Raw genomic sequence first — 57,671 nt, 5'->3', positions numbered from 1 at the left:
CTTGTGCAAGGGTTATGAAATCATTCCAGGATAGATTGTTAGCATCAAAATCAATGGAATGCGTTTTTAAGAAACCAACATTACTGCAAAAAGCATTATAATCTACTGTCAAAGGTATTGTATATAATTTATCCTTATATTCCATGGCATCTAGGATGTTTGCATAATATAGGTTTGTATCAAAGGAATTATCCTCTTCCATAAGTGTATTAAGGTCTAAAAGAAGATTTTTATCGGCATATTCTCTATAGGGCATATTATTTATATGAATAATATCTGGGCCCTTCCCTGTCAGCATTTGGGTATTGATCTTTTGAATAAAATCATATTGTTTTTGGAAAGCTTCTTTATTGGATTTCAAGCTATCCTCGTAGGTCATATCACTCATTATCCATGAAAAAGCATTATAGTTTTCCACATTTATCAATATATCTGGATGGATATTTTCAAATTTATTTATTGCATATTCTAGGGTTGGCGTAATGTATCTTACAGATATGGTAAGGGATTTCATATCATCACTGCTTATACTATGCTTATTGGTATTGGTTTTATATAATAAGCTTTTATTACTACTTCTATCAAATCCATAGAAATAAATATTTCCATCTGAATCAAGGGTTAAGCCTGTAAAGCCAAAGGACTTATGCTCATTTATTAAAGAATCTATTTGGAATACTTTATCTATAGACTTTCCCTCGGAGTCAATACTTACAATATTAATTCTATTTCCTACATATAAGGTTTTTGATTGTATAGAGTATTCAGCATTTTTTAGAGAAATCAATCTATTGTCGTCTTTTATTTCCCATAATACTATATCCTCTAGGGGGTTTAGCTTTACTATATAATCTTTCTTGTTGTAGCCCCCTATATATAAGTTATCTTCTTCATCGAGTTCTATGAAGGAACAGCCATTTTGGTTTAGGGTTTTTATTTTAGAGCCCTTAGAATCAAATATCTGAATGTTACTTTGAGGAATTAATACATAGATATTACCATTAGAGTCAACCTCTAAATCCCAATTAAATATTTGTTCGGCTTTAGATATGTCTGCATCCTTTAATTCTATTTTATCTAATCTTTTGCCCATTAGATCATAAACATTGATTGCTAAAGTTGGATCAGTAGATAGGACGTATAACTTGTCTTGGGAATCAACAGTAAATAAAGCAGTTTTGTCCTTAGGTGAATCTTGGCAAGTAATAGTTTTTTCCATGCTGCCATCCTTGTTTATAATTGTAAATTTTTTACTTTTCATATCATAAACAAGCATTTGTCCATTAGATAATGGTTTAATTCCATTAATAAGCTTAACTTCAGAGTTTTTACCAATTTCCTGTGCATCATAGGTTATTTTTATAACTTCCTCTGGGGGTTTTTTTCCATTGGTCAATAGAAATGCTGCTAGAGCTACAAAAATAGCAATTCCAAATAAAGTCCATTTAATATAATTTTTTTTAAAATTCATAATGCTTCTCACCCTTTCAAATATGAATTTCTTACGATTTAACATGCCTGTTGAACCTGGAATATAATCATATCCAGAAAAAATATCTAGCATTTTAATCATTGTATTTCCATATTTTTTATACTCATGTCTATCTATGGAAGATAATACATGGGCGTCACATGCTGTTTCACAGTCTTGCCGTATCTGGTAGAAGGCAAACCACAATACAGGGTTAAACCAGTGAAGTATCTGAAGGAAAACTAGTATCCATCGAACTAAAATATCCTTTCGCTTATAATGTGCCAATTCATGCATGAAAACAAATTTTAAATCTTCATTTTTTAATAGATCAATATAATTAGGTGAAATCAGTATTTTAGGTTTGAATACCCCCATTAATGCCGGGGCCTTAACTTTAGAGCTTATTATTAACGGAATTTCTTTCTGTATTTTCATTTGAGATTTACAGCTATAATAATTAGAAATAATACTTTGGTTAGTATAGTTATGGGAGTTTTTAATTTTTAGGCTATAGGATATCTGTAACCATAATATATAAAAACTACTAATAAGCACTCCAGTAACCCATATCAGACTTAGTATGTAAAAATAATCTTTGCTACTTGTCCTTGAAGGGGCCCTATAATCAAAGGGTAAATAATTATTCAAAGACCTTGTCATACTTAAAATATTAATTTTTCTTGCATTAAGATACCTTTGTGATGGGTAAGAGCCATCATAGGTATTTGTCCTCAAGGCTTCATCCTCTATATCCCTCATTTTATCAAGCTCTTGAATAAGGGGGCCCTTCCCAATATTAATATCCTTAGGAGAGGTATGGTCGTAATCTGTATTATGTATAATAGGATATTGAATTTCCTTAGTGCTTTGATCATAATGGGTCAAAAAATTAAAAATACTAATAGAGCTTTCCGGGGCATAGGGAATAATCAAACGCACCAGTAAGATTAACCATACTAAATAATGCCACGAAGGACTAATTTTATTCTTAAATATCTTCTTAAAAAGAAGGATTACTAGGGCAGTGATGCTTCCCACAAATGACATGGTCAGTATAATATGAAATATAGCAGATAAGGTCATTCCCCATCGCCCCCATACTCACTTTCATCTAATAACTTTTTCAAGCTTTGTATCTCCTGTTTTGACAGCTTTTCATTCCTTAAAAAATTGGCCATCAGTAATTGTAGAGAGCCATCATAAACCTTTTCTAGGAAGGATTTAGTTTCTTCCTTCATACAAAGCTTCTCTTCAATCAGTGGATAATAAATATAAGGATTTTGTTTTTGTATTCCCAGAACTTGTTTTTTTACAAGTCTACTAATTAGGGTATGGATAGTTTTTCTATTCCATTTAGTTTCTGGCTGTAGCTTGTCAATAATCTCAGCGGCAGTAAGGGGGGATTTCTTCCATAACACCTTCATAACCTGCCATTCAGAATCCGATATTCTAGGTATATTTTCGCCCATTTTATTTCCTCCTTTGCCATAAAAAATAATAAAAAAAATCGAGACTACAGTTGTAGTACATTTACATACTACAACTGTAGTCTCGAAATGTCAAGTAATAAATACAAAAAAAGGAATAAATTGCTTAAGAGTAGGGTATGGTTAAGAAATTATAGATGTTCCAGTCAAAACTTTAAGTTAAAACCTCTATATTAAATTCTTGAAAAACTAGGGCAACCTCTATATTATAGTTTATAGCAACTGCTAAAAATTGATTCTTTACATAGGCCATACTTCTAAGGCGTTGAAGGGGGCAAAATGTAAAGGACTTATTGGGATTCATATAAAAAAGGGGATGAGGTAATGAAGGAACAAAAGCGGATAAGAGACTATGGAATCATAATAGGTGAAATGGAGACAGGACAAAGAAATGCCATTACAGATGTTGGAGGAGTAAAGGTTGGGCATGTAACCTTGAATGATGGACCAATAAAGACTGGAGTAACGTCAATACTACCCCACGGAGGAAATTTATTTAAAGAAAAGGTTGTGGCTGCTGGCCATGTGATAAATGGATTTGGAAAAACAGCTGGAACTATACAGCTTGAAGAGTTAGGGAATATAGAGACTCCATTGATATTAACAAATACCCTTAGTGTTGGAACTGCCCATTCAGCCTTAGTACAGCATATGTTAAAGGATAATGGGGATATAGGTATTTCAACTGGTACTATCAATCCCATAGTCTGTGAATGCAATGATGGGTATTTAAATGATATAAGAGGGATGCATGTTAAGGGAGAGCATGTGTTTGAGGCACTAAAAAATGCAGATGAGGAATTTTGTGAGGGTGCAGTAGGTGCTGGTACGGGGATGTCTTGTTTTGGATTAAAGGGAGGAATTGGAACAGCATCAAGGCTTGTTAAAATAGGTAACGATGTATTTACTGTAGGAATATTGGTGCTGTCCAATTTTGGAGCTAAGGAGGATTTAATAATAAATGGAGTAGAGGCAGGAAAAATAATAGCCCAAAAAGAGAAGAGTAATATAATAGAAGAAGATAAGGGGTCAATAATAATGGTACTGGCAACGGATATACCTATGACCCATAGGCAGTTAAAAAGAATCTGCAAAAGAGCTGGGGTTGGACTGAGTAGAACGGGGTCCTTTTGGGGAAATGGCAGTGGAGATGTTGTAATAGGCTTCACTACGGCTAATAGGATAAAGCATTATGAAGAAGAGGCTGTAATAGATATTAAGGCACTTAATGAGAACAAGATTAATGATGTTTTTAGAGGGGTTAAAGAAGCTACTGAAGAAGCTATATTAAATGCCCTTATATGTGCTGATACCACTGAAGGAAGGGATGGGCATATAAGAAAATCATTGAGAGAATACATAGAATATATACTTTGACACAAAACCCATACTATGATATATTAAAATTAACTTTATTTACTAACTAAAGAAAGTCGTGGTTGAACAATGAATATAAATAGAGCCGATAAAAAATTAATAAAAAAGATAAATACGGTTTCAATTTTGAATGTGATTAGGGAAAAAGGCCCTATATCAAGGGCTGATATCTCAAAAAAGATAGGTTTAAATCCCGCCACTGTTTCTAGTAATGTTTCTGATCTTTTAAATCAGAAAATAATTAGAGAGGTTGGAAGCGGTGAATCCAGTGGAGGAAGAAAACCTATACTTTTAGAGCTAAATAGTAGTGAAATTTTTGTTGTTGGAGTAGATATGGGGATAAAGAAATCCACAGCTGGATTGATTGATATTGATGGGAATGTTATAAATAAGGTGATTTTGGATTACGGAATAGAAACTAATGAAGAGCAAGTTATTGGAATAATGAAGAAGTGTATTTACAAAGTAGTCAAGGGTTACGATGACAGTTTCAATAAGATAATAGGAATAGGTATGGGAATTCATGGTCAAGTAGATAGTGAGAAAGGTCTATCTATATATGCACCAGCCTTTAATTGGCATGATATAGATATAGTAGGTATATTTGAAAAAGAATTTGAGGTTCCAATAATAATTGATAATGATTGTAGGGTAATGGCCCTTGGAGAGAAGTGGTTTGGGAGGGCTAAAGCTTCAAAAAATTTTGTTCTTCTCAATATAGGAACAGGTATTGGTGCAGGAATTTATTTAAATGATAATTTATATACAGGTATGAATTTTGGAGCAGGAGAAATAGGTCATGTAAGTATAACTAATAAAAAAATAAAATGTCAATGTGGTAAGTATGGATGCTTTGAGGCGGTAGCATCGGGAATTGGGATTGTGAATAGATTTATCAAAAAAGTGAAGGATGGTAAAAATAGCAGCATTCTTAATAGGATGAGCATTGATGATATTACATCAGAAAAAATTTATATAGAGGCCCTACAGGGTGATGAGCTTTCAATACAAATACTTAAGGAGACGGGTAGCCACATAGGGAATGGACTTTCAATGATTATAAACATCCTAAATCCAGAGATGATATTATTAGCAGGAGGAGTATCAAAGGCAAGGGAATTTATTTTTGATGAGATTCAGAAAGCTGCATCAGAGAAAAGCATAGACAACAATCTTAAAAATTTATATATAGGAGAGACTCACCTCCAAGAAAATGCTGGGATAGTAGGTGCAGCAACTTTAATCATAAGGGATATTTTTACTGTTTAATATTAAGCTTTAAACAGTAAAAATTTGATTATATAGGGTTTTCATAGTATAAGTTAAGTTATACTGAAATCCCTATAACAGCTTTTATTTGCAATTTGTAACTAAAGACGTATTCATAGGTTTTTATTATCTTTGTTTATTAACTAAAAAAAGAAAGGGGGATACATCATGAATCTAGCTAAGAATATTAAAACGGATTTTACTGATGTATTTAATGAAAGTGTAGGAGTGAAAACATTTTTTGCACCGGGTAGAGTAAATCTTATTGGTGAACATACCGATTATAACGGAGGACATGTATTTCCATGCGCATTAAGCTTTGGTACATATGTAGCAGCAAGGAAAAGAGAAGATAATAAAATTAGACTGTATTCTAAGAACTTAAATGACCTTGGTATAATTGAATTTACCCTGGAAAACTTGTTATATGAAGAAAAGCATGATTGGGCAAATTATCCTAAGGGAGTAATAAAGATATTTAAAGATAATGGATTTGTAATTGATAAAGGTTTTGAAGCTGTATTCTTGGGAGATATCCCCAATGCTTCAGGACTATCTTCATCGGCTGCATTGGAGTTGGCTACTTCTGTTATGCTTAAAGCCCTATTTAATCTCGAGGTAGACATGGTCACTATGGTACAAATGAGTCAAAAAGCTGAAAATGAGTTTATAGGGGTCAGCTGTGGGATTATGGATCAATTTGCAAGCGGTATGGGGCGAAAGGGAAAAGCCATTTTACTAGATTGTAATACTTTAAAATACAAATACTCAACCATAGATTTAAAGGATTCGTCGATAATAATAGCAAATACAAATAAAAGTAGGGGTTTAGTTGAATCTAAATATAATGAAAGAAGAAGTGAATGCGAAAGAGCATTGGCTAAGCTACAGGAAAAACTTAATATAGCTTCCCTAGGAGAGTTAACTAATGAAGAGTTTGAAGAAAATAGAAGCATAATAACTAATGAAATAGATAGAAAAAGGGCGAAGCATGCTGTATATGAAAATCAAAGAACCATAAAGGCTGTTGAAGCTTTAGAAAAAGGGGACTTAAAGGAATTTGGCAAACTCATGAATGCTTCCCATATATCCCTAAGGGATGATTATGAAGTAACGGGAAAGGAACTAGATACCCTAGTGGAGTTGGCATGGAAGCAGGAGGGGGTTATTGGTTCTAGAATGACTGGTGCAGGCTTTGGTGGATGTACAGTTAGTATTGTTGAAAATAACAAAGTTGAAGAATTCATTCAGAATGTGGGTAGAAGATATGAAGATATAATTGGTTATGGGGCTGAATTTTATGTGGCTTCAATCGGTGATGGAGCTAGGGAACTAAAGTAGACGGGGTGATAGTATGATTTTAGTATGTGGTGGTGCAGGTTATATAGGTAGTCATACAGTATATGAGCTTATTGATAAGGGAGAAGAAGTTCTTATAGTAGATAACCTACAAACAGGACATGAGGGCGCAATTCATCCAAAAGCCAAATTCTGTAATGGTGACATACGAGATAAAGGATTTTTGAACAAAGTATTTAATGAAAATAGGATAGAGGCAGTAATACATTTTGCTGCTAATTCATTGGTGGGGGAAAGTATGGGAAATCCCCTGGGATATTATGAAAACAATGTTTATGGGACCCTAAGGCTACTAGAAGCTATGGAAAAACATAATGTAAAAAATATAGTATTTTCATCTACCGCCGCTGTATATGGGGAACCAGAAAATATCCCAATATTGGAAGAGTATAAGACCCAGCCCACAAATCCCTATGGAGAGACAAAGCTAGCCATGGAAAAAATGTTCAAATGGGCAGATAGTGCATATGGAATAAAATATATTTCCCTAAGATATTTTAATGTGGCAGGAGCCCATATAAGCGGAGAAATAGGTGAGGATCACAATCCAGAAACACATCTAATCCCCCTAATCCTACAAGTTCCTTTGGGTAAAAGGGAACATATCTCAATATTCGGTGATGATTATGATACCCATGATGGAACCTGTGCAAGGGATTATATACATGTGAGTGATTTGGCAGATGCCCATATACTTGCCTTAGAAAAATTAAGGAGAGGTGGCAAGAGTTCAATTTACAATTTAGGGAATGGAGAAGGTTTTACGGTTAAGGAAATGGTTGAAGGGGCTAGAAAAGTTACAGGGCATCCTATCCCCGTAAAAATTACTGGGAGACGATCGGGAGATCCCGCTAAGCTTGTGGCATCATCTGAAAAAGCTAGGAATGAATTAGGATGGAATCCAAGCTTCACCAATATAGAAGATATTATTAGAAGTGCGTGGACATGGCATCAAAATAAACCAAATGGATTTGAAGATTAAGAGGTGAGAAAATGCCTAGTAATATATACCTAGAAATACAAAGACTAATTAACTATTCATTGAATAAAGGGTTAATCGGTGAAGATGATATTTCCTATTCTAAAAATTTACTTCTAGATGTTTTAGGTTTAGAAGATTACAAGGAAGTTGAGGGTATAAATGAAAACCTAGCTTCACCTAGGGATATTTTAGAAAATATATTAGGTTGGGCCTATGAAATAGGGGTATTAAAACACAATACACCTGTCTATAAAGACCTCTTAGATACTAGGATAATGAATTGTTTTATGCCTAGGCCATCTGAGGTGGTAAAAAGATTTTATGAAAAGTATTGGGTAGAACCACAAAAAGCTACTGAGTATTACTATGCTTTAAGTAAAAGCTCAAATTATATAAGAACAGATAGAATAGCCAAGAACATTGTTTGGAAGACATCAACTAAATATGGGGATTTGGATATTACCATAAATCTTTCTAAGCCTGAGAAGGATCCCAAAGCTATTGCTGCGGCAAAAAACATAAAATTAACCTCATATCCGAAATGTTTACTATGCAGGGAAAATGAAGGCTATGCCGGGAGGGTTAATCATCCTGCTAGACAGAATCATAGAGTGATTCCACTTACATTAAAAGATGAAAAGTGGTTTTTACAATACTCACCATATGTCTATTACAATGAACATAGCATAATATTTAAAGGCAAACATGAGCCAATGAGAATATCTAAAGAAAGCTTTGATAGGTTGCTGGAATTCATAGAAAAATTTCCCCATTATTTTATTGGGTCAAATGCAGATTTGCCTATTGTTGGAGGTTCTATCCTTTCCCACGATCATTTTCAAGGAGGTAATTATGAATTCGCCATGGAAAAGGCTCCATTAGAAAAAAACTTTAAATTCCATAATTATCCTAATATAAAAGCTGGGATTGTGAAATGGCCAATGTCTGTGATCCGATTAAGGGGCACTAATAGATATGAAATTTCAGAGCTAGGAGAAATTATATTGGAGAAATGGAAGGCCTATAGTGATGAAGAAGTCCATATATCTTCCCATACCAACGACATACCCCATAATACAATAACGCCTATTGCTAGAAGAAGGGAAAGGGATTTTGAACTGGATTTAGTTCTCAGAAATAATAGGGTTAGTGAAGAATATCCATTGGGAATATTTCATCCCCATAATGATGTACATCATATCAAAAAAGAAAATATTGGTTTAATTGAGGTAATGGGATTAGCGGTATTACCTGCTAGATTAAAGGACGAATTAAATATATTAAGTCAATATTTAATAAATCCTGGGAAAAATATCGAGGAAGAAGAGTCCTTAAAAAAACATATACAATGGTTTAATTATTTGAAGGAAAAATATAAAGATATTGATAAAAGTAGGGTGGACATCATCCTAAGGGAAGAAGTGGGTAAGAAGTTTATGTCTGTCCTTGAACATGCTGGAGTTTTTAAGGTTAATGATAAAGGTAGGAGCGCTTTTATTAAATTTTTAGAAAGTATAAATAATTAGTGGAGTTGAATAATTATGGATATTTTAAAAAGTAGCTTTGGAAGATTAAAAAGTGGTGAAGAAGTAATAAAATATAGCTTGATAAATGATAATAAATTTACAGTGAATGTGCTGAATTATGGAGGAACTATAACGGAAATAATGGCTCCCGATAAAGAAGGGAACCTTGAAAATATAGTGTTAGGTTTCGATGATATTAAGGACTATGAAGAAAAATCACCTTACTTTGGATCAATAATTGGAAGAATTGCAGGTAGAATATCCAATGCACAATTTGAAATCCATGGACAAAAGTATGCACTGGTGAAAAATGATGGAAAAAACAATCTGCATGGAGGGGATAAAGGCTTTGATAAGGCTTTATGGAACGTAGAATGTATAAAAGGAAATGACTATATCGGTATCAAAATGTCGTTTTTGAGCCTTGATGGAGAAGAAGGTTTCCCGGGAAATCTACATGTAGATGTAAATTATATTTTAAATAATAATAATGAACTTGAAATAAAATATAGTGGGATTTCAAATAAAAATACAATTATTAACCTCACAAACCATTCCTATTTTAATCTTTCAGGCGATTTAAGGGAAGATATATTAGGGCATAAACTAACTATAAATGCTGATAAAGTCGCATATGTAGATGGTGAGGTAATTCCCACTGGAGAGCTTTTCGATGTAGAAAACACTGTCTTTGATTTTAGAGATGCTAAAGTGGTCGGTGAGGATATAAATAAACAAGTTCAGCAGTTAGAACTTTGTGGAGGATACGATCACCCCTTTTTATTAAATAGTGGGGAAGGATTCTCAGCAAAGCTTGAGCATTGGAAAAGTGGTAGAATACTAGAAGTGATAACAGATCAGCCAGTAGTAGTATTTTATTCGGGAAATGGACTGGAAGAAGATTTAATATTGGGTGGGAATAAAAAATGTAAGAAGCATATAGGTTTGTGCCTTGAAACCCAAGACTATCCTAATTCAATAAATCAAGATAATTTTCCAACAAAAATATATGGACCTGGGGAAAAATATGAGGCTCATACAAAATATAGATTTTACATAAATAAATGATATAGAGATTCCAGTCAAAACTTTAATTTATACATATCAAAAATCCCCAGAAACATCGGATATTTTGAGATGTATAAATTAAGATTTACCTGGAACTCTCTCTCTGTGATCCCTCTTTAATTTTTTATTATAAAAAGAAATTAGGAAAGAAAAATTCTTTTCTGATTTCTTTTTTTATAATTGAGGAAATTGCATAACTCTTACTTGGCTAAGCCTGATATGCGAATATCATCCTATATTTAATTGCTTAAGATATAAGCATATTTGATGGTATAGTTCTTAAGGTTTCTTAACTATATTATAGTAGATAGTTTTGCAGAAGGTAATTATGCAATTTGCTCAATTTACAAATGATGTTTTAAGAGTTTTTTAAGAATCTGTTAATTAGTCTGTAAATTCTATGGATTAATATATTGCTATGGGGTTTAGGCACATTTAAAAAACAAACTAGTTTTCTTACCCGTCCTTTTAATTCTTTTTGTCGTTACTTCATCCCTTACATAGGGCTAGTATGCCCACGATAAAGTACATAGATAATAATCGAAATTACTTAGCAATCTGACTTGTTTATTTTTTTCATGTGCCTTAAAATAACTATAGTAGCATAAGGGGAGGTGGACTATATGTGCATTATTATAAGAACAAATAACTTAACTAAATACTATGGGAAGCTAAGAGCCGTTGACAATATAAATCTTACCGTAAGGAAAGGTGAAATATATGGTTTTTTAGGTAGAAACGGAGCGGGTAAAACCACTACTATAAAAATGCTTTTAGGACTTATAAAACCTACTTCAGGGGAGATTGAAATTTTCGGTGAAAATCTTAAAAAATCGAAATATAGCATTCTAGAAAGGGTAGGCTTTGCAGCGGAATTCTCAGGCTTCTATCCAAATCTCACGGGGGCAGAAAATTTAAAAATAAATACTAGACTTTTAGGTGTACAGAAGATGAATGCAATAGAAGAGGCTTTAAATATAGTTGGAATGTGGGATGAAAGAAATAAGTTAATAAAAAAATACTCTCTTGGAATGAAGCAGCGTTTGGGAATTGCGAGGGCTATCATTCATAATCCTGAGCTTATTATATTTGATGAACCAACAAATGGTTTAGATCCAATAGGTATAAAGGATACACGTAGACTGATAAAATCCTTGGCAGAGAAAAGAGACATCACCATATTTATATCTAGCCATATATTGAGTGAAGTACAACGATTGGCGAATAGAATAGGAATAATTCATAATGGAAGAGTGCTAGAAGAGATATCCTTTGATGAATTGAGAAAGAAAAATAGAAGATATATAGAGATTCAAGTTTCTAATGATTCAAAGGCTTGTATGCTGCTAGAGAGAGAATTGAAATTATCTGATTATGAAGTCCACGAAGAGAATACCATAAGGATATATTCCCATTATGAAATGACTAGTATAATTAATAAAATGTTTGTTGCAAATGATATTAATGTACTGAAGTTAGGGTTAAGTGAAGATAATCTTGAGGATTATTTCATTAAGCTGACTGGTGGTGACAAAATTGATTAGGACGTTAAATATTGAGATGTTAAAGTTAAAGAGATCAACTATGATATGGGTTAGCTTGTTTGGTGTAGCAGTAGCTCCAATACTTAATTACTTAATATTTCTGAGCTTAAAAGCCAATAGACCCTTAGATATTAGTGCCCAAAGATATTTTGAGCAATGTTACATATTTTTTGCAGTTTTAATAGCACCAATGATGTTTGGACTAATAGCTACATATATTTTTAATAGAGAATATCAAGATGGGACATATGGGAATATGTTAACTATTCCAACTGGGAGAACAGAGCTGATTATTAGTAAAATGATAATTCTATTTGTATGGATTATTTTACTTGTACTATTTAACTTCGGAATATCTATTTTTTTAAACTACATGGGATTGTTTATTAAATTTAGTAAAGAACTGATAAGTGAATATTTAATAATATATTTATTAACTGGGGTCCTATGTTTTGCTTTGATGCCAGTGACTATATTTATAACTTTAATATTTAAGAGCTACATTCCTTCTATGGGATTTAGCATTTTTGTTACCATATCAAGCTTGGTTCTTACGGATACTAAGTTTGGGGAATTGTTTCCATGGGCACTGACTTATCTTCTTTCAACATCTCCAAAGGATTTTTATTACCCTATATCATATTCTATAGCTTCTATAACATTAACTTTTATCATTTCTCTGGCAGCTTGTATAATATATTTTAATAGATTAGATATACAATAGTAAAAAACTGACCATCTATAAACAAACGGAATAGACGGTCAGTTTTTATTTTTATTCCTAACAGAATGACCTAAATCTTAAGGCCCTGAACTTACAAACTTAGAACTTATTGCCCCGAAAAAAACTTAAGGAACCTATTGTTTTTATCCATAAATATAACTGTGTCCTCATCTATTGTTTTTTCATAGGAGTCTAGCGATTTCCAGAATTCATAAAAATCTGGATATCTGCTGAATCATAGCTTAGTTTCCATAGTAAACCTCCTTAAAGTTAGTTGATTTATGATATAATTCTACTTTTTTTTCAAAAGTCCTTTAAAATTAATTTGTTTTTAACAAATGCATATTAGGCAATAATTAGATATAATATAAAATAAACATAGGGTATATAGTCTTATATGTCTTAAACGAGCTTTAGTGTAATAAATATTATAAGAATGGAAGCATTGAATATACCCTTGGAGGTAGAATTATGTATAAGAAGCGGAATAAAATATTACCATTTATGATTGAGGAAATAGTAAGTAGGTTTAAATTCCATAACATTTCTGCCTATGGGGCACAATTAGCATACTTTTTTTTACTATCCCTTTTTCCCTTTTTAATTTTCCTCATAGCAATCTTAAGCCATTTTTCCATATCCTTGGATGGGGCCTTTGATATCTTGTCGAAGGTTGTACCAAAAGAAGTGATAATTATCATTAATGATTATGTAAAAGCATTGCTGCCTACGGGGAGTATAAATGTATTATCAATATCTATTTTGGCAGCTATATGGTCGGCTTCAAGAGCAATAAATGCACTAATTAATGGACTAAATAACGCATATGAAGTTCAAGAAACAAGGGGATTTATTAAAAAGCGAATTCTTGCCATGCTTTTTACAGTTTTAGTAGCATTTTCAATAGTTTTAGCATTGACAATACCTAATATGGGAATGGATTTTTTATTATGGCTATCTAAATTTATTGGACTCACGAACTTTGTTATTAAGCTTTGGTATTATCTAAGATGGGTAATGATAATATTTATACTTTTCTTAGTTTTGGGTTCCCTATACCTAGTTGCACCAAACGTAAGAACAAAATTTAAAGAAATAATTCCAGGCACTTGCTTTGCAATTTTTGGTTGGATTGCCATATCCCTCGGATTTTCTTATTTCGTTAATAATTTTAGAAACTATACAATAGTATATGGGAGTTTGACAGCCATAATAGTTTTAATGATATGGTTATATTTGAGTGGAGTTATTTTAATTATTGGGGGAGAAATGAATTGCTTATATGGAATTTATAAGGAGCTTAATAGAAAAGAGGATTCCATAAAAGTGTGAGAAGAGCTACTAATAACTAAGCCTTGTAGGAATATTACACTAATATTACAAAATAGGAATTGGGTTGCATTTTTTACAAATACGTAATATAATAAACAAGAAATATATGGAATATAATAATAAGTGACTAATAAACTATTTAAAGAAGGAGGTCGTGTACAAATGGTACGTAATATGAAAATGTTATTTAACGGATGTAAAGCTTCGAATTCAACGATAGTATATTTATTATCATATGTTGAAAAAATCAAATATCTATTTTGCACGGCGTATGTCTCAAAACAGTTGGTCTATTCCGCTGATTAATACTAATAGTTTTGTATAATAAATAGAACATTAGAGCCATAGGTCGTGTATAAAATACCTATGGCTTTTGTATTGTAAAGAATTTAGTGTTAAATTATTAAATAATATACAATTCAATGTCATATGAGGATTATAGTTGTTTTGTTTAACTATGCCATAGGTATTACTGCCTATGGTTTTTTTGTTGCATATAAACCTTTAAAATTTTAAAAGGCATATTTTGGACTACAAATGTGTCACTAGACACCTTTGTTTCATATAGATATTTTGAACGTGGGGAGGTAATAATTATGATGGTGATGGAAAACTAGCATAACAAAAGTTAGAAGTCAGGATTAATTATGGAGGTGGTTTCAGTGATTAATAAAGCTGTAATAAAATATGAGAATTCGGTATTAATAGATTGCAAGAGAAATCTCAAGGAGGAGATAAAGATGTCGTTAATTAATATGGCAATGAATATAGGTCATTTTGATATAAATATTTCTATCAAAAAAGACATGGATAGAAAAAGAGAAATACTAGCTAAAAGAGCTAAGCAGGATCAAAGAATAAAAGAAATATTAGAAAAAAGAAACAACCTACTGGCTAATTATCATATACATGACTATATGGGATAAAATAGAAGGGGCATCTCCCCTTCTATTTTATTTTTAGTAATCTAAATCTATTTAAGGTAGCTATTATCTCATGTTTTCTAGGTAAGGCTAGATTCCCAGGATGACCTGTAAATGATGATATGGCATCTAGACCTTTACTTTCGATAGTTTCATATACTTTGTCAACAACAGTAGAAATAGGCAATTTATTGTTTGAAAAGTTCTTGGATATGTATTCAATAATAACTGATATACAGTTTGTTTGACTGCTATCTACAAGCTGTTCTAAATATTTCAAATCTATTTCGGTTTTGTTGTAAATAATTGTGCTTAGACCCTTTGCCCTTATCTTTGTCCCTTTATGATTTTTGGGAAAACTTGAACTTAAAAGTAATCTATGGGGACTGCTGGTATAAAAGGAGCCATTTGTTATGGATTTACTATAATCCTTGATGATTTGCTTTGCTTTATCAGTAACATCGTAGGGTATATATTTATCCATCATTATGACGTTATCTGCTACCTCAAAATAGTCACCGGAGCTGCCAGCCACCATAATAGTTGATATATTCAGGTTTTCATATAGAAATCTTACTTTATCGATAAAAGGTGTTATGGGTTCCTTATCCGTTGTAACCAGTTCTTGCATTTTTTTATCCCTAACCATAAAATTTGTTGCACATGTGTCTTCGTCAATCAGCAAAAGATCAGTAGAAATTTCAAGGGCTTCCATTATATTTGCAGCCTGTGAAGTACTTCCACTGGCATTTTCTGTTGAAAATCTTTCTGTGTCTTGACCATTTGGAAGATTATTTATAAATGGAGAGATATTGACCTTTTCAATTCTTCGTCCATCCTCAGCCCTTATCTTAATGGCCCTATCTGTGGTGATTACAAATTCCCGACCATCACCTTCAATATGATCGTATACGCTTCTCTCTAGTGCCTTTAGAACTGTGGATTTACCATGATAACCTCCACCAACGATTAATGTAATACCTTCTGGGATACCCATTCCTTTGATTTTCCCTTTGTTTGGAAGGTCAAATTCGATTTCAAGATGTCTAGGACTCACAAAGGGAATAGCGCCATTAGTTAGGGGTTTATCTGAGACCCCGCTTTCTCTAGGTAAAATTGAACCATTGGCAATAAACGAAATAACTCCTTTTTTCTTTAATTCATTCCTTAAATAATATTGATCTACTACTAAATCAACATGTTTTTTTAGCGCGGCTGTATTGATATTGTTATAGTATAGAGAATATTCAATGATTTTAGGCAGTGCATCAAAAAATATTTTAATGGCTTCTCTTCCCAAAACCCTTCTTCCAGCCGCAGGTAGCCCCACTTCAAATCTTGCTTCTAAATGTTTATCATCTATAACTACTGAGGTTCTACGTAATATCTCCTGACCAGGCTTGTCCACAGTTAATAATCCACTTTTTCCAGAACCCTTGACCTTGGTATAGTATTTATATATTCTATGGGAAAAAAGTCTAGTAAGAAAATCACACACTGCGATATTTTTATGGATTCCATCAAATAGTGTTGATGGAAACTTAGCCATATCTTGAGATATTATTATTCTTCCCCTTGATGGAGAAGCAAAGGGGTCACCTTGTACAGAATCTATTGACAATACGTAATCATCAAATTTATACTGACCTCTAATTTCTTTATATGCTTTATAGCCTTTGCCATCGATTTGCAAAAGTTTATCATGAAAATCCCTATGATTTTTCAAGGTGCTGACCTCCTAAAGTATAATATAGATAAACAACATTAAGACTTAAAATATATTTCAGAGAAAATAATGAACGCTTCTACATTTTTTCTTTGAAATATATTAAACCTTGAAGTTGTTTATCTTTATATGGGTTAAATATATTATACTATGAAATAACTACTTATAAAGATTTACTTGGGAATCTCTATATACATATTCTAAACCCATGGGAACAGTTATTATCCCATGGGTTTGGAATAATAATGTAAATAAGGCATATTCAAAAAATAAACTAGTAATCTTACTTGTTTATTTTTCCATATGCCTAAGGAAACGCCAATAAGCTTTTCTATAATAATATAAAATGCTATAGGTACTATGATTATATTATTAGTATCCAAGGTATGGATAACCACCATATCCACCATAACCACCATAGTATCTACGTCTTCTTCTACGTCTTCCCCGCCTTCTACCTAATAATTCTCTAAGAAGTAATACAGATACGAGATCTCTGCCAAGGTAACCGTCATATCTTCTCATAAGATTATGATTTTTTCCTGAATTTGATCCGTTACTATTGTCACGTTGAAATTCATCATAGATTTCATCTACCATTTCATCAAAGGTTTCTTGGCTTGGAAATGGATTCATGTTAGTGTCATCTTCCACATCTTTCTCGTTACATTTTCTTTTTACATAAGGATATATCTTGTTATAATTATCGGGATACATTTTCTCAGCTTCTTTTTCGCAATAGTATATATAGTTATCATCGTAATGATACACCTCTACACGCTCCTTTACCATAAATATCCCATAGGGAATAATAAAATTTATACAATATCATAATATGTATAGAAAAAGAAATTGTGAATGATTTATAAACTATATATTTATGATAAATACAGCAAAAAATTCCTTGGAATTCATCGACCTATACTCCACAATACCCCGCATCTATAAATGCAGATAGGATTTACTAAGTAAATTATTATTCTATAAAACATGTTATAATAAAGTTAGAAATTTCTAGCACGTATATCAAGGACGAGGAGGAAGAAAATGACTGGTTCTTTTGCAAATGAATTGTATAGAAAAATTTGTGATAGTCTTTTAGACAAAGGGGTATTAAAGCAGATATCGTTATCTTCAGGTATTGTAGAGAAGCATATAAAATCAGATCATTTTAAATATCAAGTAAATAAAATAGTTATACATAATGATTATTCATGTAAAGCAGTACTAGTTTTATGTAAAGAATTAATAGAGTATTTGATGAAGGGTAAGCTACCTGAGGACTGGCTTTTCTATGTTTATCAATATGCCCTTAGCAGATCCTTCCCAGATGCAGTTACCATAAGACTTTATGGAAATTTAAACAATGCCTGCATATTATATTTAGAAGTTTTAAAGGTCGTATTGGAGAGCCAAAAAATATCCGGTGATAATAGCTGGGAGAGTAACTATCCCCTTAATTTTTTAGCTAAGGAAGAAGAGAATGAGCTTGAAAATATTGAAGAGTACAAAAATTTCAAAAGGGCCTTTGAGGATGAATATGTATATGAGATGATGAAGCTAAACCAAGAGGTTATGGGCTATAGTTCTCTACAGCATATTTCTGGGGTACATTATTTAGCCCTTTTTATAGGACGACAATTAAAGGCTGCAGGAGTGTCAATAGATTTGGGAAGGGTTTCGGGTTCTGCTGCTGGACATGATATAGGTAAGTTTGGATGTAAGGGAGCAGAGTTAAAAAGAGTTCCATATTATCACTATTATTATACTGATGTATGGTTTAAGAAGCATAATATAACATATATTAGAAATATTGCAATCAATCATTCAACTTGGGATCTGGAATTGGAAAATTTATCCCTTGAGAGTCTTGTATTGATATATTCAGATTTTAGAGTAAAGAAAAAAGAAAATCGTATGCATATATATAGTCTACAGGAATCCTTTGATGTGGTTCTAAATAAACTAGATAACCTTGATAAAGCAAAGGAAAAAAGGTACTCAAGGGTATATGCTAAGCTTAAAGACTTTGAAGATTATATACTTGATCTAGGAATAAATGTAGATGTTAAGCCTGAGAAAACAAACCTTCAAAAATCACAAATAAGGAAAAAATACTATTCACTGATGCGAGGAAAGGATATAATAAAAAATCTTAAATATCTTTCTATAACCCATAATATAAATCTTATGTATAAGCTAAGAGATGAATTTTCATTAAACTCCATAATAGAAAAGGCGCGAAGTGAAGAAGATACCAATAATTTAAGAAGCTATTTAAATGGTTTTCAGGAATATTCAACATATCTTACTCAGAAACAGAAACTGATAACCGTAAGATTTTTATATGAGCAACTAGTTCATCCCGAGGATGATATTAGAATCCAGTGTGCCAACATTATTGGAGCCTTGATTGCTACCTTTGATGAGGTGTATAGAAAAGAAGTGCCAGAAAATGTGGTGTTAGAGCCTCCGGGATATGCTGCCTATGAGTTGTTTGACGATTATCTAAATTTATTTCTATTTCCAAGTAGACAGATTATTCCTACACATCAAAGATGGATCGGAAAAAGCATGAAATTAATGGTGGCATCATTATTTTCCAATTGTCCTAAGCACCAAATTAAGGATTTCATAAAAGTCCTATTAAAGTATTATAAAAAGGATATGAAGCAAAGTCATCAATTAAAGTTAAATATATTAAATACCGCAAAGTACATTCCTGTAAATGAATGCGAAGAATATGAAATTGAAAATTTGCTGGATTATATAAGGGATAACGTTTATGGGGAAAATAATGATCTGAGATTATCGGCCCTCGAAACTATATATAATTTAATACCTAAGCTAGATAGGAATTCTAGAACTTTAAATTTTATTAAGAAGGACTTTGGTCTTGATATAAAATATTCTGGGTTTGCTGTAGAAAACTTTTTAAAGTTAAAGATTGCTAAGCTCCTTGAACTAGATCATTCAGTAGTTTTACAGTATGAGGAGTTTTGTAATAGGGATGAAGAAAAAATGCCAAGCATGTTCTTGAGTAATCTCAAGACAGCAACTGATTGGGTCACAAAGAAATATCAAGTAGAGCTTATAATGGAACACACCTTAAATAATCTAGATAATATGGGTATACATACTGCTATGCATTTTTGTAACCTTCTAAAGGTTAGTGCCAGTGAAAATGTAAGAAATAAAGGCGGAGAAGCTTTGATTAAAATAGTACCTAATTTACCATTTGATCAAAGAAATGATATTGTAGTAGAGCTTTTAAGGGCCCTAGAAATAGAAGGTTATCAATTTACAAAATATATAACTAACTATCTTGGAAGACTTATGCTTTATTTACAGCCCGTTGAACTAGATGAATTAATATGTGACTTTATAGAGAAGATAAGACAGTCAAGTCCCAATGTAATATGCCTTTTATTAAAGACCATCAGTATATGTATAACCAATTATCCTAAATATAAGGATTTCTTTGATGAAACGGAGAAATCATACAATGATAGATATATAAAGATGCTAGGAATATTATTGAATGGACTCGTAAACAACAACATGCAAGTAAGGCAAGTGGCATTTAGCGTTATTGGTATAGACATATTTGGGTCCAAGCAATTAAGTTTAGAGGGAAAATACAATATATTCAAGCTTGTTGCAAAAAAGATTCTTACTTTACTAGGAAACCGAAAAGAAACAAGGGAATTATACTTTTTAACTAATTCCGCAGGATTAAATCATATTTATAGATTTATTTCAGACTACAAATTTTATAATGGGCCTATTAAACTTGACGATCAAAGAAAAATTGCTTTTTTCCCTGGAAGCTTTGATCCATTTTCTTTGAGTCATAAGGAAATCGCCAGAGAAATAAGAAATTTGGGCTTTGAAGTTTATTTAGCTATTGATGAATTCTCATGGTCTAAGAGAACACAGCCTAATTTAATACGAAGAAATATTATTAGGATGTCTATTGCCGATGAACTAGGTATACATTTATTCCCTAGTGATTTTCAGATAAACATTGCAAATGACAAAGATTTGGAAAAATTACGTACTGCCTTTCCAATGACAGATATTCACATTGTTGCAGGAAGTGATGTAGTATTAAACGCATCGGCATATAAGAAGTATGCGGAGGAATCCATATTATCCTTTTCCCATATAGTATTTGATAGAAAAAACCTTTATGTTTCAGAAAGTAGTGATTCCGATCTTGATAAAATAATTAATGAAATAAAAGGTAATGTAATAAGATTATCCTTATCCTTTCAATATGAAGACATAAGTTCTACTCAGATTAGAAATTACATAGATCAAAATAGGGATATATCCAGTTTGGTCGATCCACTAGTACAAAAATATATTTATGAGAACAGCTTATATAGAAGAGAACCTCAATACAAGACTCTTATTCAAACTAAATCTATTTCCGTAGAGGTTGTAGAGGGTATATCGGAAAATCTTTTGACTCAATTGACTACATTTTTATCTAAATATAATGAAAAGTCCTATGATATATTGAAAAATATATTCAAAAAGCTTTGGCCAAGGGTAATGATTCTCAGGGATATAAAGAATAATGGTAAAATACTAGGTTTTTCAATTTTTCATTGGATACGTTCAAACATGATTTTTAAGGAATTTCAAGATAACATTGTTTCAGAATATATACGTAAAAATTATGTAGGTAGAATCATTCTTATAGATGGAATATTTGTAAATAAGGATTCCCATATATCTAATTTAGAACAAATCATACTTACTGAAACCCTTGCTTTTTCTTTAGCAAAGGACTATACCTATGGAATCTTTAGAAATGTAATAGATGGATATTCCTGTGATACCCTGCATGAAGCCGTACAGCTCCAGGGATTTCAGTTAGTACCGGAGTGTGATCCTAAGAAGCCCGTTTTTGCAGTGAGTATGATAGCTCCATGCACCCTATATCTGGGGGTTGAAACATTTATTAAAGAACCCTTTGTTAGCAATTTAAAGGTAACAGATGTGATAAATCACTGTAGAAAAAGACTTCAGAAAGCTATCGTAGACCTTTATCCTGGGAATTTAGTATTAGCTATTGATAAGCAAATGGTTTATGAAAACCTCATAAAAAAGATATGTGATGAAAATGGGGTTCCTACTATTCCGACCATACCTAGAAAATTAGGTGAAGACATGTGTGTTCCCTTCGGACAAATTCTAAAGGGATATATAATACCCAATACTATAACAAAATCTATGCATACTGAAAAATATTTTTGGCCTGATGCTAAGGAATATGATATAAGTGCATATCCATATTATATGAATCTAGAAAATCAGGTTAAAATGATCAGTTCATTTGATAGGCCACTAATATTAGTAGATGACCTTTTGCATAAAGGCTATAGAATAAAAGCCCTAGATCCAATACTCAAGAAGGTTAATGTGGAGGTTAAAAAAATTTTTACGGGAATACTATCAGGACGGGGTAAGGAACTTATGGATATGCAGGATAGAGAGGTTGATTTTGCTTATTTCATACCAAAGTTAAATGTTTGGTTTAATGAAAGCGCCATGTATCCATATATAGGTGGGGATACTCTTTGGAGAGGGGTCTATCCAAAGAGAAATCTTGTTCCATCAATTAATCTGATACTGCCATATACTTCGCCTACATTTATCAAAGGAACCTCTAATGAAGCAATATACAATCTATCAAAGGTTAGTATAGAAAATGCTATAGAAATATTAACGGTTCTAGAGGCTGAGTATCAGAAAATAAATGAGAGAAGTTTAACCCTGGCACATTTAGGAGAAGTATTTATTTACCCAAGATGCCCCGATCACGGTGAAAATATGAACTATGATTTAAAGCTTAATCCATCCCATTATCTGAAAAACGACTTGACCATTTTAGAACGTCTTGAATATACGATATGTAAAGAGTAGAGGTGATGAGAATGTTTTATTATAATCTAGATAATGAAATATTATTTTCAAGTAGTAAGTATGATGACTTAAAGGAAATAAGTGAAAAAGATGCCATGGGAAATACACATAATATTTTTCTTTTGAAGAAAATGGAGCCATTAAAGTCTAGAAGAAGCTTTTCTGTATCTGATCCGTCATTAGTATATGACCAAGATGAGGGGGTCAATCTTCTACAAAAAAAGGACCCAGTAAACTTTACTTTACCTAATTGGATAATAGATAAAATAAATCATAGAAAGGTTACTTGTATAAATACTGAATATCCCAATTGGAAAGATGTACTAAATAATTCAAGCCCTAAAAAATGGATAGTAAATGTTTTAGGACTTGGAGATGTAGGTGGAACCCTAATTACAGGGCTAAGATTATTAGGGGGAGATTGCATTTCTGAGGTGGGAATCTATGATAGAGGAGATAGCAAAAAAAGGAGATGGGTTCTTGAAGGAAATCAAATACTCTCAGCCTTTGATGGAAGATCCTATCCACGTATTAAAGGAGTCAGCCTTGAAGAGCTATTTGATTGTGATATGTTTGTATTTTGTGCAAGTGTAGGTGTACCACCTGCCCATGAGAAGGTGGAGGATGTAAGAATGATTCAGTTTCAGGGAAACTCTAAAATTTTGGAAACCTATGCAAATATGGCTAGAAAGCGTGGGTTTAAGGGAATATTTGCAGTAGTGTCTGACCCTGTAGACCTACTATGCAAATCGGTTTTTTTAACCAGCAACACCGATAAAAATGGAGAATTGGACTATAAGGGATTGGCTCCAGAGCAAATTAGGGGATATGGACTTGGTGTAATGCATGCCCGTGCCGCTTATTATTCAAGCTTAAGCCCTGAAACCTCCCATTATATAAATGAAGGTAGGGCCTATGGCCCCCACGGTGAGGGTCTTATTATTGCCGACAGTATAGAAAACTATAATCCAGAGATATCCTTACATCTAACCCAAAAAGCAAAGGAAGCAAATCTAGAGGTTAGAGGAACAGGGTTCAAGCCATACATCGCACCGGCCCTATCGTCGGGGAGTTTATCTCTTATAGCGACCATCAAAGGGGATTGGCACTATAGTACTACATATATGGGCGGAGTTTTTATGGGAGCAAAGAATAGATTAGCTTCTACGGGTACGGAAATAGAGAGACTAAAGCTACCAAAACCATTAATCGATCGTCTACAAAAAACCTATAAAAAACTGGAGAGTATAATATGAAAAAAGTATATCTGATCATGCCAGGTGAGATATCAGACAGACTATCGAAAATGGTTGCAGTTACTACTAAGGGATTAGATACTTACATAATTAATGATTTAACTAATATTCCAGATTTAACAAATAAGAAGATTATATTTGCCGTAGAGCTTGATGATTTAGGCTATAATATTCCCATTTTTGAGATGCTATCTAGGCTGTCTCAAAGAGGTGAAAATGCACTAAATGGATCAAGTGCTGTGATAATAATACATAGTCCAAATGAATTATATACGAAAAGTACTGCCCAGGATATAATATTTAAAGCCAACCGAATGGGATGTCGTTTTCCAGGGCACCCTTTGGTTGAGGCCATAGAGGGCCTAAAAAACCTTAGGACATGGCAAAAACAGCTAAAAATGTCATTGGAGGATATCAGTTTGGATTTATGTGAGAGATTGCGTGAAAATTTTATCCATGAGAATCCTAGCGTGATTAAAAGACCTAGAATTATTGTACTTCATGCTAGCTCCCATGCTACCTCCAATACTTTAATGCTGTGGAATATGATAAAAGGATATCTTGTGGATTGTGACATAGAGGAATATCATGTTGAAAACGGTACAATCATTGATTGTAAGGGCTGTGACTTTACCACATGCATGCATTATAGTAAAACCAATTCGTGCTTCTATGGGGGGATGATTACTAAGGAAATATTGCCTGCCATCGAAAGAGCCGATGCAGTAATATGGATATGTCCTAATTATAATGATGCCATATCTGCAAAGCTTACTGCGGTGATCAATAGAATGACGGTGCTTTATAGGCGCACTAAGTTTTACAAAAAGACATTGTTTGGAGTCATTGTTTCAGGAAATTCTGGTTCTGATTCCGTGGCAAAGCAACTTATAGGGGCATTAAATATAAACAAAAGCTTTAGATTGCCCCCTTATTTCTCTATTATGGCCATAGCAAATGATGCTGGAGAAATAATGAAGGTAGAAAATATTGAAAATGATGCAAAGAAATTTGCTCAAAATATTATAGGAGAGATAAAGGCCTAGTGAGGAAAAATGTACTTGTTAGACCATATGTTTGATAATTTCATAAATTTTATATTTTTATGAAACTTTTTCGTGATAAAAACGTCTATAAATAAGGGTACCAATTTTGTTAAGAAACTTTTAAGAAAATTCGGGGAAATTAATGGTACCAATTTATTACCAAATAAATTATAATAGACTTTGGGTGATGGGAAATGAAAAAATGTTTGATATTTACCTTAGTGACTGCGTTTCTATTGACTTCATGTGCAAACGATAATATAAAAACCACCATGAAAGATTTGGAGTCAAACAATAAGCTTCTTTTGGAGCAATTAGAAGCTTTGCAAAAAGAAAATGACACTCTAAAGGATGAAAATAAGGATTTATCTCAGCAAGCAAAGGAAAAGGATCTAAGGATTGATAGATTAACTAGTGAAATAAGCTTGTATCAGAAGGGGCATTTTTTTCATAATGAAGATATTAGGAAAACAAAGCTTTTAGATGTAGATCTAAATAATGATGACAATAAGGATTTTATAAAGCTGGAATGTGACGATACAAAGTATTATAGATTGACTATTAATGATGTCGCAATAACAAGTATAGGAGTAAATGTAGATTATGATTTTAAGGTAGTAGATATTGATGTAGGAGATAATATAAAGGAGATTGCCATAAGCGAATGGGGCCCTGACAAAACGCCCAAAACCAGCTTCTATAGATATACTATTCATAGTGTATCCCATATAGGAAAAATCAATGGACATATTAATGACATAGAAAGGCCCGGGGATGGTAGCCTAACTACATTAAGCAGTGGCAATATACTTTGTTCATGGTTCTATAAAGATAAATACCAGCTTTCTCCAAGACATATGCTTGTGAATCAGCCTAAAGACCTTTATGAAATAAATCACAGGGCCAAGGTTTTAAAAAGTATACCTATACTTAAATCCACCACGGAAAATGAAATGATAGCGGCCCTTACAGTAGGGGAAGAAGTTACCTTACTCTCTAGTGATAACAAAAGATGGTGTCAAGTAGAAAAGGAAAATGGAGTAAGGGGTTGGTTCGAAGTAGAAGGCTTCGATGGAATAAAGGGAACGGGTTACAAAGCCAAGGATGTTTTTGAAGGATTAGATATTGATAATCAATAAGGTTAGACCTATTAGTCTGCGGACTAGTGGGTTTTTTATTTTGGAATATTTTATATACAGATATGCTCTCGAATCTTCAATCGATCGTTTTGAGGTTATATTATTGACGAAATACAACGAAAAAAATTATATTGTCATTTAAAAGCAAAAAAAAATAAAAAAAATTACACAAAATACAAAAAATGACAACATTTTTGAGGAAGATAGTGTATTATAGATATTAAGCATATCAATTAGATTATATATAGAATTTATAGGGGGAATTATATGCTTATTGATTACCTATATGTCGCAGTTTTTGCATCTTTTCCAGAAGCTTTATTTATACTTTTATTGGGGTTTAACCTTTCAAATGTAAGGGATGTAAGGCTGTCGAAAATTTTAATTATTGCAACGATTCAGTCAATAGTTGCGTTACTTGTAAGAATGTCTAATATATATTTTGGATTTCATACAATAATACAAATTATTTCATTATATTTTATGGTCATTTTATTTATGAAAATCAAATATTATAAAGCCATAATTCCAGTATTGATAGGGATGTTATCTCAAGGAGTACTACAAGGTATTATATTACCAATAAATAGTATTTTGAGAGAAATAGAAATGACTGATTTATATTATAATTCTAAATACTTAATTTTGGCTTATATCCCTATTAGTTTAGTGTCGTTATTGGTACTGATTGTTATTATAAGGAAGAACCTATTTCTATGTGATATTAATGATTAGAAGGTGATATCTTTGAAGAACAAAAACAAATATACCATTGTATTAACCATGCTGTTTCAGTCGATGGTTATAATAATACTTAACTTTTTAATACTCAATTCAGTTACTTTGAATGTAATTAAAGAAAGTATATTCTTTTTTTATATTCTTATAATTGTAACAGCTATAACAACGGTTTTTATGTTTATTTCTCTGAAAAAATTTAGCTATTATGAAAAAAAAGAAGCAGAGTTTAGATTAATGAAAACCAATATGGGAAATACGGAAGAATTGATAAAGCTGTTACACTCTCAAAGATATGACTATCTAACTCACATTCAAGCTATAGGAGCGTTACTTTATTTAGAGGAATATGAAGAATTGACTAGTTATCTGAAAGGTATATCAAAAGAAAATAGATTTACTAGCGAGATAGTGAGACTTGGGCATCCTGCTTTGACGGCATTGATTAACGTCAAAAGAGAAATAGCACGTGAAAAAGGTATATTTTTTTACGTTAAATGTAAGAGAAAAATATATAATATTGATATACACTCTTGGGATTTATGTAGTTTATTTTCTAATTTAATTGAAAACGCTATAGAAGCTTCATTGATGACTGAAGGTAAAAAATGGATAAAACTGATTGTGGATTATTGCAATAATAATTTTATATTTAAAATTGAAAATACAGGACAAATAGAAGAAAATATTATGAAGGATTTATTTAAACAAGGGAATACCACTAAATCTTCTGCTGGAAGAGGATACGGACTATATATCTCTAAGAAAATCGTGGACAAGTATGAAGGCAGGATAGATATTAAAAATACAGATGAAGATACTGTAGTATCCACAATCATATTATCTGGAAAGGTAGGTAATTATGGTAAAGAGGTTAGCTGATAATATTTCTAACTATATATCATTTGAATTAAACTATGATGATGAAAAAAGTGAGATTCTTTCCTATGGTCTACAAATTTTTTTAGGGACTTCAATAAAAACAGTAAGTATATTAATCTTGGCATATATTCTTAATATTTTTGAAACCACTGTAGCTGTATCCTTATCATTTGTTATCTTTAGAAGAATTATTGGAGGGAGTCATGTGGATACTTACAATAAATGCTATTGCCTTAGTATTTCACTAATGATTCTGGCAGGTATAGCGGGAGAAGTAATAAGCTTAGAGGCTCCAAATATTTTAATCCTGATTTTATTGATTTATGTATTAGCTGTAATAGCTACTATCCTGTGGATTCCTGCTGGTACAGAAAAGAAAATGATAAGAAATAAAGTTACGAGAAAAAGAATAAAGATTAAAACTATTTGTTTGTTGACGATTTGGTGTCTAGTATGTAACTATTTAAACAATATAGAGCTGTTTAGATATGTAACATCAAGCTTATTAGGTGTGACTCTATCATTTTTCTTGGCAAGTCCATTGGGGTATAAATTTACCAATTTTTAATTACTTAAGAAAAATATTAATAAAAAGGGGGATAATCAAATATGTTAAGAAATTTAAAAACTTTTCTATTATCATCAGCAGCTTGTGTATTTACACTAGTAGCTATGAGTGGTGCTAGTACAAGATGTATGCTTTGGGTTTACGAACCAGATATGCCGGAAAGTTTAAAAAGAGATTTATAATCAAAACTTTATACTTTTTCCAATGTTTTGATATGTGATAACAATCAGTATACAAGAAAAATGCTAGAGAAAATAACATCTAAAAATAAAAATAAGAGATAATGGATCAACTTAGATCTGTTGTCTCTTATTTTTTAGATTAAGGAGATTTTAAGAGGGGAGTTTTGATATTTATAAATCAAGATTTTGGCTGGGAACTCTAATGTAATAAATTTCCATTAAAACCTATTTTTTTTTATATATTAATAAACTTTTAATATAATTATCTTAGGGAATTATGTTATAATATGAATATATAAGTAGAATATGTTAATAATATGATGAAAAGGCAAACCTATAGAAATATAGGGACGCAAAGCCAAGGGTCTAAAGTCAACAGACTATGATAGCCGGTTACTGAATTTGTTTAATTAACTATATATTATAGTGGATTAATCCTGTTTGGTGACCAACCAGGTTTTTTTATTTTTTGTATGCTGATTCTATATTAACACATAGGGTACCATGGTGATGGGGGCGATTATAAATGAATAAAAAAGAATATGTACTATATGGATTAGACAATCATAAAAAAGTTATTGATGATATTATCACTACTTTAGATACTCCAAATGATGATTTTGATGTTAGGCTTATATTGACGGAGGCTTTAACTAATGCATTTAAGCATGGCAATGATAATAGAGTGGATAAACCTATCTATATCAGAACCACTTATGATGAGAAAAGTGTAAACTTTGAAATAGAAGATTGTGGGAGGGGTTTCTTTAACAAACCTGTAGTAGAGGAGATATTAGAGGAGAATGTATTAGATAGCTATGGAAGGGGATTATTTCTTATAAAGGCTATTTCAGACAAGTTGGAATTAAGAAAGAATGTTTTAATAATACAAAAAAATATAAATAAATTAGAACCTGTATTTAGTATATAGGGATTCTAGTCAAAACTTTAATTTATACATATCAAAAATCCCCAGAAACATCGGATATTTTGCTATGTATAAATTAAGATTTACTTGGAACTCTCTATGGTATTAAGTTACTAAAGTGACAAAAAACATGGATTTATATTCCTTGGGATTGTCAATTTTAAGATTGTTTTTTCAGAAAAATTTTACTGGAAGCTAGGGAGTTTGATGTTCCTAAGCTTTTTTCTTTTTGTCATTTGTATTTTTAACTTTAAGTAAGTTTTTTTAACTTTAAGTAACTTTTAATATATATAATCTAAAAAATTATGTTATAATACGTAATGGGCTAGTATGTTTTAAGATGATTTTATGGAAATGTAAAGCCACAGCTACTAGTTCAATAGTTTTGGAATGCTAGTTGTACAAGCTGTTTATTTATGTATATATAACCCACTTGTAAAACTCCATTTTGGTTTTTGTAACAGTCGATTTTTCTAGGCTAGTCAAGAAATCGAAATGTTAAAGCTTTATTAAGTTATATAATATAGTAAAAATCCTGCTTAGTACAATAACAGGATTTTTTTTATCTTAATATATTAATGGATACAAAATTTATAAGGGTATTTACTTTGTTATACAAAATAGGAGTGACATAAATTGAAAAATACAATGGCACAAAAAAATGATTGTGATGTAGAGGAGTTTTCTGAAAAAGTTAAGCTTGAAAATGAATTGATAGAAGGTGACGTAGAATATAAAGCGCTATTGAATGATCCAAGTGATGTAATATTTTTTGGTCAGGCAAATAAAGAAAAATACTGTGAGATTGTTAATTTGCTACCCGATGCAATAATTATTACTGTTGATGGAAAAATTGTATTAGCAAATAAAGCGGCGTGTAAATATTTTAACAATCTTGTTAATGAAAGTGCATATAAGTTTGTTCCTAATTTTGACCATATTATGAAAAAAAGAATTGATCAAATAGTAAGGAATAAACAGGTAAAAACCGTATTCGATTATAAAATTACTTTAGAGGATAAAACAGTAATTGATATGGAGGTATCTTCTAGTTATTTGAATTTTCAGGGTAAACCAGCGGTTTTATCCATAATGAGGGAGATTACAAAGCGAAAAAAGGAACTGAATTCTGCTTCTAAAATGCAAAAACAGCTTTTTAAAAAACCCTTTACAATTCCTAATAAAGTAAAAGTCGATACTCTCTATGTTCCTGCGAGAACAGTGAGTGGAGACTTTCTTTATCTATGTAAAAAAAATGAGAACCTTCTCATTGGTATCATTGGAGACGTGTGTGGTAAGGGGATTACTGCTGCTCTTAATATATCTGCATTTAATGTTCTATTTCACGAAGCGGCATTGATTAGTTATGATCCTTCTGAAATACTAAATAATCTAAATAGAAAGGTATCTGATTATTTAAGTGAAAGGTATATAGCGGCTTGTTGCTTTAGCTTTGACTTTGAAAATAAACAAGCAAAGGTGGTAGGTGCAGGCATCAATCAGTTTATCTATCAAAATAGCTTAACCAAATGTGAAAAAAAAATTGTTAAGGGTTCGTTTCTAGGTATGTTTGAAGATAGTGTTTTTGATGAACAAATAATTCACTTCAATTCTGGAGATAGATTTTATTTTTTCACCGATGGACTAGATTTTATTTTTGACGATGAGAATATAAGCGATATCGTACTTAAAGCACCTACAATAAATAAATTCACAAAGAGCTTAAAAACTTCTTTAAATGAGATGCTGACTGATGTTTATGGGATACAAGATGATTGTACAATGATTTCAATGGAAATAAAGTAAGGAAAGGATAGTTTGGAATGAAAAGAAATGAATATATACTATATGGCATAGATAAATATAAAGAAGTTATAGATGAAATTATCTCTGAGTTAGATACTTCACATGATATTTTTGATGTAAGACTCATGCTAACAGAGGCATTAACAAATGCATTTAAGCATGGGAACAATAATAGTGTAGACAAGCCAATTTATTTAAGAACTATATGTGATAGAAGAAGTGTAGAATTTGAAATAGAGGATTCAGGAACTGGATTTTTAAATGGAAATATACCAGATGAGATATCCGATGAAAATATATTAGATAATTGTGGTAGAGGGTTATTTATTTTGAAATCAATTGCTGATAAAATTGATTTTAGAAAGAATACTTTGGTTATACAAAAAAATATTAGTTAGCAATGAAGTTTTATAATATATGAAACAAAAAGAAGGAGGTTAGACATGAAAGCAAGTTTAAGAACAAAATTAGTATTAATGTTTTTCGTATTTATTTCATTGTCCATTACTGCACTAGGGACTATCTCTTATATTATGACGTCAAATTCAATACAGAATATGACAGAGCAAGAATTACGTGCGCTTACAGTTAAATCTTCGGAGTCCATAGATGAGGCTTTGGATTCAGTAAGCAAGTATGTACTTTTATTAAGCCATAATGAGGATTTGGCTAAATTTGCTATAGGTGATAACGAGCTAAAAAGTAAGGCCTTTGATTACTTATCAAAGGTTCAGAAGGGGGATAGTGGTCAGATTGAAGAGGTAATACTGGTGGATGCATTGGGTAAAGGGCTACTTAGTAGTAATGACATAAATTACAATATCAACCTAAGTGATAGGGCGTATATTCAAAGTGCTTTAAAAAACTCAAAGGGTATAAGCAAGGTAATAATATCTAAATCTTCAAATAACCCGGTGGTAGGAATTGCCTGTCCATTAACAATTAATGATAAAGTAGTTGGAGCAATAGTTGGAACTATTGATTTCAAACATATTACAAAATATATTTCAAGTATAAATATAGGAGATAATGGATATGCCTATATGATTGATAAAGATGGGTATTTCATATATCATCCTGATGGACAAGAAAAAATGAAGGAAAACCTAGGGGATACAGATAATGTAGAGTTAAAAGAACTTGTTGAAAAAATGAAATCAGGACAACCAGGCAGGGGCTATTATACATATGAAGGCACAAGAAAATTTGTTAGTTTCACTCCTGTGAATAATTGGGTGGTGGCGTTAACAGCTAATTACAATGAATATATGGCTCCAGCAATTGCAATTAGGAAAAATACCATATTCATTGGGGTAGCATCAATTATTGTTGCAATGTTATTGGCATATTTTTTCAGCAAAATAAATATTATTAATCCCATCAAAGAGCTTGAAGGGTTGATGATAAAAGCAGGTGATGGTGATTTAACCGTTAGATCCCATATAAAGACAGGGGATGAGATACAAATATTAGGAGAGTACTTTAATGCAATGATTGACCATCAATCAAATATCATAGGTCATGTTAGAAAGGGTTCCCAGGAACTTGCGATGGCTTCTGAGGAAATGGCTGCTTCATCTGAAGAAATAAGTGCCTCCACTGAACAAATAGCCAGCAATACACAGCAAGTAGCGGCTAATGCAGAAAGTCAAAAAGATTTGGTAGTTGAAACCTCCACGGTTTTGGTTGAACTTTCGAGCTTAATTCAAATAGCCCAAAGTAGAGCCAATACCACGAGGGATAATTCCCATGATACTATGGCTGCAGCAAATGAGGGGCGTATCAATGTAAATAGAACAGTTGAAGCCATTGAAGATATAAAAGAGATGTCAATTGAAACTGGAGATACATTAATCGTATTGAATGAGTTATCAAATAAGGTTAGTGGAATCATTAATACCATTAACAATATATCAGATCAAATTAATCTATTGGCATTAAACGCTGCAATTGAAGCTGCAAGAGCTGGAGAACATGGTAAGGGCTTTACAGTTGTAGCTGATGAAGTACGTAAGCTTGCTGAAGAAACTAATAAAGAGGCCAATGAAATATCCTCACTCATAAATGAAATGGTAATCCAAATTGATAAAGCCGTAGAAGCAAAGGATTCTGGCAAGGAGACAGTAGAAAATGGGGTAAGGATAGCTAATGAGACAGATAAGTCGTTTGTAAAAATTATAGAAGCAGTGGAACGAATTACAAAGGATATCGGAAAAATAGTAGATATAACAAAGGATGAGGTTGCAAGCTCAGATCAAATAATAGAGCTTATTGATTCAGTTGCAAGTATTACAGAAACCACAGCATCGAGTAGTGAACAGGTTGCGGCTGCAACCCAAGAACAATCATCAATAATTCAAAACCTAGCATCAACCTCGGAAGAGACCAGTGCTATGGCCAGCAGTTTAAATGATCTTGTAGAAAAATTTAGGATATGAGGTGAAATATATGAAGGAGATAAAATTATTAATACCTGAGAACTTTGCCGTTGATGAAGCCTCAGAGTTTAGAGAAAAACTAATCCAATTGATAGACAACGGAGAAAAGCATTTTGTTCTTGATTTCAGTAGCTGTTCATTTATTGATAGTACGGGTCTTGGAGTATTAGTATCCATTTATAAAAGATGTATGGAATTAGATGGTAGCTTTAAGCTTCATTCAATTAACAATCCCCAGGTTATGAAAATATTTAGGCTGACAAGGCTAGACAAGGTATTTGATATATAAGCTGAGGAAAACACTACTATAGAGATTCTATACATAAATTTGTTACAAATGTATTTTCATTAATGTGATAATTGGGTAGCTGGAAATGATTATTTTTTCATTTCTAGCTACCCATTTTTATAGGTCAAAGATGGCATAATGCTGTATAATTAGAGTAAAAAATAAAGGACATTATATAAAGGGAGTCATTTTATGACAGGTAGTAGCTGAAATGATTGTAATATCCTTGAGTAAATAGTGAAGTATATATAAAGTGAGGGCTATATAATGAAAGAAATTATGATGAAATATGGTAAAGGAAGAGTTAAGTTTCTATTGTCGGAAAGAAATATATTGGGTGAAATAAATTGTCCCGATTTAAATGAAGAAGGGGTTAGGGAAGAAGAAAAAGTTATCATGGATGCCCTTCAAAATCCAATAGGGAGTTCAACTCTTAGAGAAATAGTTAAACAAGGTGAAAGGGTATGCATCATCATTAATGATATAACTAGGGCTTATCAAAGACCCCATGTGTTCCTTCCATATATTGTGAAAGAATTAAATGCCGGCGGGGTTGAAGATAAGGATATAATATTTTTAAGTGCCACTGGGGCCCATAGAGTCCATAGTGATGAAGAAAAGAAGATTCTCATGGGTGAGGAGCTTTCTAAAAGATTTACTATTATAGATCATAATTGTAATGAAGATGATTGCTTAGTTTATTTAGGAAAAACAAGTAATGGAACACCTGTAAAAATTAATAAAATAGCCATTCAAAGTGATCATGTAGTCTTGACCGGTGGTATAATTACCCACGACTTAGTAGGGTGGGGAGGGGGAAGAAAATCTATTCTACCTGGGATAGCAGGATATGAATCTATCAAGGCTAATCACTACTTAGCTTTTTCGGAGACTATAGGTAAGGGGCTTAGAGAAAATATAGGTTCGGGCATTATTGAAGGCAATGTTCAACATAAAGATATAATTGAAGCCTCTGAGATGATAAAACCATCATTTATGTTTAACGTTATAATGCATAGGGATGGGAAAATAGGTGGTGCAGTTGCTGGAGATTATATAAAAGCCCATAAAGAAGGGTGTGAAATAGCTAGAAGGAATCTTGAAGTGAAATTAAAGGAAAAGGCCGATGTGGCTATTATCTCCTGTGGAGGTTATCCAAAGGACGTTGACCTGTATATAGCAGGAAAATCCTTTGAGAATCCCACATATGCTGTGAAAAAAGGTGGATACTTAATATTCTTAGCAGAATGCAGAGATGGAGTAGGATATAAAGAAGTTGAAGAGGTTATTAAGAACTTCAAAACTAATTTAGAAAGAGAAAAATTTATTAGAAAAAATTTTACAACAGCAAGACTTGGAGGATATCTAACTACAAAGCTTATCGAAGATTTTAACACCATATTTGTGAGTGAATTAGATTAAGAAATATTTAAAAATACAGATATTCGAGTTGTTAGAGATATACAATCCGCTCTAGATATTATTTATAGGGAACTTGGACATGACTTTAAAGCCTATTTGATGAGAGACCCATCCAATGTGCTACTGTGCAACAGATAGTAAAATATCTGAAAAAATTTATAATTATCCATAAATTTGTGGTAAAATTAATTTTATGTAGAGGGATTAAAGGTAGATGTACTAAAGAAAAATATGAACTTTCAAACTAACACAAAGGGTGATGTCTATGAATAAAGTTACAGTTGTGTTTCCTAATTATACAATAGGTGAAGGTGCTTTAGAGGATTTAGAAGATATATGCTTAAAGTATGGAAACAGGGCACTGATAGTAGGTGGAAGAATAGCATTAGAAAAAGCTAGACCTAAAATAGAAAGTGTACTTAAGGGCGGTGCCTTACAAGTAGCTGATTTTATTTGGTATGGTGGAGAATGTACATATGAAAATATAAATTTAGCTGCCAAAAAGGGTGAAGAACAAAGGGTTGATATGATAATCGGTGTGGGTGGAGGTAAAGCCATTGACACTGCCAAGGGAGCAGCTGCTAAGCTAAATGTTCCCGTATTTACTGTTCCAACTATTGCGGCAACATGTGCGGCCACCACTTGTTTATCCGTAGTATATAATCAAAAAGGGGAATTTGATTCATTCTATTTCTTTGATAAACCCCCTATTCATGTATTTATGGACAGTAAAATCATTGCCCAAGCACCAATTAAATATTTATGGGCTGGAATTGGGGATACAATTGCTAAACATTATGAATGCACATTAGCATCTAGGGGGGATAATTTAGACCATAGCTCCGGAATGGGTAGAGAAATTAGTGCCATGTGTGTAAAGCCCATGTTTGAATATGGAGAAAAGGCATTAAAGGATTGTGAAAAAGGGGAAAGCTCATTTGAATTGGAACAAGTTGTATTAAACAATATTGTGAGTACTGGATTAGTTTCTATGCTTGTGGAGGATAAATATAATGGGGCACTTGCCCATTCACTATTTTATGGACTTACCATATTAGAACATATAGAGAAAAAGCATCTACATGGTGAAGTGGTTGCATATGGAGTTTTAGTTCAGTTAGCCATGGATAATCAGATAGATGAATTAACGAAGCTATATGACTTTTATAAAAAAATAAAGCTTCCAACATGTTTAGATCATATTAAAGTGAAAAACGATAGGACATATCTAGAAGACGTCCTTGAAAATACGGTAACGGGGCCCGATATGGAATACTTACCATATAAAGTTACAAAGAACATGGTTTTTGAAGGTATTCAAAGATTAGAAAAGTTAAATGAAATGGGAGGTAAATTTCTATATGAAGCATAGATTTATATCAAAAAGATATTGGAATGATATTTCTACCCCGATGGGAGAAAGTGGAGATTTAGTAAGGAAATATGATGATCTTATCAATTTCAGTTTAGGTGATCCAGATTTAACAACCGATGAAAGAATTATCGATGCAGCCTTTAATGATGCTAGAAATGGGCACACCCATTACACTGATTTTTTGGGGGATATGGAATTAAGAGAAGAAATATGTAGGTACTATAAAGATGTATATAGTTATCCAGTTAAATTAGAAGAATGTATGATTACTACAAGTGGATGTCATGCCATGTGGCTAGTATTAGAGGCAATACTAGATGATGGAGATGAAGTGATAATACATGAACCCTACTTCACTCCCTATCCACAGCAAATTGAATTAACTAGGGGAAAGGCCGTTATGCTAGAAACCTATGAAGAAGATGGGTTTGAAGTAGATACAGAGCGGTTAAGGGGACTTATAACCAATAGGACTAAGGCTATAATTATAAATACTCCTAATAATCCAACTGGGACATGTTTTAGTAGAGAAACACTAGAATCCATAGCTAGTGTAGCTGTTGACCATGATCTTATAATCATCGCGGATGATATATATACTGCATTTAGCTACGCAGAGCCCTTTATTCCAATAACAACCCTTGATGCTATGAGGGAGAGAACAATAACAATAGGAAGTTTCTCAAAGGATTATTGTATGACGGGATGGCGTATAGGCTATGTATTGGCTCCAACCTTTATAATAGATACCATGAAGGATGTAAATGAAAATAATGTATTTACTGCACCCTCAGTATCTCAAAGAGCTGCTTTACATGCCTTGAAAATGAGGGAAGAAATACAGCCACCCATGGTGAACGAGTATAAAAAGAGGACTTTCTATGCATATGAAAGGATAAAAGACATTCCCAATATGTCGGTTTTACCTCCTAGGGGTAGTTTATACTTGTTTATAAATATTAAGGATACTGGATTAAGCTCAGGGGAGGTTGCTGATAAGATATTACGTGAAGCCCATGTATTAGTGCTTCCGGGAAATGCATTTGGGGCTTGTGGAGAAGGTTATATTAGAATAGCCGTTACTGTAGGCTTGAATAAATTGGAAGAGGCCTTTGACAGGATAGAAAAAATGGAGATTTTTTCTTAGCTTAAGTTCCTTTCTAAATGAAATATAGGAGTTTAGTCCTATAAGAAAATTTATTGAATAAATTAAACCTAGGAGTGGTCTAATGGTTAAATTGCCTTAGGTACAGCTCATAGGTTTTTTATTCATATAAATAGAAATACAACCAAAAATTTAAAGGAAATAACTAGTATTTGTCGAATAAATAAAAATATGCTTTTTTATAGTCTTTAGAGTTCACATAAAGAGTTCCAAGTAAATTTTAATTTTAGAACTAATATAGGGATTTTAGTGTAACTTTAACTTATACTATGAAAACCCTATATATTTTAAATTGGTCAGGAGGAAGCGGAGTTGAAGCTTAATAGGAAAAGTATTACAAAAAAAATCATCACTACATTATTGATAATTTTATTGATGGGATGTGGTGTTTCCTTTGGGGTAGGTTATAGTAGACAAATAAATGCATGGTTTTATGATATTAAGGTTAAGGTTAATGGAGGGTATATGCAATTATCAAATGAACCCTTTATATATGATGGGTGCATATATGTTCCATTGAGGGATATTTCAAACTGTTTAGGCTTTCAGCTTGTATGGGAAGACGATACAAAAATAGCCAATTTAACTGGAAATGGAAATATGCCATATTATAATCAATACAACAATAATGTACCAAACTATAACTACAATAACCCAAACTACAATAACCCAAATTACAATAACCCAAACTACAATTATCCCTACGTTGTAGCGAATAAGCAAAGTGATAGAGATATTGAAAGAAAACTTAATCAAGACTATGAAGAGTATACAGAAGGGACAGATGACTTAAAATTTGAATATGATGTATCTAAGGAATCAAGCTATATAAAGATAAAGATGGAAGGACAGAATTTCAATAAGTTTTCAACGGAGTGGAAAAAAAGAGACGACGATGATTTCAAGGATTTCGTTGAGGATATTGGAGAATTTGCTGGAGATCAATTAAGTGATGATGTTACTATTTATGTCTATGATAAAAACTCAAAAAATATTGCCAAATACGAATATGATGAAGGTAAGAATAAGCTTACAACAAGGTATGAGTATGATGATATGAGTATTGATGACATAGAGGATAAGCTTAATGATGAATATGAAGAATATACAGATGGGGATTATGATTTGAAGTTTGATTATGAATTAACAAAGCATTCAGACTACATCAAAGTGGCAATGGACGGAGAAAATTTCGATAGAACATCATCAAGATGGAATGATAGAGATGATAGTGACTTTAGAGATTTTGCTGAGGATATAGCTGAAGAAATTTATGATGTTATAGACGATAAAGATGTTAGAATCTATGTAGAAGATGAAGATGGTGATAAAGCGGCTGAATACTTTTATGATGAGAGCCGTGATGATTTTAGTAAAAAATATGAATACTAATATAATATAAGAAATATAAATCCTCCTGGAGTATGATAAAAAGTAAGCTTAGGAGGATTTTTTTTTACCTCAAAAACCTTAAGGATATGGGGTGGGTAAAATTAAGGTGAGTCCTGATATGTATAAATTGAAGCTTTGACTGGAATCTCTATAGATTAAAGATAAAAAAGAAAATAATAAGAAACATATAATGTTAATTTAGAGGGGGATCGAAAATGAATAATGAGATCCTATTGCTGGGACTACCGGTTAGAACTTGGGTTATAGTGGGTGGATTATTTATTATTTCTGCCTTAGGCCCATCAATTGTTGCTTTAATTTTAAAGTGCAAGAAGGTGATTTCATAATATGAATAAAAGTTTAGTATATCTTATATATTTTACATTCTATACCTTTGTATTATTATGGGTAGGCAAGGGGGGTTTTAAGAAAACAACAAATATAAGGGATTTCTATGTTGCAGGGAATAGTCTTGGGTTAAGGGCCAGTATTTTCACTTTTACGGCCACTTGGTTCAGTGCTGCTTCTATGCAAGGGTTGACGGGAACTTTATATGCCTATGGATATTCGGTTATTCTATACTCGGTTGTGGGGTGGTTTTTAGGAGCTATATTTTTAGTATTTATGTCAGTGAGATTAAAGGACTATGATATATTAACGGTTCCTGAATATTTTAGGATCAGGTATGATAGTAGATTACTTCAGGCATTGGGAGGGTTAGTAATCGTAATCTCCTATATTCTTTATATTATCATCCAAATACGTGGATTTGGAATTGTTATGTCACAGCTTTTGGATATAAACTATACATTATCTATTTTTCTTGTCTATCTATTCGTAATATATACCACCTTTGGGGGATTGTTTTCTGTAACAAGAACCGATGGTTTAAATTTCATTTTATTTTTCATAGGAACAATAATAGCTGCATCTATTATATTAAAGGATATTGGTGGATTAACCTTGATGAATGAAAAAGCCTCTTTGATATCAAATAAGCCATTTCCAAGCTTTCCATATACAATAGAAAAGGGAGGTCTTTTAGATCCCTTTTGTAAAGGCCTTCAAAATCCTATCATGATCTTTTCAGTTTCCCTTGCTTGGGGATTAGGACTAGCGGCAAATCCGCAATATGCAATTAGGATATCCTCTGCAAAGGATAAAAAGACCTCGGTAAGAATGATATGTATATCGGTACTTGTATTGTCAGTAATATATATAGGAATATTGATCATAGGAATAGGCTCCAGGGTATTAGAACCATCCCTTGAAAGTATACAGTCCGTGGATGAAATTTTTCCATATGTAATAAATAATGTGATATATTCTCCCTTAAGTGGATTTATACTGATTAGTATGGCTGCGGCAGCTATATCAACTGCAAATTCACAGCTTCTTATATTGGCAAGTGGATTTAGTTACGATATTTATAAAAATCTTTTCAACGAGAATATAACTGAAGAAAGGCTGTTGAATCTAAATAGATTATTTATATTTTTAGCCGGGACTATATCCTTAATACTATCCATAAATCCTCCCACTAGCCTACTTATTTATGGAAGCTATATCTGGGCGATCTTTTCTGTGACCTTCCTATTACCCTTGTATGGGGGACTGTATTGGCAAAAAGCAACAAAGCAAGGAGCCTTAGCATCCTTTGTAGGGGGGTTGGTAACAATAACCTTATTTTTCCTAATAAATACCATTGGGGATTCATGGGCTGCCATAATTCATCCAGTATTACCGGCTGTGGTTGTATCGTTAGTATTATTTTATGTAATCAGTAGAGTTACTTATAAATAAACATATGGATTTATTTATCTTTATCATTAGAAAAAGGTGATTGATGGTGAAATGGGATATAGAAAATAAGATACTGATTCCCTTTATGATTCTAGTAATATTACCAATATTAATAATAGGTATTGTTTCATATTGGAATGGATATCAAATGCTTTTAAACAATAAGGCAAAAAATCTTGAAGAAAATTTAGACGAACATATATTTTTTATTAATAGAATCAATGAAGATGTGGATAAAAATGACCTATCCATTGAATCAGCAAAAGAAAATGCCATTAACTATTTTAAAGAGCTAAACAAAGATGGCATGGTTATTATTGAGAATAATGAGCTTATTTTAAACAATCTTAGTGGGGAGGATTCCTTTATTAATAATATGTTGGATGATGTACTAAGATCAAAGGACGGTGTTCATAGGGATGATGATATATTATTTATCTATAAAAGTTTTAATAAATGGGAATGGGAAATAGGATACGGATTACATAAAGATATTTTTGCCGATGAACTGGTGGAAATCCAGAAGCATACTCTTTTGATAGCAATTATTTTCCTTGTATTTTCTATGCAGGCAACTATCTTTGTATCCCATAATATCTCAAAACCAATAAAAATATTAGCTGGCATATGTCATGAAATAGGTAAGGGAAATCTAAAAGAAGAAATAAATATATGCCGGAAAGATGAAATAGGAGTACTTGCAGAAGCCCTTAAAACCATGGTTAGTAAGCTTGAAAAAAACACAAAAAAACTTATGGAATTAAAGAAATTCAATGAAGATATTCTAAGAAGTATTTCAATTGGAATTATTACCATGGACAAAGGGGGAGATATTTTATCCGTTAATGAAACCGGTCAAAGGATTTTAGAATATAAGGATAAACAAAAGGAAAGTCTTAAAGAAACTTTAATTAAGCAATTAAAGGAGACCCTTTCACAGGAAGAAAGTAAAAATAAAGTATTGGCATTACACAAAGTAGATGATGGAAATAAGCAGTATTGGGATGTTACAACCTCTTTGCTTAGAAGTGAAGATAATAAAGTAAATGGAGCTATTTGTGGCTTTAATGATATAACAAGAAGAAAAACAATAGAGCAAAATATTGAAAGAATCAATAGATTGACTTCTATTGGACAATTAGCAGCTGGATTAGCCCATGAAATTCGTAATCCCCTTGCAGGGATGAAAATGAGTATACAAGTTTTAAAGGGGAGACTTTGTAAGGATAAGGAAGAATCAAATCTTAATTTATTTAATAGTACATTGTATGAAATAGATAGACTAAACAATCTTATAACTCAGCTCCTTGATTTTGCGAAACCCCATTTGCCTGAATATGATATGATAAACATATTACATATACTTAATAAATCATTAGATATCACAAAGAAGTACATACAAGAAAAAAATATAAAGACAAATGTTCATGTAGAAGCTAAAAACTTGTTGGTATTCGTAGATAAGGCTCAAATTGAACAAGTGTTTATTAATATAATAAAAAATGCAATAAGCTCAATGCAGATGCTAGGAATATTAAATGTAAAGCTTGAAACCATTCGTAATAAAGAAAAAGATTTTTTAAGTATTGTATTTGAGGATAACGGATGTGGAATTGAAAGTGAGAATCTAGAAAAAATATTTAATCCATTTTTTACTACTGATCCCCAGGGGACGGGCTTAGGATTATCTGTTGTTCATAAACTAATAGTTGAGAATAATGGAGGGATTGAGGTAAATAGTATTGTTGGTGAAGGAACTAAAGTTATTATTAAATTTCCTATCTATGGTGGTGAATTAGATGAAGAAAAGAGTACTAATAATTGATGATGAGAAAACCATTTGTTTGTCCTTGATGGAAGGCTTAAAGGATATGGGATATGAAGCTAAGTGTGCTATGGATGGGGAGAGTGGTATAAGAACAGCTTTTGATTTTAAACCCCATGTAATATTTCTGGATATGAGACTAGGGAATGAGAATGGATTGGATATTTTAAAACAGATAAAAAGTATTGATAGGGATACAGAGGTTGTAATTATGACTGCCTACGGGAATATTGAAACTGCAGTTGCCGCCATAAAGTATGGTGCCTTTGACTACATAAAAAAGCCCTTTGACTTTGAAGAAATAAATATTATCATATCTCAAGCCCTTGAAAAAGTTAATATGAAAAAGAAGCTGTATTTATTGGAAAAAGAAAAGGAATATGCCGTGGGTGCAATTATTGGAAAGAATTTTGTGATGAAAGAAATATATAAAGAAATAGATATATTATCGAAAAATGATAATGTAACGGTGCTTATCAAAGGAGAAACTGGAACGGGAAAAGAATTAGTAGCCGAAGCAATACACAAGAAAAGCCATAGAAGGGACGCACCCATAGTTAAGATAAATTGCGGAGCCATTCCAAAAAATCTTGTTGAAAGTGAACTCTTCGGATATGAAAAAAATGCATTCACAGGAGCTACTGCTAGGAAAAAAGGTCTTTTTGAGATTGGCGACGGAGGAACAGTTTTTTTAGATGAATTGGGGGAAATATCCTTAAGTATGCAAACAAAATTGCTTCGTTTTTTAGAGGAACGTAGGTTTAAGAGAGTGGGTGGACTCCAGGATGTAGATGTGGATATAAGAATAATAGCTGCTACTAATAAAAATCTTGAGGAAGCCGTAAAACAGAAGAAATTTAGAGAGGATTTATACTATCGATTGAATGTAATTCCCATAAATTTACCTCCGCTACGGGATAGAGAAGATGATATCCTATTACTTGCTGAGTACTTTTTATCGATATACAATAAGAAGTTCAACAGATCAATTAAAGGCTTTAATAACAAAGTGAAGGATAGATTTTTGACCTATGCTTGGCCAGGAAATGTAAGGGAATTAAAAAATATTATCGAAAGAATAGTTATTTTACATCATGTAGATTACATTGATATTTGCCATCTTCCATCTGAAATTAAAAATTATCATCAAGATATTGAAGAAGCTTTAGATATTAGAGAATCAAAACGGGAAATTTTTCATGAGAGTTTTTGTTTGGAAAATGAGATTCAAAGGATGGAAAAGAAGTATATAACCATGGCATTAGATAGAACGGGAGGAAATTATTCAAGGGCAGCAAATTTATTAGGAATTAGTAGATTTGCCCTAAAAAGAAGAATAGAAAAATACTTTGAAGGCCACAAATAAATAATACCAAAATTTAAAAAAATGAAAAAAAAATTAATAATCCTGCATTTTTTCTTGGCGTATATTAGAATCTTAAAATGTTTATCTTAAAAAGTTAAAAAAACAATGGGAAAAAAGTTGTAATGCAGAGAGGTTAATATGAATTTGCTATATATGAGCGATTTCGCACGAAAATTGCGAAATCGCTCATGTTGTTTGTGCGAAATCGAACTTCATGACCTGATGTCAATATTCAAACTATTCTAAATATATAAAATAGAATTGGCATGATTATTGCAATAAATATTATAGAAATATATATTAATTTATAGGAGGTATAATATGGAAGGTGCATCGGGAAAAAAGAAAAGCTTCATGGAAAGATTAAAGACTATGGGACCAGCAGCAATTGTAACGGCAGCATTTATAGGCCCTGGAACAGTTACGACTGCTTCATTAGCAGGAGCTAGTTATGGTTATGCATTACTATGGGCTATGGTATTCTCGGTATTTGCTACAATCATACTACAGGAAATGTCAGCTAGATTAGGCATAGTTACTAGGATGGGACTTGGAGAGGCTCTAAGGGAGCAGTTTGAAAATCCCATGATAAAATATGTAAGCATTTTTCTAGTTATTTCGGCTATTGGTATTGGTTGTGCAGCCTATGAAACAGGAAATATCTTGGGAGGAGCATTGGGCTTAGAAGCAATTACAGGAGTATCCATGAATGTATGGGGACCAATTATGGGTATTGGAGCATTTATTCTATTATTTACAGGTAGTTATAAATTAATTGAAAAAGTGCTTGTTGGATTAGTTGTACTTATGAGCTTAGTATTTATTACTACAGCAATTGTAGTTGGACCAGACTGGGGTCAGATTCTATCCGGTATGTTTATTCCTTCTGTACCAAAGGGATCGGTATTTATTGTTATGGCACTTATAGGAACTACAGTGGTACCTTATAATTTATTTCTTCATTCATCAGCAGTACAGGAAAGATGGAAGGATGCCTCAGGACTTGGGGAATCAAGGTCAGATATTTTTCTTTCTATAATTCTTGGTGGACTAATAACAGTAGCGATTATTATTACAGCTTCAGCCGCATTTTTCGGAAAAGGGGTTGGAATAAAGAGTGCAGGGGATATGGCAAAGCAGCTTGAACCTTTATTAGGACAATGGGCTAAGTATTTCTTCGCCTTTGGACTATTTTCAGCGGGGTTATCATCCTCTATAACTGCACCACTTGCAGCGGCCTATGCTACATCGGGAGCATTGGGTTGGAAAAAAGATTTCAAGGACAGTAAATTTAGAGCTGTTTGGATGCTGGTTCTGATTATAGGCATCGTTTTTTCTGCAATAGGATTAAAACCAATTTCAGCGATTATATTCGCACAAGCAGCAAATGGAGTGTTACTACCAATAGTTGCAATATTCCTATTATATGTAATGAACAACAAGAAAAGGCTTGGTAAATATGTAAATACTGGGATAACTAATGTATTAGGTGGAATTGTTGTACTTGTTGCTATTGGACTAGGACTTAGAGGTATTTTAAAGGTTTTAGGATTGATGTAGGATATTCAATATCATATATACCGGAGGCTAAAACCTCCGGTTATATGACTTTTATTCTAATAATACCCTTAAGAATTACCCTAAAACTCAGAACTCGGAACTTGGAACTTAGAACTACAAATGTGTTCAATATACATTGGTTATGTAAAGGAGGGAATAGATATGACTGATTTATCCTTTGAAAGTCCAGCTTTTGTAAGACAGCAAATAAGAGAAACAACACTTCAGGGGCCAACTTCAGGACTGTGTAGGGGCTATGCCCAAGGGAATTTAGTTGTTTTACCTAAGAACTTAGCCTATGATTTTCTATTATTTGCCCATAGAAACCCAAGACCATGTCCAGTTTTAGGGGTCACAGATATAGGGCAAAAGGAATTTGAAATTATTGCTAAGGGGTCTGATATAACCACGGATATACCCAAGTATAGAATATATAAAAAGGGTGAATTGCAAGGAGAATACTTGGATATCAAAGATTATTGGAGGGAGGATTTCGTTTCTTTCATATTAGGATGTAGTTTTACCTTTGAATCAGCTTTAATTGATCAAGAAATTTCAGTAAGACATATTGAGGCAAAAAGTAATGTGCCTATGTTTATAACAAATATTCAATGTAGGTCTGCCGGCATTTTTTCTGGACCAATGGTGGTTAGTATGAGACCTATACATGTAAATAATATAGTGAAAACCGTTCAAATAACAACAAAATATCCTAGAGTTCATGGAGCGCCCATACATATAGGTAATCCAAAGCTTATAGGTATAAATGATATATTCAATCCTGATTTTGGTGACCCGGTTGAAATTAAGGAAAATGAAATACCCGTATTTTGGGCATGTGGTGTTACACCCCAGGCAGTTGCCATGGATGTAAAGCCTGAGATTATCATAACCCATGCACCAGGACATATGTTTATAACAGATGTTAAGAATCATGAACTAGGAGATTTATAGCATAGGAGATGATGATTGTTAATTGAGGAAATTTCATGTTTCTCCCCTGCTGTAATCCTATAAGGGTATAAAATATGTTACCGAAAAATTCATGTTAAAACTTGGAAGGTGATAATGTGTTCGCAGTAGACTTAAATTGTGATTTAGGAGAAAGCTTTGGGAATTATGTATTAGGTAAAGATGAATTGGTATTAGATTATGTGACCTCCGTTAATATAGCGTGTGGTTTTCATGCAGGAGATCCTGTAGTAATGGAAAAAACAGTAAAGAAAGCCATAGAAAAGGGAGTTGCAATTGGAGCCCATCCCGGATATCCAGATTTAATGGGATTTGGAAGAAGAAATATGAATATAAGCTTGGAAGAAGCAAGGGCATATATGATTTATCAAGTGGGAGCCCTAAAGAGCTTTGTGGAAAGCTATGGGGGTAGACTTCAGCACGTTAAACCCCATGGGGCCCTTTATAATACTGCAGCTAAGGACTATGAATTGGCAAAAGCTTTAGCTGAGGCCGTATATGATATAGATAAGAATTTAATTTTTATGGGATTGTCAGATTCACAAATGATAAAGGCGGCAAAGGATGTGGGGCTAAGGGTATCTAATGAGGTATTTGCTGATAGGGCGTATAATAATGATGGAACCCTAGTGTCAAGAAAGCTAGAAGGAGCCGTAATACGAGATACTAAGGTTTGTGTAAGCAGGGTACTGGATATGATGAAAAAGGGAAGTGTAAAGGCAATAGATGATACGGAAATAGAAATAAAGGCGGATAGTATATGTGTCCATGGTGACAATGAAATGGCTGTAGAGTTTACAAAAAATCTGAGGGAGAAGCTCATGGAAAATGAAGTATTTTTAAAGAACTTAAAGGATATCCTTTAGTATACTTTTAAATTAAGATACAGACTAAAAAACTTGGGGCTTACAATTTAAAACTTTGAAATGGCAAAGCGAGGCTAGTCGTTTTTGTTATATGAAAGGATTGCTTACAATGTATGAGAATATAAAATTTATTCCCTCTGGAGATAGTGGACTAATTCTAGAGGTTAGTAATCAAATATCAGATGACGTAAACGAAAAAATAAGAGCATTATGCTATTGTATAAAAAAAAGAAGGCTTAAAGAAATAATTGAACTTGTGCCTACCTATACAACAATTTTGATAGTTTATGATTGTATCAAGTCTTCATATGAGGAGTTAGTAGAAAAACTAGGGGATTTAGAAAAATCTATAAAGGACGTCAAGATTCCTCCCCCAGAAATAGTCCATATTCCAACGTTGTACGGTGGTGAATATGGGGTGGATCTAGAGAATGTGGCTAAACATAATAGATTGACCATTGATGAAGTAATCGACATTCATAGTTCTATAAACTACCTAGTATATATGATTGGGTTCACCCCTGGATTTCCCTATCTTGGAGGCATGTCTGAAAAAATAGCTACTCCAAGATTAGGGGTCCCAAGAGAAAAAATTTCTAGAGGATCAGTCGGAATTGCCGGTAATCAAACGGGTATATATCCCATTGATAGCCCAGGGGGATGGCAGATAATAGGACGAACTCCTTTGAACTTATTTGATTCTGAAAGAAGCCCATCTGTACTTTTAAAGGCTGGACAATATTTAAAGTTTGATTCTATAAATGAACAAGAGTATAAATCAATTCGGAAAGAAATTATGGGAAATAGGTATGATATTGAAAAAACCGTTCTAAAGGAGGTACAGTTAAATGGCTAGCTTAAAGGTAATTAATGCTGGGCCACTTACAACCATTCAAGATGCTGGAAGAATAGGCCATGGACAGTATGGAATACCCACAGCGGGGGCAATGGATATTCTTTCATTACAGCTTGCAAACATATTGGTTGGCAATGATAGATATGAGGCCGTCATTGAAAGTACCTTTATGGGGCCTGAAATAGAGTTTGATGATAATTTGATTATTTCAATAACTGGAGGAGATATATCTCCTACTATCAATGGAAAAGAAATTGGTATGTATAGTACTATTTATGTAAATAAAGGGGATGTCTTAAAATTTGGGGATTTAAAAAAGGGATGCAGGTCATATTTAGCTGTATCAGGTGGATTTGATTTACCCAAAATCATGGATAGCAAGTCCACATATCTTAGAGGAAAACTTGGAGGATTAGAAGGTAGAAAGCTTAAAATGGGAGATTTGCTGTCGGTTAATAGAGATAAAGGATATAAATATTTAGGAGTTAGAAGGATTACAAAGGATTTTATACCAACTTATAAAAATCAGTATATTGCTAGAGTTATTATGGGGCCAGAGGATTATAGATTTACTAAGGATGGAATTGAAGCATTCTTAAATAATGAATATACCCTGTCGAACCAATGTGACAGGATGGGATATAGATTAAATGGAGCAAAAATACAGCATGAAGAAGGGGCTGATATAATATCAGGAGGTATTACCCTAGGGGCAATACAGGTACCCGGACATGGTGAGCCTATAATTATGATGGCGGATAGGCAAACCACAGGTGGATATACAAAGATAGCCAATGTGATTTCAGCGGATATACCATACCTTGCTCAGCTAAAAGCAGGTGATAAGGTTAAATTCCAGAAAATCAACATAGATGGGGCTCAAGCGCTTGCAAAGGAGAGGGAAAAAAGATTATCTCAGATAATAAGCGAGTTTGAACAAATAAAAATAAATAATATAATAAAAACCAGGAGGAACTTTAATATAAGATTAAATGGTAAAGAATTTAATATAGGAGTTCAGGAATTAGAATGATTAAGAGGGAATTGTGATTCAAACAGATTTCAAGGGGTTATTTTAAAAATTATGGCTTGTCTATTTTGTGTATTAGTAAATAATATAAAAAATTTTCAAAAAAGTATTGACAATTCTTAATGTGGACAGTATACTTATAATCAATTAAAAAAGTGAATATTCATACTCTTATCCAGAGTGGCGGAGGGAACTGGCCCTATGATGTCCGGCAACCGGTACAAATATGTACAAAGGTGCCAAATCCAGCGGTAAAAAATACCGACAGATGAGAGCAAAAGGTGATTAAACCTTCTCTGATGACGGAGAAGGTTTTTTATATACAATAATAATTTAGGAAATTACATAATATATATGTTATAGCTTTGGAAATTTAAAACCTACAACTTAATTTAATAAATATTCTTATCCAGAGTGACGGAGGGAACTGGCCCTGTGAAGTCCGGCAACCAATACATAATGTATAAAGGTGCTAAATCCAGCGGTAATATACCGGCAGATGAGAGAGCTGAGTCTAAAGCCTTTTCTATTGTCGGAGAAGGTTTTTATTTGTATATGAAAGAAGGGGGCTGAAGGTTACTTAGGGGAAATTTAAGGATTATAAAAAATATTTAAAAAATAAACATCAAAAATCAAATTTAGAATCAAGGGGGAAATTGATGTGTCATTTAAGAAATCCTATGAAGAAATTAACGAAAAGATAAAAAAAGGTGAAGCGGTTGTGGTTACAGCAGAGGAAGTAATTGATATCGTAAAGGAAAAGGGGATAAAGGAAGCAAGCAAATATGTTGATGTTGTAACAACAGCCACCTTTGGTCCTATGTGTTCCACAGGAGCATTTCTCAATTTTGGTCATTCTGATCCACCGATAAGAATGTCTAAGGTGCATTTGAATGGAGTATCTGCTTATGCAGGACTTGCAGCGGTAGACGTATATATAGGAGCAACTGAAGAATCCGAGGAAAAGGGTCCAGAATATGGTGGCGCCCATGTAATATGTGACCTTATAGATGGAAAAAAAGTTCATCTAAGGGCAACTGCTAAGGGAACCGATTGTTATCCTTGTAAAGAAGTGGAGACATTTATAACAAAGGATTCTATAAATGAAGCCTATTTGTTTAATCCTAGAAACTGTTATCAAAACTATGATGCGGCAATAAATACTTCCAATAGAAGACTTTATACCTATATGGGAATACTTCAGCCAAACAAAGGAAATATTACCTATTCAACGTCGGGTCAGTTAAGTCCACTTTTCAACGATCCACTATACAAAACCATAGGTATAGGAACAAGAATTTTTTTGGCTGGAACCGTTGGATATGTATCATGGCAGGGGACACAATTTAATTCGGCATGTGAAAGAGATGAGAGGGGTATACCACTAGGTGGAGCTGGAACCTTGGCAGTAATAGGGGATTTGAAAAATATGAGTACAAAATACATCAGACCAGCTGTGTTTGAGAGATATGGTACATCTATGTTTGTGGGTATAGGAATACCAATACCAATACTTGATGAAGAAATAATGAAAAATGTTTCAATTGAGGATAAAGATATCTATACCAATATCATAGATTATAGTGTACAAAAAAGAAGTAAACCTAGCTTAAAAAGAGTGAGCTATAAGGAGCTTAGAAGCGGAAAGGTAAGCCTAGACGGGGAGGAAATAAAGACCGCGCCATTGTCGAGTTTAGAAAAGGCACGTAGTATAGCACAGGAGCTTAAGACATGGATACAAAAAGGTGATTTTTTTATACAAGAGCCCATTCAAGTTTTTCCACTTAATAATAGGTTGAAATCCCTTGAAATAGTAGAATCAGAGGAGGTTTAAGGAATGAAAAAGCTATTACTTTTATCCTTTCCATCGAATTTAACGGGTGAACCAATCACCTATACACTTATAAAGAACTATGATCTAAAGATAAATATTTTAAGAGCATCGATAGACTACAATATTAAGGGCTCGTTATTTTTAGAAGTGGAGGGACTAGAAGAAAAATTGAACTTAGGTATTGAGTATTTAAAAATTAAAGGTGTTAAGGTTAGCATAATAAATACGGCAATAAGAATAGATGGGGATTCCTGCGTCAATTGCGGAGCTTGTACGGCTATTTGTGAAGTAGGGGCATTGACTATGGACAAGGACTGGAAGATTATCTTCCATAAAGACAGGTGCCTTGATTGTAAATTATGCATAAAAGCTTGTCCCGTAAGAGCTATAGCTAGTATAGTTTAAGGCATATGAAAAAAATAAACAATTCGGGCTGTAAAGTAATTTTGATTATTTTCTAGGCACTCAGTTACTGGCATACTCAATGTATGTAAGTAATTGAGTAACTACGAAAAAAATCAAAAGCAGGAGTGGTATGACTAGTTTATTTTTGAATCTGACTATATAGGAGATAGGAGAAATGTATGAAAAAAGATTTTATAGAGACTATGTAAAGGCCCATGAATTTATTAGCTTTACAGTAATAGATAGGGAATCGGATTTACATATATCTGCAAAAAACAATCTGAAAAATGAAGCGAAGGGATACCTTGAAAAGTATAGGAATGATATCAAAGCCTATGGAGATAAAAATATATTGTTTTATAAAAGCCTAGTTCCCATAGAAGTTTCAGATGAAGCAGATAAAGTGGTAAAACATATGGCAAAGGCAGCTAAATGTGCCAATGTTGGACCTATGGCTTCAGTAGCAGGGGCTATATCCCAATATGTGGGCTTGGATTTATTAAAGCATACCGATGAAATCATGATCGAAAATGGTGGAGATATCTTTATTAAAACCAATAAGGAAAGGAAGATATTGATATATGCTGGCAATTCTCCATTTTCACAAAAGCTTGCTTTATCGATATCCCCTGAAGATACTCCATTAGGTATTTGTACCTCAGCAGGAACAATAGGACACTCCCTTAGCTTTGGGAATGCCGATGCCGTTGTAGTCCTATCTAAGGATACCTTGTTAGCCGATGCTACAGCAACGGCCATAGGAAATATCATAAAAAAACCCAGTGATATAGAAAAAGGAATTCAATATGGAAAGGCCATTAAAGGGATTGAAGGGATTCTAATAATTATCAAGGACAAAATGGGTGCTTGGGGAAAGGTAGAGTTAGTTAGACCTTGAGAAAGTTTTTAAAAATTTATATTTATAACGGGAGGAATATGGATGTTAATTAAAGATAAATTGAAAAATAAAAAGCCACTTATTTCATTTGAAATATTTCCACCAAAGGAAAATTATCCTGTGGAAACCATCTACAATACAATAGATGCTTTAAATGACTTGAGACCGGATTTTATGAGCGTAACCTATGGAGCGGGAGGAAGTACAAAGGATACCACGGTAGAAATAGCATCTTTCATCAAAAATAAATATAATCTATCGTCCCTTGCACATCTCACCTGTCTAACATCTACAGAGGATGAGATAGATAATACTCTTAATGCTTTAAAACAAAATGGAGTTAGAAATATATTGGCACTTAGAGGGGATTACCCCCAAGGAATGGATTCAGTTTATGCAAGGAATAATCAGTATAAATATGCAAAGGATTTAATTTCCCATATTAAGAGATACGATGATTTTTGTGTGGGAGCAGCATGTTATCCTGAGAAGCATCTAGAATGCCAAAGCCTGGAGGAAGATTTGCTGCATTTAAAGGAAAAGGTAGATTGTGGTGTAGATTTTCTAATAACCCAATTATTTTTTAATAACGAAACATTTTATGATTTCAAGGATAAGACCGATAAATTAGGTATAAATGTACCTATTGTGGCAGGAATTTTACCAGTACTTAATAAAAAACAAGTGGAAAGAATTACTTCGTTAACGGGATGTATATTACCTAAGAAGTTTTTAAGAATATTACAAAAATATGAGCATAAGCCCGAGGCATTAAAGGAAGCTGGGATAGCCTATGCAATAGAGCAAATTATAGATCTTCTTTCATGGGGTATAGATGGAATCCATGTATATACAATGAACAGACCTAAAACAACTAGAAGAATATTAGAAAATATCAAGACCATAAGGGGAGTTCTCACCGATGAAGAAGCCTCTTGATTACAGCATGATCAATAAAAAACATATAGATTTAGTGATTCATAAGAATGAAATCCTACGATATCTAGGATACAGTTCAAAAAATGTAGATGAAGTTACCAATAGTATCATAGATACTTGTACCCACGAAATTTTAGATTTGATCAAGACAAATTTTGTATATAATATATATGAAATCAAGAGAGGATGCAATGACATCTCTTTGCAGAACTCAAATCTGAAATTGGTGGGAAATGATATATATAGACATTTACAAAACTGTGAAAAGTGTGTTGTTATGGCAGTGACCTTGGGCACTGAAGTAGACCGAAGAATTAAATATTATAGTAAGATTGATTTGACAAAAAGCTTAGTCTTTGATGCCACGGCAACTACAGCTGTAGAAGCACTATGTGATAGGGTTGAGGTTGTAATAAAAAGGATTGCATTAAATAATGGATATAATACTACTTCAAGATATAGTCCTGGATATGGGGATTTACCTATTGAAATACAGCCCAAGATTTTAAAACTCCTAGATACATCAAAGCATATTGGACTTACGGTAACTGATAGCTGTATATTGATTCCAAGAAAATCTGTGACTGCGGTGATAGGAATTGGTGAAGAAGTAAAAAGTCAATTGACGAGCTGTGAAAACTGTAGATTATATAATAACTGTTTATTTGTAAAGGAAGGGGATAGCTGTGGATATTCAAAAACTACTAAGCAGTAATTTTCTATTATTTGATGGGGCTATGGGAACTATGCTACAGCAAAAAGGGCTAAAGGGAGGTCAGCTACCGGAGGTCTATAATATCCAACATCCAGAAATTATATATGATATCCATAAAGAGTACTTAGAAGCGGGAGCAGATATAATAACTACTAATACCTTTGGGGCAAATAGGTTAAAGTTAAAGGACTCATCCTACTGTGTGGATGAAATAATTAAGGAAGCCGTCACCATAGCTAGAAGGGCATCAAAGGATAAATTAGTTGCCCTAGATATGGGACCCATAGGACATATGATGGAGCCTATAGGAACCTTAAGCTTTAATGACGCCTATGATATCTTTAAGGAACAAGTGATAGCCGGTGAAAATGCAGGGGCAGATATTGTCTTGATAGAAACAATTTCTGATTTATATGAAGCAAAGGCCGCTGTTTTGGCAGCTAAAGAAAACAGTAGTTTGCCTATCCTCTGCACTATGACCTTTCAGGAAAATAAGCGGACCCTTACTGGAACCGATCCAATAACTATGATTCAAGTTTTAGAAGGACTTGGAGTAGATGTATTGGGAGTGAATTGCTCTCTAGGGCCAAAACAGCTAAAGCCAATAATCCATGAAATTCTTGAAGTGGCTACTATACCCCTAATGGTGCAGCCAAATGCAGGGCTTCCTAGGATAAGGAATGGGGAAACGGTTTATGATTTAACTCCAGAGGAATTCGCCAAGGAGATAAATTACATGGCTAAAAAGGGCGTAGCTGTATTGGGTGGGTGCTGCGGCACAAATCCAGATTTCATAAAGGCTGTTAAAGAAAGTCTAAAGGGCTTGAAGCCTAGAAAATCAGAAAATAAGAAACTAAGTACTGCATGCTCTTCTACTAAGACAGTTATACTGGGAGAAAGTGTAAAAATTATTGGAGAGCGAATAAATCCATCGGGTAAGAAAAAGTTAAAGGAAGCTTTGAAAAATAATAATATCGATTATATAATATCTGAGGCCATTGTTCAAAAAGAAACTGGGGCCGATATACTTGACGTAAACTTAGGACTTCCAGAAATAGATGAAAATAGGATGATGAAAAGGGTAATTATGGAGCTTCAAGGTATAATGGATTTACCTCTTCAAATAGATAGCATGAGGGCAGATGTCATTGAAGAAGCAGTAAGAATTTATAATGGGAAGCCTATAATAAACTCAGTTAATGGTAAGGAATCAAGTATGAAAAAAATATTTCCCATAGTAAAAAAATATGGGACTTGTGTTATAGGCTTGACTTTAGATGAAGAAGGATTGCCCAAGACTGCGGAAAAAAGATTAGAAATAGCTGAAAAGATAATTAAGACTGCAAAAAAATATGGAATACCAGAGGAAAATATTTTGATAGACTGTCTTGTACTTACGGCTTCCGCGGCTCAGGGGGCTGTAATGGAGACCCTAAAGGCTATACCAATGATTAAATCAAAATACAATGTAAAAACTGCCCTTGGAGCCAGTAATGTATCCTTTGGACTTCCAAACAGAAGGGTTATGAATGCCACATACCTTGCATTAGCATTGGGGCATGGATTAGATGCACCTATTACTGATTCTACATCAGAAATACTTATGGATACCATAAGATCATTTAAGGTGCTTGCTAATCAGGATAAGGAATGCAAGGAGTATATAGATTTCTATAGTAAGGCTCCAAAAGAGGAAAAAAGAGGCAAAGTAAAAGTAGATAAAGACTTAAAACAAATAATAATAGATGGTATGAGGGATGAAGCCCATATCAAGACGAAGGAGTTTTTAAAGAGTAAGGAGCCAATGGAAATAGTGGATACCTATTTGATTCCTGCCCTAGATATTGTTGGAGAGAAGTATGAAAGGGGAGAAATATTTCTTCCTCAGCTTATAAGAAGTGCAGAAACTGTGAAAATTGCCTTTGAAGCTATAAAAGATAGATTAATATCGGAAGGAAAAAATAATATATCTAAGGGAAGAATAATACTTGCTACGGTTAAAGGAGATATACATGATATAGGTAAGAATATTGTTAAGATACTCCTTGAAAACTATGGATTTAATGTTATAGACCTGGGAAAGGATGTACCCATAGAAGATATAGTAAATACGGCTAAAGAGGAGGATATAAAGCTTGTTGGGCTTAGTGCCCTAATGACTACCACGGTTCAAAACATGGAGGAAACAATAAAGGAGATACAAAAAAACAAGCCTGAATGTTCTATTATGGTAGGAGGCGCAGTTCTAAATAAGGAATACGCTGAAATGATAGGAGCCCATTACTACGGTAAGGATGCTAGAGAGGCTGTGAATATAGCCAAGAAGTTTTTTGGAGTTTAAAATTAAAATTTATAAAAACAGGTCGGAAATTGACCTGTTTCTAGATTCGTATATCATCATATGAATTTTTTATTATTTTTGCTTTAGTATATCCATCATTTTCACTAATAATTTCCTAGTATATCTATCTATCTCTTGATCTTGAATGCTCCGAGGTGCTAGTGGATTGTCTATCCTATAAATTAATTTACTATAAAGATTCTTATATGAGTCAGTATCTGTTCCAAATATATTAACCCATCCTTCTTCACCGGGACTACGGAGGGTCCAATTTCCATCCGGTCCTATATATGCATTGGCTTCAGCCTGAGCTGCTAAAAGACTCCCTAGGGCAAGCATTTTTTGCTTTTCTGTCATATCCTTTGTAGCTTCCATCCAAGCGTTTTTAACTGAAGTCGGTGCATTTGGCGGTGGATAAACGAAGGTTCTAGCTTCTCCAACTTCAACAACCCCATCATTGTTTAAGTCTAATACATTTTCATGATCCACAGGATTTATAAATAGGTTTTCTGCACCTTCATCACTTATATTGTCAATTTTTATTTCGTAAGCAAGATGGTTTGATTTTTGAATTTCATATAATTCATTGGGAGATAAAGAGGATAGGAACGCCTTAGCTCCTTTTCCTGAATTTTTCTTTTTCTTTAAGAGATTCATGAAACCATCTAATTGCTTCTTATTTGATATTATCTTGGATGTAGTATGGTTTTCTACTCCTATATTCCTGACTTCCATAAAAATCCTCCTTCAGATAAAGGCTATCGAGCAAATTGCATAATTACCTTCTGCAAAAACTATCTGCCATATGTAGTCTAAAATTCTTCAAAGCCATACCATCAAATATGCTTATATCTTAAGCAATTAAATCAAGGATGATATTCGCATATTAGGTTTAGCCAAGTAAGAG

The 57,671-nt window shown here is 33.0% G+C and carries 47 protein-coding genes and 3 riboswitches (1 of these 50 running past the window's edge); of the genes, 42 read left to right on the top strand and 5 right to left on the bottom strand.

The genetic code is table 11. The annotated features are described in order from the left end of the window. On the bottom strand, positions 1-2,557 hold the 5' portion of the coding sequence (locus N4A68_06300; GenBank protein MCT4563917.1) for an extracellular solute-binding protein. The gene continues 788 nt to the left of window position 1, outside the view; 2,557 of the gene's 3,345 nt are visible here — the first part of the coding sequence; its start codon is at positions 2,555-2,557; its stop codon lies beyond the left edge, outside the window. Continuing rightward, complete coding sequence (locus tag N4A68_06295) at positions 2,554-2,943, bottom strand: BlaI/MecI/CopY family transcriptional regulator (GenBank protein MCT4563916.1); 390 nt, start codon at positions 2,941-2,943, stop codon at positions 2,554-2,556. Before N4A68_06295 ends, N4A68_06300 begins: the two co-directional genes overlap by 4 nt. Before the next feature lie 342 nt (positions 2,944-3,285). Between N4A68_06295 and N4A68_06290 the strand changes: the two genes are divergently transcribed. From N4A68_06290 to N4A68_06245, 10 genes are all read left to right on the top strand, one after another. Further along, positions 3,286-4,338, top strand: coding sequence for a P1 family peptidase (locus tag N4A68_06290; GenBank protein MCT4563915.1), 1,053 nt, complete (start codon positions 3,286-3,288; stop codon positions 4,336-4,338). 69 nt (positions 4,339-4,407) lie between these two features. Beyond that, entirely contained in the window at positions 4,408-5,607 is a 1,200-nt protein-coding gene (locus tag N4A68_06285; GenBank protein MCT4563914.1) for an ROK family transcriptional regulator, read from the top strand. 168 nt (positions 5,608-5,775) lie between these two features. Continuing rightward, on the top strand, positions 5,776-6,948 hold the full coding sequence (locus tag N4A68_06280; protein MCT4563913.1) for a galactokinase: 1,173 nt from the start codon (positions 5,776-5,778) through the stop codon (positions 6,946-6,948). 13 nt (positions 6,949-6,961) lie between these two features. Then, a complete protein-coding gene (gene galE / locus N4A68_06275; protein MCT4563912.1) occupies positions 6,962-7,948 on the top strand; it encodes a UDP-glucose 4-epimerase GalE in 987 nt (328 codons plus the stop codon). Between the two features lie 11 nt (positions 7,949-7,959). Continuing rightward, the gene (galT, locus tag N4A68_06270) at positions 7,960-9,474 is read left to right on the top strand and encodes a UDP-glucose--hexose-1-phosphate uridylyltransferase (protein MCT4563911.1); all 1,515 of its coding nucleotides are present in this window, start codon (positions 7,960-7,962) and stop codon (positions 9,472-9,474) included. Positions 9,475-9,489: 15 nt separating this feature from the next. Continuing rightward, the gene (locus tag N4A68_06265; GenBank protein ID MCT4563910.1) at positions 9,490-10,542 is read left to right on the top strand and encodes a galactose mutarotase; all 1,053 of its coding nucleotides are present in this window, start codon (positions 9,490-9,492) and stop codon (positions 10,540-10,542) included. A 623-nt stretch (positions 10,543-11,165) separates the two neighbouring features. Continuing rightward, positions 11,166-12,086, top strand: coding sequence for an ABC transporter ATP-binding protein (locus tag N4A68_06260; GenBank protein ID MCT4563909.1), 921 nt, complete (start codon positions 11,166-11,168; stop codon positions 12,084-12,086). Further along, complete coding sequence (locus N4A68_06255; protein MCT4563908.1) at positions 12,079-12,810, top strand: ABC transporter permease; 732 nt, start codon at positions 12,079-12,081, stop codon at positions 12,808-12,810. Before N4A68_06260 ends, N4A68_06255 begins: the two co-directional genes overlap by 8 nt. Before the next feature lie 471 nt (positions 12,811-13,281). Next, on the top strand, positions 13,282-14,142 hold the full coding sequence (locus N4A68_06250; protein MCT4563907.1) for a YihY/virulence factor BrkB family protein: 861 nt from the start codon (positions 13,282-13,284) through the stop codon (positions 14,140-14,142). 662 nt (positions 14,143-14,804) lie between these two features. Then, a complete protein-coding gene (locus N4A68_06245; protein ID MCT4563906.1) occupies positions 14,805-15,068 on the top strand; it encodes a hypothetical protein in 264 nt (87 codons plus the stop codon). A 22-nt stretch (positions 15,069-15,090) separates the two neighbouring features. Here the strand turns inward: N4A68_06245 and N4A68_06240 are convergent, their stop codons facing one another. Both N4A68_06240 and N4A68_06235 read right to left on the bottom strand, forming a co-directional pair. Then, entirely contained in the window at positions 15,091-16,791 is a 1,701-nt protein-coding gene (locus tag N4A68_06240) for an ABC-ATPase domain-containing protein (GenBank protein ID MCT4563905.1), read from the bottom strand. 372 nt (positions 16,792-17,163) lie between these two features. Then, positions 17,164-17,583 (bottom strand): hypothetical protein, encoded by a 420-nt coding sequence (locus N4A68_06235; protein ID MCT4563904.1) that lies wholly within the window; start codon positions 17,581-17,583, stop codon positions 17,164-17,166. Positions 17,584-17,838: 255 nt separating this feature from the next. On the opposite strand from N4A68_06235, the gene N4A68_06230 reads away from it, so the two are divergent. The 32 genes from N4A68_06230 (at position 17,839) to N4A68_06075 (ending at position 56,764) form a co-directional block, all read left to right on the top strand. Next, complete coding sequence (locus N4A68_06230) at positions 17,839-22,728, top strand: cytidyltransferase (GenBank protein ID MCT4563903.1); 4,890 nt, start codon at positions 17,839-17,841, stop codon at positions 22,726-22,728. 11 nt (positions 22,729-22,739) lie between these two features. Next, positions 22,740-23,984, top strand: coding sequence for a lactate dehydrogenase (locus tag N4A68_06225; GenBank protein MCT4563902.1), 1,245 nt, complete (start codon positions 22,740-22,742; stop codon positions 23,982-23,984). Then, positions 23,981-25,030, top strand: a complete 1,050-nt coding sequence (locus N4A68_06220; GenBank protein MCT4563901.1) for an NAD(P)H-dependent oxidoreductase — start codon at positions 23,981-23,983, stop codon at positions 25,028-25,030. Before N4A68_06225 ends, N4A68_06220 begins: the two co-directional genes overlap by 4 nt. A gap of 194 nt (positions 25,031-25,224) precedes the next feature. Then, positions 25,225-26,169, top strand: a complete 945-nt coding sequence (locus tag N4A68_06215; protein MCT4563900.1) for an SH3 domain-containing protein — start codon at positions 25,225-25,227, stop codon at positions 26,167-26,169. A 267-nt stretch (positions 26,170-26,436) separates the two neighbouring features. Beyond that, the gene (locus tag N4A68_06210) at positions 26,437-26,904 is read left to right on the top strand and encodes a hypothetical protein (GenBank protein ID MCT4563899.1); all 468 of its coding nucleotides are present in this window, start codon (positions 26,437-26,439) and stop codon (positions 26,902-26,904) included. Positions 26,905-26,916: 12 nt separating this feature from the next. Continuing rightward, complete coding sequence (locus N4A68_06205; protein MCT4563898.1) at positions 26,917-27,789, top strand: GHKL domain-containing protein; 873 nt, start codon at positions 26,917-26,919, stop codon at positions 27,787-27,789. Beyond that, positions 27,770-28,357 (top strand): accessory gene regulator B family protein, encoded by a 588-nt coding sequence (locus N4A68_06200; protein MCT4563897.1) that lies wholly within the window; start codon positions 27,770-27,772, stop codon positions 28,355-28,357. The genes N4A68_06205 and N4A68_06200 overlap by 20 nt, the downstream gene beginning before the upstream one ends. Positions 28,358-28,398: 41 nt before the next feature. Then, the gene (locus N4A68_06195) at positions 28,399-28,539 is read left to right on the top strand and encodes a cyclic lactone autoinducer peptide (protein MCT4563896.1); all 141 of its coding nucleotides are present in this window, start codon (positions 28,399-28,401) and stop codon (positions 28,537-28,539) included. Positions 28,540-28,856: 317 nt separating this feature from the next. Continuing rightward, a riboswitch (cyclic di-GMP riboswitch) is annotated at positions 28,857-28,940 on the top strand. Positions 28,941-29,065: 125 nt separating this feature from the next. Next, positions 29,066-29,470 (top strand): ATP-binding protein, encoded by a 405-nt coding sequence (locus N4A68_06190; protein MCT4563895.1) that lies wholly within the window; start codon positions 29,066-29,068, stop codon positions 29,468-29,470. Between the two features lie 633 nt (positions 29,471-30,103). Further along, positions 30,104-31,273 carry a SpoIIE family protein phosphatase gene (locus N4A68_06185; GenBank protein ID MCT4563894.1) on the top strand — a complete coding sequence of 390 codons (1,170 nt, stop codon included), beginning with the start codon at positions 30,104-30,106 and terminating at the stop codon, positions 31,271-31,273. Positions 31,274-31,290: 17 nt separating this feature from the next. Next, positions 31,291-31,671, top strand: coding sequence for an ATP-binding protein (locus tag N4A68_06180; GenBank protein ID MCT4563893.1), 381 nt, complete (start codon positions 31,291-31,293; stop codon positions 31,669-31,671). A 45-nt stretch (positions 31,672-31,716) separates the two neighbouring features. After that, the gene (locus N4A68_06175; GenBank protein ID MCT4563892.1) at positions 31,717-33,711 is read left to right on the top strand and encodes a methyl-accepting chemotaxis protein; all 1,995 of its coding nucleotides are present in this window, start codon (positions 31,717-31,719) and stop codon (positions 33,709-33,711) included. Between the two features lie 10 nt (positions 33,712-33,721). Beyond that, positions 33,722-34,000 carry an STAS domain-containing protein gene (locus N4A68_06170; GenBank protein ID MCT4563891.1) on the top strand — a complete coding sequence of 93 codons (279 nt, stop codon included), beginning with the start codon at positions 33,722-33,724 and terminating at the stop codon, positions 33,998-34,000. A 267-nt stretch (positions 34,001-34,267) separates the two neighbouring features. Next, the gene (larA, locus tag N4A68_06165) at positions 34,268-35,422 is read left to right on the top strand and encodes a nickel-dependent lactate racemase (GenBank protein ID MCT4563890.1); all 1,155 of its coding nucleotides are present in this window, start codon (positions 34,268-34,270) and stop codon (positions 35,420-35,422) included. Between the two features lie 265 nt (positions 35,423-35,687). Continuing rightward, a complete protein-coding gene (locus N4A68_06160; protein MCT4563889.1) occupies positions 35,688-36,794 on the top strand; it encodes an iron-containing alcohol dehydrogenase family protein in 1,107 nt (368 codons plus the stop codon). Then, complete coding sequence (locus tag N4A68_06155) at positions 36,784-37,944, top strand: pyridoxal phosphate-dependent aminotransferase (protein ID MCT4563888.1); 1,161 nt, start codon at positions 36,784-36,786, stop codon at positions 37,942-37,944. The genes N4A68_06160 and N4A68_06155 overlap by 11 nt, the downstream gene beginning before the upstream one ends. 330 nt (positions 37,945-38,274) lie before the next feature. Continuing rightward, positions 38,275-39,354 (top strand): copper amine oxidase N-terminal domain-containing protein, encoded by a 1,080-nt coding sequence (locus tag N4A68_06150; GenBank protein ID MCT4563887.1) that lies wholly within the window; start codon positions 38,275-38,277, stop codon positions 39,352-39,354. Between the two features lie 215 nt (positions 39,355-39,569). After that, positions 39,570-39,701, top strand: a complete 132-nt coding sequence (locus tag N4A68_06145; protein ID MCT4563886.1) for a hypothetical protein — start codon at positions 39,570-39,572, stop codon at positions 39,699-39,701. Between the two features lies 1 nt (position 39,702). Further along, positions 39,703-41,157, top strand: a complete 1,455-nt coding sequence (locus tag N4A68_06140) for a sodium:solute symporter family protein (GenBank protein ID MCT4563885.1) — start codon at positions 39,703-39,705, stop codon at positions 41,155-41,157. Between the two features lie 46 nt (positions 41,158-41,203). Then, a complete protein-coding gene (locus N4A68_06135; protein ID MCT4563884.1) occupies positions 41,204-42,982 on the top strand; it encodes an ATP-binding protein in 1,779 nt (592 codons plus the stop codon). Beyond that, the gene (locus N4A68_06130; protein ID MCT4563883.1) at positions 42,957-44,348 is read left to right on the top strand and encodes a sigma-54 dependent transcriptional regulator; all 1,392 of its coding nucleotides are present in this window, start codon (positions 42,957-42,959) and stop codon (positions 44,346-44,348) included. Before N4A68_06135 ends, N4A68_06130 begins: the two co-directional genes overlap by 26 nt. 321 nt (positions 44,349-44,669) lie before the next feature. Then, positions 44,670-45,908 (top strand): Nramp family divalent metal transporter, encoded by a 1,239-nt coding sequence (locus N4A68_06125; protein MCT4563882.1) that lies wholly within the window; start codon positions 44,670-44,672, stop codon positions 45,906-45,908. A gap of 162 nt (positions 45,909-46,070) precedes the next feature. Continuing rightward, the gene (locus tag N4A68_06120; protein MCT4563881.1) at positions 46,071-46,862 is read left to right on the top strand and encodes a putative hydro-lyase; all 792 of its coding nucleotides are present in this window, start codon (positions 46,071-46,073) and stop codon (positions 46,860-46,862) included. A 116-nt stretch (positions 46,863-46,978) separates the two neighbouring features. Continuing rightward, the gene (locus N4A68_06115) at positions 46,979-47,746 is read left to right on the top strand and encodes a 5-oxoprolinase subunit PxpA (GenBank protein MCT4563880.1); all 768 of its coding nucleotides are present in this window, start codon (positions 46,979-46,981) and stop codon (positions 47,744-47,746) included. Between the two features lie 109 nt (positions 47,747-47,855). Further along, positions 47,856-48,602, top strand: a complete 747-nt coding sequence (gene pxpB, locus N4A68_06110) for a 5-oxoprolinase subunit PxpB (GenBank protein ID MCT4563879.1) — start codon at positions 47,856-47,858, stop codon at positions 48,600-48,602. Then, entirely contained in the window at positions 48,595-49,635 is a 1,041-nt protein-coding gene (locus tag N4A68_06105) for a biotin-dependent carboxyltransferase family protein (GenBank protein ID MCT4563878.1), read from the top strand. The genes pxpB and N4A68_06105 overlap by 8 nt, the downstream gene beginning before the upstream one ends. 165 nt (positions 49,636-49,800) lie before the next feature. Then, a riboswitch (SAM riboswitch) is annotated at positions 49,801-49,907 on the top strand. 127 nt (positions 49,908-50,034) lie between these two features. Then, positions 50,035-50,138: riboswitch (SAM riboswitch) on the top strand. Between the two features lie 155 nt (positions 50,139-50,293). After that, positions 50,294-51,466, top strand: coding sequence for a homocysteine biosynthesis protein (locus tag N4A68_06100; protein MCT4563877.1), 1,173 nt, complete (start codon positions 50,294-50,296; stop codon positions 51,464-51,466). Between the two features lie 3 nt (positions 51,467-51,469). After that, positions 51,470-51,871 (top strand): 4Fe-4S binding protein, encoded by a 402-nt coding sequence (locus N4A68_06095; GenBank protein MCT4563876.1) that lies wholly within the window; start codon positions 51,470-51,472, stop codon positions 51,869-51,871. Between the two features lie 175 nt (positions 51,872-52,046). Beyond that, positions 52,047-52,769 (top strand): UPF0280 family protein, encoded by a 723-nt coding sequence (locus N4A68_06090; GenBank protein ID MCT4563875.1) that lies wholly within the window; start codon positions 52,047-52,049, stop codon positions 52,767-52,769. 42 nt (positions 52,770-52,811) lie between these two features. Then, complete coding sequence (metF, locus tag N4A68_06085; GenBank protein ID MCT4563874.1) at positions 52,812-53,708, top strand: methylenetetrahydrofolate reductase [NAD(P)H]; 897 nt, start codon at positions 52,812-52,814, stop codon at positions 53,706-53,708. Next, entirely contained in the window at positions 53,692-54,423 is a 732-nt protein-coding gene (locus N4A68_06080) for a methionine synthase (protein ID MCT4563873.1), read from the top strand. Before metF ends, N4A68_06080 begins: the two co-directional genes overlap by 17 nt. After that, a complete protein-coding gene (locus tag N4A68_06075) occupies positions 54,395-56,764 on the top strand; it encodes a homocysteine S-methyltransferase family protein (protein MCT4563872.1) in 2,370 nt (789 codons plus the stop codon). Before N4A68_06080 ends, N4A68_06075 begins: the two co-directional genes overlap by 29 nt. A gap of 72 nt (positions 56,765-56,836) precedes the next feature. Here the strand turns inward: N4A68_06075 and N4A68_06070 are convergent, their stop codons facing one another. Continuing rightward, the gene (locus N4A68_06070; protein MCT4563871.1) at positions 56,837-57,499 is read right to left on the bottom strand and encodes a hypothetical protein; all 663 of its coding nucleotides are present in this window, start codon (positions 57,497-57,499) and stop codon (positions 56,837-56,839) included. Positions 57,500-57,671: the final 172 nt, after the last annotated feature.

It is taken from the genome of Maledivibacter sp., from assembly GCA_025210375.1.
Lineage (GTDB): Bacteria > Bacillota > Clostridia > Peptostreptococcales > Caminicellaceae > JAOASB01.
The sequence above is the reverse complement of the archived record's forward strand: the minus strand, read 5'-3'. Positions and strand labels throughout refer to the sequence as shown.

What these genes read in the sequence shown, in the direction of transcription:
- metF (MCT4563874.1), top strand. Translation starts at nt 52,812, where the DNA reads ATGTTAATTAAAGATAAATTGAAAAATAAAAAGCCACTTATTTCATTT.
- N4A68_06070 (MCT4563871.1), bottom strand. Translation starts at nt 57,499, where the DNA reads ATGGAAGTCAGGAATATAGGAGTAGAAAACCATACTACATCCAAGATA.
- N4A68_06295 (MCT4563916.1), bottom strand. Translation starts at nt 2,943, where the DNA reads ATGGGCGAAAATATACCTAGAATATCGGATTCTGAATGGCAGGTTATG.
- N4A68_06120 (MCT4563881.1), top strand. Translation starts at nt 46,071, where the DNA reads ATGACTGATTTATCCTTTGAAAGTCCAGCTTTTGTAAGACAGCAAATA.
- N4A68_06290 (MCT4563915.1), top strand. Translation starts at nt 3,286, where the DNA reads ATGAAGGAACAAAAGCGGATAAGAGACTATGGAATCATAATAGGTGAA.
- N4A68_06265 (MCT4563910.1), top strand. Translation starts at nt 9,490, where the DNA reads ATGGATATTTTAAAAAGTAGCTTTGGAAGATTAAAAAGTGGTGAAGAA.
- N4A68_06175 (MCT4563892.1), top strand. Translation starts at nt 31,717, where the DNA reads ATGAAAGCAAGTTTAAGAACAAAATTAGTATTAATGTTTTTCGTATTT.
- N4A68_06145 (MCT4563886.1), top strand. Translation starts at nt 39,570, where the DNA reads ATGAATAATGAGATCCTATTGCTGGGACTACCGGTTAGAACTTGGGTT.
- N4A68_06105 (MCT4563878.1), top strand. Translation starts at nt 48,595, where the DNA reads ATGGCTAGCTTAAAGGTAATTAATGCTGGGCCACTTACAACCATTCAA.
- N4A68_06155 (MCT4563888.1), top strand. Translation starts at nt 36,784, where the DNA reads ATGAAGCATAGATTTATATCAAAAAGATATTGGAATGATATTTCTACC.
- N4A68_06225 (MCT4563902.1), top strand. Translation starts at nt 22,740, where the DNA reads ATGTTTTATTATAATCTAGATAATGAAATATTATTTTCAAGTAGTAAG.
- N4A68_06090 (MCT4563875.1), top strand. Translation starts at nt 52,047, where the DNA reads ATGTATGAAAAAAGATTTTATAGAGACTATGTAAAGGCCCATGAATTT.
- N4A68_06200 (MCT4563897.1), top strand. Translation starts at nt 27,770, where the DNA reads ATGGTAAAGAGGTTAGCTGATAATATTTCTAACTATATATCATTTGAA.
- N4A68_06095 (MCT4563876.1), top strand. Translation starts at nt 51,470, where the DNA reads ATGAAAAAGCTATTACTTTTATCCTTTCCATCGAATTTAACGGGTGAA.
- N4A68_06190 (MCT4563895.1), top strand. Translation starts at nt 29,066, where the DNA reads ATGAATAAAAAAGAATATGTACTATATGGATTAGACAATCATAAAAAA.
- pxpB (MCT4563879.1), top strand. Translation starts at nt 47,856, where the DNA reads ATGTATGAGAATATAAAATTTATTCCCTCTGGAGATAGTGGACTAATT.
- N4A68_06260 (MCT4563909.1), top strand. Translation starts at nt 11,166, where the DNA reads ATGTGCATTATTATAAGAACAAATAACTTAACTAAATACTATGGGAAG.
- N4A68_06140 (MCT4563885.1), top strand. Translation starts at nt 39,703, where the DNA reads ATGAATAAAAGTTTAGTATATCTTATATATTTTACATTCTATACCTTT.
- N4A68_06230 (MCT4563903.1), top strand. Translation starts at nt 17,839, where the DNA reads ATGACTGGTTCTTTTGCAAATGAATTGTATAGAAAAATTTGTGATAGT.
- galE (MCT4563912.1), top strand. Translation starts at nt 6,962, where the DNA reads ATGATTTTAGTATGTGGTGGTGCAGGTTATATAGGTAGTCATACAGTA.
- N4A68_06235 (MCT4563904.1), bottom strand. Translation starts at nt 17,583, where the DNA reads ATGGTAAAGGAGCGTGTAGAGGTGTATCATTACGATGATAACTATATA.
- N4A68_06170 (MCT4563891.1), top strand. Translation starts at nt 33,722, where the DNA reads ATGAAGGAGATAAAATTATTAATACCTGAGAACTTTGCCGTTGATGAA.
- N4A68_06080 (MCT4563873.1), top strand. Translation starts at nt 53,692, where the DNA reads ATGAAGAAGCCTCTTGATTACAGCATGATCAATAAAAAACATATAGAT.
- N4A68_06285 (MCT4563914.1), top strand. Translation starts at nt 4,408, where the DNA reads ATGAATATAAATAGAGCCGATAAAAAATTAATAAAAAAGATAAATACG.
- N4A68_06180 (MCT4563893.1), top strand. Translation starts at nt 31,291, where the DNA reads ATGAAAAGAAATGAATATATACTATATGGCATAGATAAATATAAAGAA.
- galT (MCT4563911.1), top strand. Translation starts at nt 7,960, where the DNA reads ATGCCTAGTAATATATACCTAGAAATACAAAGACTAATTAACTATTCA.
- larA (MCT4563890.1), top strand. Translation starts at nt 34,268, where the DNA reads ATGAAAGAAATTATGATGAAATATGGTAAAGGAAGAGTTAAGTTTCTA.
- N4A68_06280 (MCT4563913.1), top strand. Translation starts at nt 5,776, where the DNA reads ATGAATCTAGCTAAGAATATTAAAACGGATTTTACTGATGTATTTAAT.
- N4A68_06220 (MCT4563901.1), top strand. Translation starts at nt 23,981, where the DNA reads ATGAAAAAAGTATATCTGATCATGCCAGGTGAGATATCAGACAGACTA.
- N4A68_06250 (MCT4563907.1), top strand. Translation starts at nt 13,282, where the DNA reads ATGTATAAGAAGCGGAATAAAATATTACCATTTATGATTGAGGAAATA.
- N4A68_06130 (MCT4563883.1), top strand. Translation starts at nt 42,957, where the DNA reads ATGAAGAAAAGAGTACTAATAATTGATGATGAGAAAACCATTTGTTTG.
- N4A68_06125 (MCT4563882.1), top strand. Translation starts at nt 44,670, where the DNA reads ATGGAAGGTGCATCGGGAAAAAAGAAAAGCTTCATGGAAAGATTAAAG.
- N4A68_06215 (MCT4563900.1), top strand. Translation starts at nt 25,225, where the DNA reads ATGAAAAAATGTTTGATATTTACCTTAGTGACTGCGTTTCTATTGACT.
- N4A68_06195 (MCT4563896.1), top strand. Translation starts at nt 28,399, where the DNA reads ATGTTAAGAAATTTAAAAACTTTTCTATTATCATCAGCAGCTTGTGTA.
- N4A68_06210 (MCT4563899.1), top strand. Translation starts at nt 26,437, where the DNA reads ATGCTTATTGATTACCTATATGTCGCAGTTTTTGCATCTTTTCCAGAA.
- N4A68_06160 (MCT4563889.1), top strand. Translation starts at nt 35,688, where the DNA reads ATGAATAAAGTTACAGTTGTGTTTCCTAATTATACAATAGGTGAAGGT.